Below are 57,671 nucleotides of genomic sequence, written 5' to 3'. Positions count from 1 at the left end.
TGGTGCTGCAGGTCGAGCTGGAGCGCGGCCAGGATGCTGCGTACTGCCTGCAAATGCTCAACGACGATATCGCGTCATGGCTCGCGCGGTGGCGCGCCGACAGCGCCGTGCCGCTCGCCATCGGCGGCGGCTCGCAACACATGAGCGACCTGCACGTCTTCATCGCCGGCCGCGCGGGCGTGGCGCGCGTGGTGAAGCTGGAAGCCCTTCACATCTATGAACGGGACGGCGGCGTGCGCACCGCGCGCTGGCGCGGCATGGACGACGCCTTGATGCCCTCGTGCCCCTGGGCCGTGCTGATTTCCGCGCCGCGCCACGCGATCAGCGAGCATGGCGTGAACTACGGCATCGGCGCCATGACGATCGGCGAGGACCTGCTGCTGCTGTCCGGTCCGCCGCCGGTTGCGCAACTGCGCGCGCAAGCGCCATCCGCGCGGCGCTACGCCTTGCATCTGCCGGCCGGCCTGCTGGCCGGGCAACCCGACGCTCCTTCCTCAGAAGCCGATGATTAAGAAACCCGAAGACCTCAAGAACGTGTTCGTGAACGGCGCGATCCCCACACAGATGGACTTCGCCGATCTGATCGACTCGTTCGTTCCGAAGGATCAGTTGCCGGACGCCGATTTGCAGGCGCTGCGCGAGCTCATCGGCTGGTGGCGCAGCCGCGATGCGGGCGCCGCGCCGGGGAGCGGCACGTCCGGGAGCCCAGCCAACCCGGGCAGCGGCACGCCGGCGCCGGGAGTCAGTCCGACGCCGCCCGTGGCGCCCGGCAGCGGCGCGTCGCCGGGCAGCGGCGCCGCACCCGCCGGCGACGCGGGTTCCGGCAAGGGCCCGGGCACCGCGGCGCCGCCGTCGGACAGCACCGGCGCCAGCTGCACGGTGCCGGCGGACGGCAACTGGCATCCGCTGCCGATCACGGACAAGACCGTCGGCACCTGGACGTGCACGGCGTCCACCGTCAATGCGCGCCCCTCGTACCGGATCACCAACAGCGCGATCGCCGTGGTCGGCAAGCAGCTGTCGGCCCGGCGCCTGGTGCAGAGCGTCGACAGGGACAGCCTGATTCCATGGCATGTCCTCCAGTTCAAGTGGCTGCCGGAATCGGGCTCCTCGTTTCAGCTCAACGTTCGCGCGCGCAGCGCCTTCGGGCCGGACGCCGGCGGCAAGCAGACGCAGATTCTGTGCCGCTGGGCACGCCAGGACTAAGCGATGGCCGATACGCCGCTGCTGCTGAATTTTCCCGCCGCGCTTCCCCCCAGCATGGACTTCGCCGCCCTGCTGGCGGAGGCCATGGGCTATGCGCAGGACGCGTCGGGCGACTACTGGACCGACTACAACGAGCACGATCCCGGCCTCACGATCCTCGAGCAGCTGTGCTATGCGCTGACCGATCTCGGCCTGCGCGGCCAGTACGAGATGACGGAGCTGCTGGCGGACGAGCGGGGCGTCATCGCCCGCGACACGCTGTTCACCGGCGACCAGATCCTGACCTGCGCGCCGCTCACCGCCAACGATTACCGCAAGCTCGTCTACGACAGCGTGCACGGCCTGAAGAACTTCTGGATCGAGCCGGTGGAGGGGATGCCGGGCTTGTACTGCGGTTGGATCGAGCAATTCCGCTGGGGAGACAAAGACAAGCTCGTCGCCCAGGTGACGGCCATCCTGCGCGCCAACCGCACACTCTGCGAGGACATCGTCAGCGTCGAGGTGCTCAAGCAGCAGTCGCTCAAGCTGGCCGGGGTCCTGGAGCTGTCGCCCGGCAGCGATCCGGACGAGGTCATGGGCACGCTGCTGTTCTACCTCGACTGGAAGCTGCTGCCGGCGCCCATGCCCAGCGCCATCGAAGCGCAAATCGACGCCGGGCAGGCGCGGGAGCAGATCTACGAAGGCCCGCGGCTCGCATACGGGACCATCGACGACGCCGGGCTGGTCGAGCGCCCAGCCACCGTGAACTTGGCGCAGATCGCCCGCGTGGTGCAGGCCGTGCCCGGGGTGCGCCTGTTGAGCGGCCTGCATTTCGTGAGCAGAGAAGACGTCGACGGCGACGTGCTGACCCTCAAGGACCACACGGTGCCGTTCATCGACATTCCGCCGCAGGGCGGGCCGTGGCCGTTCGAGCTGCGCGATTCGTCCGGCGCGAGCGTGCTGCCCAATGCGGAGCGCGTGACCCGGGTGTTCAACCAATGCTATGTGGACGGGCGCGCGCGCGAAAGCGCGGTGAAGCGCTCCACCGACAGCCTGAGCTATCGCCGGCTGCCCAGCGGACGCTACCTGGACGTCCAGCGCTACCACTCGATCCAGCATCAATTCCCGGTCACGTACGGGCTCAGCCGCTACGGCATTCCGGATGACTTCCAGTGGCAGGCGGCCGATGCGGAAGCGGCATTCAGCCAGCCCGGCAGCGGCCCGGCGGCGGTCAAGCGCGCGGCCCAGGTCAAGCAGCTGCGCGCCTATCTGATGCTGTTCGAGCAGGTGCTCGCCAATGCCTTCGCGCAGCTCGCCAACGCGCGCTGGCTGTTTTCGCTGCGTCCGCCCGAGGCGCATAGCTATTTCGCTCAATCCCTGGTGGACAATCCCCAGGCCGACTTTCCCGATCCCGACGCGGTCGGCGAGCTGCTGCGCGATTTGCGGGCCGAGGATCGGGAGCGGCACGGGCATCGCGCCGTCAGTCTGCGCATCTCGCACCCGCATCGGCCGGCGCTGCGCGCAATCTGGCCCGGCACGCTGGCCGAGCGGCAGTCGCGCCTGGACGAAGTGCTGTCGTACGGCAGCCGGGCGCGCCATTACCGTCACCGTCAGGCGCCTGACGGCAAATGGATTTTCGTGCTGGTCAACGTTCACGGCATGGAGATCGCCGAAGGCGAGCTGCGGGCCGATTCCCAGGAAGAGATCGAGCGCGAGGTGCTCGAAGTCGTCTATCTGCTCGAGCGCATCCGGCGCGAGCCGGCGGCGCACGCGCGTCACGTGCGGCTGGAGCCGCACGGCCGGGACGAGACGCGCGAGCCGACCGTTGCGCAGAGCTACCTCGCCAAGCTCGAGCGGCTGATGGCGCAGTTCGACCCCTATCCGCAGCGCCACAACGCCTTTCTCGATCATTTGCTGGCGCGCTTCAACGAACGCTTCGAGGACGACCTGCTGCAGCGTTTCGATCCGCGGCCGGCCGCCGACGACCGCTTCCTGACCGAGCTCGCCAGCTGGAAGAGCAGCTTCCTGATGGCCTATCCGCGCGCGAGCAGCCGGCGCGCGAGCGGCTTCGACTACAGCTTCAAAATTGCCAAGGCAATGCCGTTCGGCTCCGGGCTGGAGCATCGGCTGTACAGCCTGCTCGGCATCGGCGGCCCTCAGCGGTTCGCCCGCTATCCGCAGTCGCGCGCGCGGCTGACCGCGCGCCATCCCGGCTACCACTATCATCGCGAGGGGCACGCGGCCGAGGGCATGGGGCCGGCAGAGGAAGAGCGGGCGCTCGTCTTCGAGGCCAGCCACCCGGGCCTCTTCGCCCATCTGCTCAGATACGGCACCGATCTGGCGCGCTACCGGATCAGGCCGGAACGAGGCGGCTGGAGCTGGGAGCTGTCTTTTCTGTCGCCCGGCGGGACCTGGCATCGGCTGCATCACAGTGACGATGCGGAACGCCTGAAGGCGCTCCGCAACCGCCTCGTCGCCTGGCTGCAGCCGGACGGCGCGGCCTGGCAGCACCTGTTCGACGGAGAGGGCCTGTATGTGCTCGAGCACATCCTGCTTCGCCCGTTGGCGCAGCCCCTCGCGAAGGACGACGGCTTTTACGCCTGCCGGATCAGCGTGCTGCTGCCGGACTGGCCGGTGCGTTTCCAGAACGACGAGTTCAAGCGTTTCGCCGAACGGCTGGTGCGCGAGAACTGTCCGGCCCACGTGCAGGCGGATTGCTACTGGCTGAGCTTCGCGCAGATGGAGCGTTTCGAGCATCGGTACGAGGCCTGGGCGAGCGCGAAGTACAAGAGCGTGCATGACGCCCATCAGGAATACCAAGCGTTGGACGAACGCTCCGGCTCCTTGCGCGAATTCCTCCAGCATCTGGCGCAGCAGAGCGAATCGTCATGAATGCTTCCGCTACCCACCAGGTGAAGAAGCTGTTGCTCGATGTGCAATTGCGCGCCGGCAAGGGCCCGGCCCAGGAGCGCGCGAAGGCCGTCCAGCAGCGGCTGAGCGCCTATTGCCGCGAGCAGCTCGAACACGCCCTGCAACCCTGTTTCGACGAAGCGGCCGGCGATGCGCGCGTCTACCAGATCCGGCGCATCGAGCTGGATCTGGGGCGGATCGCACCGGGGCGCCTGGAAGTCGAGCTGGGAGAGCGGCTCAGGAGCGCGCTGCGCGACCAATTGCGCCGGCTCGGTCTGCCGCGGCCAGCGCAGGCGCCCGCATCCGGCGCCTGGCAGGAAGCGGAGCCCGCGTACTGGCCGGCGTTGCTCGCCTGGCTGGAGCGCGGCGCCGTGGAGGCGGACCGGGCGCCGGCCGGCTTGCTGCAGGAAGCCACGCTGCATGCGCCTGCGCGCCTCGCTTCGACGCTGCGCCGCGCGAGCCGGCATGCCGAACTGAGCGAACGCCTGGCCGCGGCATTGCCCGAGCCCGCCATCGAGCAGCTGGTCGGCGTGCTGGTGCCGGGCGAAGCCGCGTACATCGTCGGCTATGCGCGCCAGCTGCGCCGCGTCCAGCATGCCGACGCGCCGCCGCGCCTCGATCGCCCCGGCTTCGGCACGGCCCTGTGGACCTTCATCCTGAACTATCTGCTCGATTCGCGCGGCTCGGAATTCAACCGGCGAGCCTTTGTCGCCGCGACCTTGCGCAAGATGGCAGCGCGCTACCAGCTCGGTTTCGACGAGCTGGTAGCGCAGTTGGCCCGCGCCGTCGAACGGACGCGGACCCGCGAAGGCCGGTCCGGCGGTTTGCTGGACACGCTGTACGCATTGCGGCTGCAACCGCAGGCCGTGGAGGCCGAACCGGCGCCTCCATCCACCGCGACGGCCGATCCGGGCGTGACCGTGCTCGAGCCGGCCGAACGTCAGCTGCACATGCTGACGGCTTTGCTGCAAGGCCGGGCCGACCGCCGCGACGGCCCGGCAGCCGGCGTTCTGGAGCACCGCCTCGCCGAGCTGGCGAGGCAACAGCCGGCGGTGCTGCAAGCGGCATTGCGGTCCGCGCTGCGCACCGGGGATGCACGGCGGCGCTTGCTGCGCAGCTTGTCGCCGCAAGGGCGCCGCCGGCTATGGCAGTGGCTCGCCCCGGCGCAAGCGCGGCGCATCGTCCGGCTGCTCGGCTCGCTGCGGCACGCATTGCGAAGCGGCGGCGATGCGCAACTGGAGGCGCGTCTCGGCGAAGCCGCGCTCGGCTACTGGACGACGGCCCCGGCGGCATTCGAGCCCGCGGCTTTTGCCCGCGGCGTGCTGAGCCGTTATGCCGACGCGCGGCCGGCGCCTGCGCGTGCGTTGCTGCATCAGCTCGACGCCGGCTTCTTGTCATTCGGAGCGCCACGGACGCAAGCCGGCGAGCCGGCGGCGCAGCTCGGCGAGCCGCGTTCGACGACACCCGCCGAACGCCTGCAGCACTGGCTCAGGCATGGCGTGTGGCATGCGGCGGAGGGCCTGTCGCTGCACGACTGGCTGGCCGGCCTGCCGGACCTTGTCATCGTGCGCGCGGCGATGGCCGCCGGGCCGGTTGCCGCTGCGCGCATCGTCCGGGAGGCTGCGCCGGCCTGGCGCGAGCGGCTGCTGCGCCTGCTCGCCGGCGATCGCGCCGACGAGCTGATCCGGCTGCGCGCCGGCTTGCCGGCGGCGGCCCGGCGGCTGCGCCAGCCGGGGCATGAGCTGTTCCGGCTGGCGGACCTGACGTGGCTGACGTCGCTGCTCGATGCAGACGCTTCGGCGAGCCAGCCGTCCGAGTGGGCGCAGCCGCTGGCCGAGGCCTTGGCCCTGCATATGTTGCGCGACTATCGGGAAGTGCTGGCCGCGACAGAGGGGGCCATCGCCGGCCAGGAACCGGAGTTCGGCTCGACCAGGCCGCATCCGGTCAAAAGGGCAGCCGGTTCGCGCCGCGCCACGCGCCTGCTGCCCTCGCGCGGTCCACGCCGCATTGGCCGCCACGCGCGACCGGCCCGGCTGCCGCAAGCGGCCCGCAGCGATCGGACAGAGCTGGCTCACCTGATCGCGTTGCTCGAGAGCGGCACGCCGCCGCCTTGGGACAGCGAGGCCCAGTATCCGCAACGCAGCTTCCAGCGGCTGCTGGCGCGGCAGCCGGAAGCGCTGCTGGAGGCGTTGCGCAAGGCCTTGCTGCACCCGGGCGCGCCGGCGCGCCTGCTGCGCTGGCTGCCCGCGGCGACGCTGCGCCAGTTGCTGCTGACCTTGAACCCCGGCATGGGCGGCCTCGTGCTGACCTGGCTCAATGCCGGCAGCGCGCTCGCGGACAGCCTTGCGCTCACCGGCAGTCAACGCCGCCAGACCGCCGGCGCGCATTGGGAGGTGGCGCTGAGCCTGCTGTTGCGTCCGCATGGCGACGACGTGTCGGCGGCGAGCTTCCTGGACGATGCCGCGCGCCAGGCCGCGCACCGGCTGCGGCTGCCGCAGGCGCGCTACCGGCAGATCCTGTTCGCGGTGGCAAGCCGGGGCGCCGGGCGCGACGCGCGATATGCGGTGCTGGCGGAACTGCTCGGCGGCGAGAGCGCTGTGGATCTTCCGCACGCGCACGTTCCCGAGCCGGCTGGCGATCTGCCGGTGCGCTACCTGCTGCGCGGCGACGGGGCGCGCGGCGCGCTCGAACCGGCCAGCCGCGGCCATGCGGTGCTCGCCGCGCTGGAAGACATGCTGCGCTACGGCCATTCGCTGAGTCACGCCATGCGGGCGGAGCTCTTCGCGCTCGGCGCCGCGCTTGCCGGCTGGCCTGCTGCGCGCCGCCGCGCGTGGCGCCGTTTTTTCCGGCAAGCGTGCAAGGAGCCGTTGCAGCGCCGGCGCCTGGCGAGCCTGTTGCCGCCGGCGCTGCTGCTTCGTCTGTTGCCGATGTGGCTGACGCCGCCGCAAATCGAAGTCGTCAAGCCATTGCTCGAACGCTTCGCGAAGCTCGCCGTTCTCCCCGCGCACTGGCGCCGCCATGCGCAGACGCTCGCCTGGGATGCGCTGCTCGAGCAGATCATCAGCAGCGGCGAGGGCAGCCGCTGGTCGGCGCCGCGCTTTCTGATGGCGCTGGCGAAGCGCGTGGCCGAGCAGCATGAGCTGGAGCCGCTGACGCTGCTGGCCGCCCTGGAGCGCAGCCTGCCCGGCTCGTCGGCCGGGGCGCGCCAGGCCGCGCAGCAGGCGCGCCGCATGACCGTCGTCGACACCTTTCCCAGACCGCCGGCCCGGCCGGTGCCGTACGTCGATCCCCATCGGCAGGCATTGCCGGAGGACGAACCGATGTATGTCTCCAACGCCGGGCTGGTGCTGCTCTGGCCGTTCTTCACGCGCTATTTCGAGATCCTGGGCCTGGTGGACAAGAGCGCATTCGTGAACGAGACCGCGCGCAGCCGCGCCGTCTATCTGCTGCAATACCTGGCTGGCGGCAACCACGACGCGCCGGAGTACGCGCTGGCGCTCAACAAGCTGCTGTGCGGCATGCCGTTCGCGCAAGCGCCCGAATTCGTGGACCCGCCCGCGGAAGAAGAAAAGCGTATCGGGCGCGATCTGCTCTACGCCGTGACCCAGCGCTGGGAGAAGCTCAAGAACACGTCGGTGGAGGGCCTCCAGCAAACCTTCCTGATGCGCGAGGGCCGCCTGCTGTGCGAACAGGACAAGGCCACGCTCACGATCCCCCCGAAGACCGTGGACATCCTGCTGGACGGCCTGCCGTGGGGCTTCGGCACGATCCGGCTGCCCTGGATGCCGCAGCCATTGTTCGTGAAGTGGAGATGACATCCATGCACGCTCAGGCCAACGCGCTCGAACTGGAGCTGGAATGGCTGGACACGGCCGTCTCCAGCGCCATGAAGCTCTACTTCGGACAGGAATCCGACATTGAGCACATCCGGCAACTGCCGCCCCCGGCGTTGCCCGCCGATTCGCCCTATACGCGCGCTGTGGCCGACTGGGAGCTGAGCGACGAGGAGCGGCTGGTGCTGATCCTGGCCCTCGCGCCCCACGTGCGCCCGCAGGTGCTGGACCCGTTCCTGATTCGCAATGCCAACCTCGAGCAGCCGTTCAGCGAGTTCGGCGGACACACGGGCGCGCAGCATCGCGGCTTCTGGCCGACCGCCGAAACGGCCGCCTTCGTCCTGGCCGGGGACAACCTGCAGGATCGCGTGGCCGTGCACGGCCTGTTCGCCGCCGACGCGCGGCTGCGCCGTCACGGCATCCTGGCCTGGGACGAGGCGCGGCCGGCGGACGGCGCGGCGGCGATCCGCGCCCAGCTCGGCCTGCCGCTGCAGATCAGCCGCGAGTGCCTGAGCCTGCTCACCACCGGCGAACGTTTTCAGCCGAGCTACGGCGGCGATTTTCCGGCGCAGCGTATCGGCACGCGGCTGAACTGGTCCGACCTCGTGCTGCCCGCGCACGTGCGCGACGACGTGGAGGAAATCCGCGCCTGGATCGAGCATCGTCACACGCTGATGCACGACTGGGGGCTGGGCCGCCAGGTCAAGCCCGGGTTTCGCTCGCTGTTCTACGGGCCGCCCGGCACCGGCAAGACGCTCACCGCCACGCTGCTGGGCAAGAGCACGGGTCTCGACGTCTACCGGGTGGACCTGTCGCTCGTGGTGTCCAAATACATCGGCGAAACCGAGAAGAACCTGTCGCGCATCTTCGACCATGCCGAGCGCCAGGACTGGATTCTGTTCTTCGACGAGGCCGACGCCCTGTTCGGCAAGCGCGGCAGCGGCAGCGGGGCCAACGAGCGCTACGCGAACCAGGAAGTCGCCTATCTGCTGCAGCGGGTGGAGGATTTCCCGGGCGTGGTGATCCTGGCGAGCAACCTCAAAGGCAATATCGACGAGGCGTTCGCGCGCCGCTTTCAATCGATGATCCACTTTCCGCTGCCGGATGCGGCAGAGCGCCTGCGCTTGTGGCAGGGCGCGTTCGCGCCGCCATGCCAGGTCGGGCCGGGCTGCGATTTTGCCGCGCTTGCCGGGCAATACGAGCTCTCGGGCGGCTCCATCGTCAACGTGCTGCGCTACGCGGCGCTGACCGCGGTGCGGCGCGGGGAGCCGCACATCGATATCGACGACATTCGCCAGGGCATTCGGCGCGAGCTCCGCAAGGACGGACGCGTCGGCATTTAGGAACGGCCATGATCGACAAGACCTTGAGTTTCCTGCTGGACGAGCTGAACGGCTACTTCAGCCTGCACCTGCAAAGCCACGACAAGGTGGCGGTGCTGTCCAGTCTTGCCAATGCGGACGGCAGCCCGGTTGCCGGGCTCAGCGGCAAGCTGATCCTGACGCTGGTCAACATCGGCAAGGAGGCGGCGGCGCCCGCGCTCGGCATTCCCACGCGGGCCGACGGCGGCGGCTACGTCCGCAATGCCGCGCCGCTCAACCTGAACCTTTACATCATGGTGTCGGCGTCGTTCGGCAGCTACATGGATTCGCTGCGCATGCTCAGCGGCGCGCTCGGTTTTTTCCAGGGCAGGCCGAGCTTCGATTCGCAAAGCTGCGCCGGCCGCTTTCCGCCGAATCTGGAGAAGCTCTCGGCCGAGCTCGTGAGCATCAGCACGCAGGAAATGAACAACCTGTGGGGCATCCTGGGGGCCAAGTACCTGCCATCGGCCGTGTTCAAGCTGCGCATGATCACGCTGCAGCAGGGCTGGGCCGATGCGATGGTGCCGGAAGTGCTCAAGCCGGAGGCCAGTGTGGGGCCCCGCGCATGAGTCCGCTCTTCACCCTTCAATGCCGGCATGGCTACTTTGCCGACGGCGTGTGCCGGGCCTTGAGCCTTGCGCCGACGCCGAACTGCGCCCAGCTGCTGGCGCGCTATCGGTTGCGATTCCAGCCGCTGCCCGGCGGCGGGACCGTGCACTACGAGGACGGCGCGAGCCCGCTCGCGCAATTCACCGAAAGCGCGCCGCTGGCGTTCTGGCTGATCAGCCGCGACCCGGCGCTGTCCGACTATACCGACGTCGCCGGGAAGCGCGCCGCCGGCCTGTTCTACTTCGACAACCTGCATTGCGAGCCGGAAACGGAAACCGGCAGCACGCTCTCCGGCGGCCCGCTCGCCGTACCGTGCCTGCCGGCGCGTCCGCCGCGTTTCGGCCTGCCGGTCGACCCGCCGCGGCGGGCGGCGCGGCTCGAGCTGTTCGGCCCGTTGCCCGGCGCCGTGCCCGTCTGGCAGGCGCAAAGCCCTGATGCGTCGCTCGCCGCCTTGCCGCTGGACTTCGGCGCGCTGGACGAGGGCCGCTATCGGCTGAACGCGGACGGTGTCCAGCTGCTCGACTTCTGGCTGGGCAACCCGCCTGCGAATGCCTGGGGCGTCGCGGCGATCTACCTGGGCGGCCCGCGGCTGGCGGACAGCGTGCCGGCGGCGGCGTGCGCCATCGGCCGCACAGGCGAGATCAGCGTCAGGACCTACGGCATCGAGCTCACCGCGCGGAGCCTGCTCTGGCGTTATCACCTGATCGGCCGAAGCGAAATGAATTTTGCGAACTACCAGCTGGTGGCGAACCGCACGGCGGGCGGGCCAGTGCATTTCGACGGTGCGCCGGGCGATCCGGTCGCCGGCCAGCCGAGCTACTGCTTCACCGCGCGCGAGCCGCTGGCGCTGGCCGAACGGCCGGGCGATACGGTCAGCGTGCAACTGGCGTCGCTGCTGCATGCGCGTCCGCAGCTGAGCGTGAACCTGGCCTACCCGCGGCCGGGCAACGTCAGCGGCGCTCAAGATGGGCAGCAATTTGCCGATGTCTTCGTTTATCTCTAGCGCGTTTCTGGAGGAGGGATCTCATGGCCGAACGTAGCCCCAGGATGCATCCGCCTGCCGTCCAGGCGGCAGAGCCCCATACGCATGCCAAATCGATGGCGAGCGAGCGGCATAGCGGGCTGACGCAGCTCGCGGCCGATATCGCCGCCAGTCCGCGCATGGCGGCGCAGCGCAAGCAGATCGGCGGCTTGCCGGTGCCGAGGCCGGGCAAGAAGGAGAAGGTGCCGGTGCAGGGCAGGTTCGATGGGGCGCAGTTAAAGGGCTCGCCCAGGAAAAGGCCCGTGCAGAAAGCGGGTCATGCGGGTGGCGCCCGCAAGGGAAAGCCATTGCAGAAAAAAGAGGAGGAACCTGCCGACAGAAGCGGTCTGCCTGCGCAGTTGAAGCATGGCATCGAGAGCTTGTCCGGCTACTCGATGGACGACGTCAAGGTGCATTACAACTCGTCCAGGCCGGCGCAGTTGCAGGCGCACGCCTACGCGCAGGGGACCGACATTCACCTGGCTCCCGGCCAGGAGCGCCACCTGCCGCATGAGGCCTGGCACGTCGTGCAGCAAAAGCAGGGGCGGGTGCGGCCCACCATGCAGATGAAGGGCGGCGTGCCGGTCAACGACGATCAGGGGCTGGAGCGCGAAGCGGATGTGATGGGGCAACGGGCGGTGCAGATGCGTGCGCAGCCGCCTGGGGAAAAAGCGCATTTGCCTATCCCGGGCTCCAGTGATTCGCGCGTGGCGCAGCGCTACACCGTCGAGAACGGCTATCGCATCTCGGCCGCGCGCGAACTGGCGATCGCCGACAACAAGGAGGAGAAGACGTTCTTCGCCAAACCGGCCGCCGTAGTGCGTTCGAACGCCATTCTCGCAGGCATGAAATCGAAGGTGAAGCTGACACCCGGCGCGGCCGCGCCGGCGGTCCTCGCGAACATGATCGCGGTCACTCCCGCGAACCGCGAGGAAGGCAAACCGGAGGTGTTCGATGTCAACGAGTGCATCGACGTTGCCGACCGCGTTACCAACTCGGGTCAGACGCATGCCGTCTACAAACCTCTGGGCAATGGCCCGAAGCATTTGCATGCATTGAGGGCATACGACCTGGGAGCGCTCAACAAGCTGATCGAGGTGCTCGTCAAAACGCCTGATGTCGCCCCGGCGCATGTCATCGACGCGCAAAAGGGACTCGAACCAAAAGATCTGGCGCCTAACTTTGCGTTTACGTTAGGCAATGTCGCCGTCGCTACCAACTCGCCGGCCGATGCCAGCAACGCGCTGAAACCGAAGCTGCCGAATCGCAACCTGCGCATCGCGTTGCTCGCGAACGTGCTTCGGGATCAATTCACGAACATGCCTCAGGTGCAGCAGGAGATCGTCGACCAGGTCAACGAGCTGCTCGGGGCGATCACGCTGAAGACGACCGAAGACAAGGACGACGCCGAGGTTGAGACCTGGGCCACGCTGATCAATTCACTGATCGACCAGACCAAGTCCATGCACAGCGACGCGTATTCGAAGATGCCACCGCAGGAACAGAGCAAGCGCGCCGCGCAGTTGGGAATCAACGAGGCCGCGCAGCCTGACATCGGCGAATCCTATGCCACGATGAGCACGCGCAAACCGAATGAAAAGGATGGGGATAAGTGGACTTTTCACTTTGCGGCGGTCGTTGCGCGCGACCAGAATGACTCGATCACACTTGAGAACTACAACCGGAGGGGTGACAACGCAGGAAATTCAAAGTGGTATTTCGACATGCATGGCGCGCACAATCAGTCGTTCCATGCGAAGCATAAAGACACGGTTGCCGATGGCGTAACGGTGCGGATGGGCGAGGAAGCCACGGTTGAAATGCGCGCGCAGTTCGTAAGGGATATCGAATCGAAATGCGGGGCGGTTCCGCTTCCGATCCGCACGCGTATCCAGGACGCGAAGACGCGCGCCGAACTGGCGGCAATCTATGCCGACGCGGTGACTGCGTGATCCACCCAACGCAATGTCCGGTGACGTCGGCCTGAGCGCGGTATGGGCGAATGCGCCATGAATCCGGCGCTCCGCGCTTAAACAATTGCGAACGGCCGCAAGCATAAAAAGATTTCTCATCCACAAACGGGAAACGGACCATGTTCAACAGCACCGTCCTCGAAGTCGGCATCGGCATCATCTTCTGCTTCTGCGCCGTCAGCCTGATCGTCAGCTCCATCAACGAGGCCATCGCCTCCGCGTTTCAGTTGCGCGGCAAGTACCTGCTGCAAGGCATCAAGGACCTGCTGAACGACCCGAATCTCGATGGCCTGGCGCTCGACATCTACAACCACGCCCTGTTCAACCCCAACAGCAGCGGTGACGCCGGCGGCCAAGCCGACCTGACCAGCAAGCCGGCCTACGTGCCGCCGCGCCAGTTCGCGCTGGCGCTGGTGGACATCCTGCAGACCAACATCCCCGACGCCGGCGATCTGGCCGGCGCGATCCAGAGCGTGCCGGACCCGCAGCTGCGCCAGATGCTTCAGGGGCTGTACCAGCGCGCAGCCGGTGAAACCGCGCAGTTCGAGACGGAGATCGCCGCCTGGTACGACAGCGCAATGCAGCATGTTTCCGGCGACTACAAGCGCACCCTCCAGTTTTGGACGGTCCTGTTCGGCCTCGCCGTCGCCATGCTGATGAACATCGACGCGCTGCACCTGTTCAAGGTGCTGTGGATGCATCCGGCCTTGGTGCAAGGGCTGGCCAGCGATCAACTGGCCAGCGCCAGCAGCGCATGGAACCAGTTGAGCATCAGCGGACTGCCGATCGGCTGGGACGCCGCGCCGTTCGACTACAAGAACGGCAAGCTGGCTCTGCACTACTCGAGCGATCAGTTGCTGGCGATGTCGGCCGGCTGGCTGATCACCGCATCGTCGACGCTGTTCGGCGCGCCGTTCTGGTTCGACCTGCTGCGCAAGGCCGGCGACCTGTTCGGAGGCGGGCGCAGAGCGGCTTAGCGGTCAGTCAGGCATGGCCAAGCGCGGCCATGCCGGCCCGATACGCGCGCGTGAACTCGTCGAGTCCTTGCGTGCCGCCGTTGACCAGCCGGCGCGCGCTCTCGAAGTCGTTGCGCAGCAGCGCGGCATCGATCGCCTGCGCATGCGGCTTGAGAAAGGCGGCCAGCAGGCTCGCGGCGACGTCGGGGTCGCAGGCCCGCTCCGGCTGGCTGGCCAGATCCGGCTCCCCGGCCAGCGGGCCCAAGCTGGTGTAGTTGGCGCGTCCGGTCAGCTGGATGAATCCTCGTCCCTTGAACGTCGCTCCGTCGCTGGGCCCCAGATTGCCGAGGTCCTTGCGATGATCGTAGAGGTCGAAGGGCTTGCCGCCCTTGCTGGTATTGAGCGCCGAGGGGCGTTCCTCTTCCGGCGTGAAGCTGGCGACCTCCACGCGGATGGTGGCGAGCGCCGCGACGACCAGCGTCAGTTCGGTCTGCTGCGCTGCTTGCAGAGCCAGCAGGACGCGCGGCAGATGCGTCTGGATGTTGGCGAGCGGCGTATCGGGAAACATCGCCCGGACCGCCTCGATGGGGATGTTCGGCGCTGCCTGGGGCTGGGAGCCGGTTGTCGGGGGCCGGGGCACCGCCCGCAGCGCGGCTGCGGTTTGCGGCCCGACCACGCCGTCGGCGCTCAGTCCGGCGCTGCGCTGAAATGCCAGCACGGCATCGCGTGTGAGCGGGCCGAACGTGCCGTCGCAGGATCCGGCCGCGAAGCCGTGCGCCAGCAGTTGCTGCTGCAGCGTAACCACGTCGGGGCCGTGGTTGCCCAATTTCAGGGTATTCATCGCCGCTATGTCCTCGCGCCACGCCCGCTCTTCGCGGTCGATTCATCGCTCGCGAACAGCGCGGCGAGCCAGTCGATCAACACGCGAACCCTCGTGCTCAGGTGCCGGTTTTGCGGGTACGCGACGAAAACGGGAATGGGATCCGATACCCATTCGTTCAGGACGGCTTCGAGCTCGCCGCTTCGAAGGTGCGTGGCGACGGAAAACGTCAACGCGTGTACGACACCGAGACCGGCGAGGCTCAAGGTCAGACCCGCCATGACGGCGTTCGTGGTGAGTCCGCGCTGATTCTGCAATTCGACGCGCTCCCCCTCTTTTGCCACCACAATGGGAAAGGGCCGATTGGTTCGCGAAGCGATCGTTCGAATGACGACATGGCCATGCTCGAGATCCGACGGATGTGAAGGCCGCCCGTGCTCGTCCCAGTACGCCGGCGTCGCACATAGAATCTGCCTGACGGCGCCGATCTGTCGCGCCACCAGTGATTGATCCAAGACGTCCCCTGCGCGCACGACGCAGTCGACGTTCTCTGCAATGAGATCGACCGGGCGGTCGCTGAGTCCGAACTCGAACTCGATATCCGGATAACGCTCGAGGAACGCCGGCAACGCGGGAAGGATCACGGACAGACCCAACGGCACGGGCAGGTCGACACGCAGGCGCCCTCGCGGGCTGCTCTTCGCATGCGACATCGAGCCCTCGATCTCCGCGAGATGGCTCATCAACTGCAGCGCGCGCTCGTAGTACTCCGCGCCATCCGCTGTCGTCGACACCTTGCGCGTCGTCCGGTTGAGCAGCTTCGTGCCCAACTCGGCTTCAAGCGACGCGATCAGACGGCTGACGGCCGTCTTGGGCAAATCGAGCGTCTGCGCGGCCTTGGTGACGGTCCCGCTCTCGACCACTCGAATGAACGCCTGCATCGCCTGAAACTTGTCCACCATCCGACTCCTGCATTGTTTCACTGAAGAAATAGTGTGGAATCGTAGCAGCGGTTTATCCCTTTGCGTGCGCCCGGTATCGTTCGCTCATCGAAATCGTCGACGAACCTGAACGGCGCCTCGCGCGGAGCACGGAGGTCGCTCGTGCCGCTTTCACGGTCACGTCGAGGTTCGTTTCATAAAGGGAAAGTCACCATGTCTATCGCTGTAGAAACGCAAGCCGCGGACCGCCCGAAGGCGGTGGTCATCGGGGTCGGGCCGGAGCAGGGGCTCGGCGCCGGTCTATCCCGCCGGTTTGCCGCTGAGGGTCGTCACGTCATCGTCGCGGGGCGTACCGAAGCGAAGATCGAACGGGTGCGCGAGAGCATTGTCGAGTCGGGCGGCTCGGCCAGCACGGTCGTCATGGACGTGACGCGTGAGGCAGACGTGATCCGGCTGTTCGACATCGCGATGCAGGCGGACGAAAACGGCAGCGGCGCCGACCTAGTCGCATACAACGCGGGAAACAACCAGCCCTTGGACCTGCGCACGATGGAAGCGGACGTCTTCGAATCGTTCTGGCGACTGAACTGCTTTGGCGGGTTCCTCGTGGGCCGCGAGGCCGCGCGGCGCTTTGCGCCTCTCGGCCGAGGTTCGATTCTTTTCAGTGGAGCGACGGGGGCGCTTCGAGGCATGCCGAACTTCGCCCACTTCGCGTCGAGCAAGGCGGGGTTGCGAATGCTCGCCCAAAGCATGGCGCGAGAGTTCGGTCCGCTCGGCCTGCACGTCGCTCATGTCGTGATCGATGGGGGCATCGACGGTGAACGCGTGCATACGCGCTTCGCAGAGCATCTCAAGCACAAGGGTGAAGACGGGCTGCTCGATATCGACGCCATTGCCGAGGCGTTCTGGTCGCTTCATCGCCAACACCGCTCCGCGTGGACGCATGAGCTCGATCTGCGTCCTTTCAAGGAAGCGTTCTGAGCGGTCGAGAACAACAACGCAGTGAATTTTGAGGAACTGACAATGAAGCTTATCGGACCATGGTTTTCGGGCTATACCCGTCGGGTCGGCATTACGTTGAAGCTGCTCGGCATACCGTTCGAGCATCTGCCCTATCACGCGTATGAGCAGAAGGAACTCGTCCGGCCATTCAGTCCGATGGGGAAGGTGCCGGCGCTCGTGCTCGACGACGGCGCGATTCTCTATGACAGCGGAAGCATCATCGAATACATCCATGAAGCGGTCGGCTCCGAACGCGCATTGCTGGCGCCTTCCGGCGCGGATCGGCGTGATGCGCTGCAGTTCGTCGGCATTGCATCCGCGATCTACGGAAAGCTCAGCGATATCTATGACGAGTCGATCCGTCCGCTCGATCTTCAGAGCGCCCCCATTGCCGAATCGCTGCGACAGCAGGCGTTGGCCGGATTTCGGATGATCGAGTCGAGGGCAGGCAGCGGCTGGCTGGTAGGCGACGCGCTTTCGCAAGCCGACGTGATGGTCGTGATCACCTATCAGATTGCGTCGTTGGCGGTCATGCCTGACGTCGTTGGTCCGGGTGCGTTCCCGAAACTCGCCCGACTGGAGGCTCGCGCGATGGAAATGGACGAATTCGCCAGTACGCTGCCCTTCAAGCAACAGTGACTCCGTGCAAGCCTTCTCGCGGGGCTCGGGCGATATCCCGGGTCCCCGCACTCCTTCCGGCGCCGCCGATCAAGCGGGGCGAGTTCTCCGAGACTTCACAGATCTTTCCTGACCGTTTTGAACTGGCCATGCCTGCATGGCCAAGTCTGCGATCGCCTTGAGCTTTTGCCGGCTGGCTCCGTCGCGCGCCTGGACGGCCATTCCACGAGTCACGACGTTGTAAAAGGCAGCGAGGGCGGGCACATCGGTGCCGGGCGGCAGATCGCCGTCTTCGACGCCCTTGCGCAACCGCTGCGCCATCATGGCTTCAGCGTTCGCGCGGTGTTCGGCCATCGTCTCACGAATGGAAGTGAGTTCGGGGGGCAGGTGAGTGCCGGCCAGAGAGATCATGCAGCCCGAGGGGTGGCTCTCTCGAGTGAATTCCATGGCGGTGCCATCGAGAAACTTCTTGAATGCTTCTCGCGTGTCGGCCGTGCCGAACAGCTTGCCGGCGAACCAGGTGGCCGACATGCTCAGGTATGCGTCAGTCGCTTCCCTGTAGAGCTGCTCCTTGCTGCCAAACGAGTTGTAGAAGCTCGAGGGGCTGATCCCCATGAGCTGGATCAACTGGTCGAAGGAGGTTCCTTCGTACCCCTGCTCCCAGAAGAGTTGCATCGCTCGGTTCAGCGCTTGCGCGCGGTCAAAGGTAGAGGGTCTGCCGCGACCGCGCGGAGGTTGGGTATCTTTTTTTGTAGTCATGGCTCCAAAAAATGTTGACATGCTGTAGAGACAGGGTCTATTTTGCCATATCGGAGCGATTGCTCCAATAATGAATTCTTGCAGAAGGAGTCCGTGATGCAGCGAATCGTTCACACCGGCCACGGTGAGCCCGCCAAAGTGCTCAGGCTCGAAGCGCTTTCCGATGCTTCTCCACTTGCTGGCGGAATGGCTCGCGTGCGCGTGTCCGCAACCCCGGTTCACCCGGGTGACTTGCTGGGCGTTTCCGCCTCCCCGGCTTTCGGGGCGCCTCCCGTCATTCCGAGGGGAGGCCGGGTGCCCGGTGTCGAAGGCGTAGGCGTGGTGGAAGCGCTGGCTGCCGGCATCGATCCGTCACACCCGGTTCAGGTCGGTAGCCGAGTGGCCTTCCTTTCCGCCAACGGCGCCTGGAGCTCCAGAATTGCCGCGCCCGTGCAGTCACTGATACCCGTGCCTGATGAAGTGGGCGATGAGGTCGCGGCACAGATGTCGATCAACACATTGACTGCTCGACTTGCGATGCGGGCCGGTCACAACGCTTTGCCGGAAGACAAGCGTACAGATGTCACGGTCATTCAGACAGCTGCCAACTCGGCCGTCGGAAAGCTGCTGACTCATCTGCTCATCGAAGTGGGCGTCAACCCGATTCTGCTCGCCGGCTCCGCGGCGAGCGCGCAAGCGCTCAAAGCCGCCCGGCCAAACCTTCCCGTCATCGCCACGGAAAACCCCGGTTGGAAGGGCGAGCTTCGCGACGCGGTCGCGAAGAAGTCCGTCTACGTGGCGTTCGATGGCGTCGGCGGCTCGCTCTTGCCCGACGTGGCGGGCTTTCTTGCTCGCGGCGGAGCGATCATCAGCTACGGCTCCCTGGGAGGGGCTCAGACGGACATTCGTTCCATCGCCCCTCAGGCACTGACCATCAAGGGCGTGTCGTTGTTCAGTTGGCAATTCGAACCCGCGGCGGTACGCAATGCGGACTTGGCCAAGGCGCTCGAGCTCGCACACAACTTCCCGAGCCTTTTCCCCGTAGCGGAACGATATCCGGCGGCTGACTACCTGGCGGCACTTGAACATGCTGGCCGCAGGGGAAAGACCGGCACGGTGCTGCTCGCGTTCTAGCGCTGCACCACGGCTTACACAATGCCCAAGCGCCGAAGCGCTGCCCTTCGGCTTTCCATCGAAGTACCGTATGAAAGGAAGTCAGTCATGCGCGCTATCCAAAATACTGCTTTCGGCAATCCCGTCGAGACGCTGAAACTCGTTGACCTTCCAGCGCCGGCCAACCCCGGCCCGGATGAAGTGTTGATCGCGATGGAGTATGCCCCCATCAATGGCAACGACCTGGCGGTCGTCACCAATCGCTTCGCCTACTCGACTCCGCTGCCCTCGATCGTCGGCAACGAAGGCGTCGGGCGAGTTCTGCAGGTCGGCGCGAATGTCTCCGGCGTGAAAGTCGGCGACCGCGTGTTGCCTCCACTGTACGCACTGACGTGGCGCGAGCGCCTGACGATCCCGGCCAAGGGGCTGTTTGCGTTGCCTGCGAACGTCGATCCCCGGCAACTGGCCATGCTGCGCATCAATCCTCCCACGGCCGTGCTTCTGCTCGAGCGCTTCGTCGACCTCAAGGAGGGCGACTGGGTCGTGCAAAACGCGGCCAACTCCGGCATTGGCCGCACCGTGATCGCCTTGGCGAAGAAGCGCGGCCTGCGGACCATCAACTTCGTACGCCGTCCGGAATTGGTCGATGAACTGGAAGAAGCCGGCGGGGACGTCGTTCTCGTCGACGAGCCGGGCGCAGTCGACAAGGCGAAGGCCGCGGTCGGCGCGGGCAACGTGCGCCTGGCCATCGACGGTCTGAGCGGTTCGGCGGCGGCGCGCTTGATCGAGGTGCTGTCGCAAAACGGTACGTTGGTGAGCTATGCGTTCACTAGCGGTGAGCTGGTCACGCCGGTCAAGGTCGTGGATCTCCATCTGCGAGGCATCGTCGTGCGCGGCATATATATCGATCTCCCCGAATACCTGCCGTACATCGCAGACGCAATCAAGGCGTCCGCCGAACTGATGACGAGCGGCGAGCTCGACCTGCCCGTGGCCGCCGTGTATCCGCTTGCGGACTACCAACAGGCCATCGCTCACGCAATCAAGGGGGGCAAGGTGCTGCTCGACCTGCGCTCATCCAACTGACCAAGCTGTTCTCCCAAGTGCCTTGCTCCTGCGCGAGCATGGCTTAGTCGATTCACGTCGCCGCTGAGGTGTCGAAATGAAGATTGGTTTTATTGGAGCAGGTGCTGTTGCGCAGTCTCTCGCCAAGAGCGCCATTCAAGCAGGACACGAGGTTGTCTTGAGCGCTCGTCGCGGTCCGCAGGCCTTGCGCGACATCGTCGCCGAACTCGGGCCGAAGGCATCGGCGGATACGCTCCAGGAGGTGGCCCGGCTCGAGCTCGTCATGCTCGCCGTTCCATGGCTTCAAGTCCCGTCGGCCCTGGAAGGGCTACCCGATTGGGCCGGCCGCATTCTCGTGGATACCACCAACCCTTTTACGCAACTCGAGCCTGCGCTCGTTTTGGCGGACCTGGGGGGCGCGGGCGCCAGCGAGATCGTCGCCGCTCATGCGCCAGGGGCTCGCGTGGTCAAGGCGTTCAACGCCATCCGCATGGAGCACTACGACAAGGGGCCGAAGTTTCATGACGGAAAGCGCGTCATCTTCGTCTCCGGTGACGACAGGGACGCGAAGAACGTGGTGATCGGACTCGTCAACGCGTTTGGCTATGCATCAGTGGATCTTGGCGGTCTGGTTTCGGGCGGCCGCATGCAGCAAGCCGGTGGTCCGATTGCTGGTCGCGATTGGGTCTTGGCATCGTAAACCGTTGCTTCCGCGCAATTTCGTCTTTGTCTAGCCTTGCAGGCGCGACGTTCCCGAAACGTATGAAAAGACCATGAACGACACCCCAAGCGTGATATCGACCGAGCGCGTTCCGCCGAGCGACCGGCTGAGCTTCTGGCAGCACCAGGTAGAAAGCCTGCTGACTCACCTGGAATGCACCAGCTCCGCCGAAGACAGCTTCTTTGGCTCGATAAAGGTCTACGCGTCGACGCCGGCCAACCTGCTCGAGATCGACGCGGCCAGGCACGCGATCGCGCGAACGACGCCGAAGGCCGCCCAGGCCCGCGATGAGCAAGTCCTCATATGTATCCAGTCCGCAGGAGCGGCGATCGTCGAGCAAGACGGCAGGCAAGGTGTCCTTCGGCCGGGCGATATGACCGTGCTCGACACCTCGAAGTCGTTCCTTGCGGATTTTCCGTGCGAGATGGCGCAACTCGTCCTTCAGGTTCCCCGAACGCTGTTCCGCAAGCGGGTGGGTGCGCTGGAGCGTCTCACGGCAACGGTCGTGCCGGCCGAAAACCCGCTCGGAAAGATGACCTGCGAATTTGTCGGATCATTGGCCCGCGATTTCGAGCGGTTCGGCCCCACGGTCGCGCAGCGCCTGAACGAGCAGGCGCTGGACATGGTCGCGATGGCGTTCATGTCGTCGCTCGATGGCGGTCAGCCCGTCAAGACCTCCGTGACCCGGTCCATGGCCGCCTATCGCGGACGGGCATTCATCGAGGCCAATCTACGAAACGCTGCGCTCTCGCCTTGGGACGTCGCAGAGCACCTCGGGATCTCGAAGCGTTATCTCAGCGTCATTTTTGCGAGCGAAGGCCTGTCGGTCGAGCGTTTCATCCGTGAACGCCGGCTGCAGAAGTGCGCACAGGACTTGGCGGATCGCGCTCTGGCCATTCGCCCCATCGGCGACATTGCGTTCGCGTGGGGCTTCAGCAGCCTGCCCCACTTCAGCCTGTCTTTCAAGACTGCGTTCGGGACGACGCCTCGGGAGTACAGAAAGCAGGCGCTGTCTGGCCTTCAGGCTCGGTAACGGCTTCGGGCCGTGCTGCCATGTTCTGAACTCGCTTCGAGGGCGTGCGGTTCAGCCGCGTGTTTCATCGCAGGTTCGGCATGAGTCCGCGCGAGATGAGGGCGAGACTGAGCGGACCGGCATTGGACGAAAGCCGAGCCCGCCGTCGTCGGCTTCGCTGCCATTGGTGCGCGAAACGCCAACAAACTGATAACCCCGCTCGCATCGCTTCCCGATGGCCGCCGCCATATCATGTGCGTATGCACTCAAATGATCTTCAGAACGACGACTGTTTCGCCCTCCGTCAGGCTTCGCGACATATTTCGAAGCTTTACGAGCGTCATCTGTCCGAGGCCGGCATTACGCCAACGCAGTTCAGCATTCTCAGGACGCTGGACCATGGTTCGAATTTGACCATGGCTGAACTGGCCAAGGCGATGGTGATGGACCGGACGACGCTCGTCCGGGCGCTTCAACCCTTGCTCCGGCGCGGCCTGGTGGTGGCGCCGGCCGAAGGGCAGAGCAATCGGCGGCTGCGAGTCGTGCTCACGAGAAGAGGGCTGGCGAAGCTTGACGAAGCAGCCGCCCACTGGGCAGCGGCGCAAGCCAGCTTCGAGCGTAGCTTTGGGCAGCAACAGGCCGCTCATTTGCGGAATGAACTGTTCCGCATGACGGGCGACGTATCCGATAGGTAACCACACAGCAACAAACTCGTTCACTTCGGTGCATCGATACGCGAACACCTGAACTCTATTATGTGTATATGCACTACGAGCCATGCGAAGACAAACTAACCCAGATGAGCCAATGAAAATGGAAACCACGACGAATCACTACCGACCCCAACCGCGCGTGAGCGCATGGGCGGCCTCGATAGCCTCGGCGGTGGCGGCGCTCGGCCTGGCCGGCTGCGTCAACTACGCCGGCATCAAGAGCGACCAGCAGATCGCGCCTCCCGCAAAGTTCGAGACGAAGCAGAGCTTGCCAGCCGAGGGCGGGCAGTGGCCAGCGATGGATTGGGCCAAGCAGTTCGGCGATCCGCAGCTGCCCGCGCTGATCGGCGAGGCCTTGCAGGGCAATCCGACGATCGACCAGGCGCGCGCTCGCATCGAGAAAGCCTCTTCCTATGTCGGCAGCGCCAAGTCGACCCTCTACCCGAATGTAACGGGCAGCTATGCGTGGACGCGCCAGCTCTATACCGGCAACGGCATCGTCCCGCCACCGTACGGCGGCACGTGGCAGAGCGAGAACACCGTGCTCGCCAGTGCCTCGTGGGATCTCGACCTGTGGGGCAAGAATCGGGCGCGGCTTGGCCAGGCCATCTCGCAGGAAAAGGTGGCCGACGCCGAGGCCGAGGAGGTGCGTATCTCGCTGGCGGCCTCGGTGGCAAGCGCATACAACCATCTGGCGCAGCTCTATGCGTTGCGTGATATCGAAGTCCGCGAAGTGAAGAACCGCGAGGACATCGGGCACATCACGGATGGGCGCGTCGGCGCGGGACTCGACACCAACGTGGAGCGGCAGACCGCATATGGTGAAACCGCGACGAGCCGCTCGAGCGTGAGCGACCTCGACGGACAGATCACGATCGTGCGCTACCAGCTGGGCGCGTTGCTTGGTGCAGGGCCGGACCGCGGCCTGAAGATCGCCAATCCGTCGCTTGGAGAAGGCGCCAGCGTCGCGCTTCCCGACAACCTGCCTGCCGATCTGCTTGCGCGCCGCCCGGACATCGTTGCCGCCTACTGGCAGGTGGACGCGGCCATCCACGATGTGAAGGAAGCGAAGGCCGAGTTCTATCCGGACGTCAATCTTTCCGCTGCGGCGGGGCTGGACGCGTTCGGCTGGGGCCGGTTACTGACGGCCGGAAGCCGTCAGCTTCAGCTGGCGCCCGCGATTCATCTTCCCATCTTCGATGCCGGTGCGCTGCGCGCCCAATTGAAGGGCCGCTATGCCGACTTCGACTACGACGTCGCAACGTACAACCAGACGTTGATCAATGCCTTATCCGACGTCGCCACACAGGTCACGCAGATCCATTCGGACGACCGTCAGCTGGTCGACGCGCAGCAGGCCCTCGATGCGCAGACCAAGGCGTATCAACTGGCACTCGTTCGCTACAAGGCGGGCTTGAACCAGCAACTGCAGGTGCTGAACGCGGATGACAACCGGCTCGCTGCGGAAACGGCCGTCGTCAACCTCGAGATGGACCGCCGCAACAAGCAGATCGGGCTGATCAAGGCGCTCGGCGGCGGTTTCGACGCAGCGCATGCGGGCCTCGCGGCAAACACCGAAACACCGATTCCCGCGCCGTCCAACGACGCGGCAACCCACTGAATCAACTGATTGGCCGTCGCGTGTAGCGACGGACCGCACCCATTCAACTTTGTTGGAGCTATCGATGAACACACCTCAGACACCGTCGGCCAACGAGTCGGCGAAGAAACCCGGAAAACGCAAAATGCTGCTGGCGCTGCTGGCCGCTTCGCTCGGGATCGCGGGCGCCGCGTACGGCGCCTACTATTTCCTCGACGCCCGTTACCACGTGGATACCGACGATGCCTACGTCAACGGCAACGTCGTGCAAATCACGCCGCAGGTCACGGGAACCGTCATCGGGGTCAACGCGGACAACACGCAAATCGTCAAGAAGGGCGAGCCGATCGTCCAGATCGATCCCGCGGACGCAAAGATCGCACTGCAACAGGCCGAGGCCAATCTGGGCCAAACCGTTCGCAGGGTGCATGGCCTGTATGTCGACGACGACAAATTCCGCGCGGATATCGCCGAACGGCAGTCGGATTTGTCGAAGGCGCAGGACGACTTGAAACGCCGTCTTTCCACCGGCATGACGGGGGCGGTGTCGGACGAAGAAATCGCGCATGCCCGCGACGCCGTCAAGTCGGCTCAGGCCGCACTCGACGCCGCCAAGCAGCAGCTCGGCGCCAATCGCGCGCTGACGGCCAACGCTTCGGTCGAAAACCACCCCGACGTCCTCGCGAGCGCCGCACGCGTTCGCGACGCCTACCTCGCTTATGCGCGCACGACGTTGCCGGCTCCCGTGACCGGATATATCGCGCAGCGGACGGTTCAGGTGGGGCAGCGCGTTTCCCCCGGCGCGGCGTTGATGTCGGTGGTGCCGCTCGAGCAGGTCTGGGTCGATGCGAACTTCAAGGAGTGGCAGCTTCGGCACATCCGGGTCGGACAACCCGTCGAATTGACGGCCGACGTCTATGGCTCGTCGATCGTCTATCACGGCAAGGTGGTGGGCTTTACGCCGGGCACGGGGTCGGCGCTGGCGCTGCTGCCGGCCCAGAACGCGACGGGCAACTGGATCAAGGTGGTGCAGCGGCTGCCGGTGCGGATCGAAATTCCGCCTGAGGAACTGGAGAAGCATCCGCTGCGCGTGGGCCTGTCGATGAACGTGGATGTCGACGTTAAGGACCCTGCCGGCGCTCAGCTCGGCACTCAGTCCACGTCGACCTACAAGACCGATGTATTCGCCAAGTACGGCGACGAAGCCGATGCCGCCATCGCACGCATCGTCGCCGAGAACGAATGACCTTCTTGCCAGATACCCCAGCGCCGGACTATCGCCATGACCACCAACCATCCGAATCACCCCCCGCTTACAGGGCCGACACTCGCCCTGGGCTCGCTGGCCGTGGGCCTGGCGGGGTTCATGACCGTGCTCGACTCATCGATCGCCAACGTCGCCATTCCGACCATCTCGGGAAACCTGGGCGTATCGGTCGATGAAGGCACGTGGGTCATCACCGTGTTTGCCGCCGCCAATTCCGTGGCGATACCGTTGACCGGCTGGCTGACCCAGCGGCTGGGCCAGGTTCGCCTGTTCGTCGGCTCGATCCTGTTGTTCGTATTTGCGTCGTGGCTGTGCGGAATCGCGCCGTCGCTGCCGATCCTGCTGCTTGCGCGCGTGCTGCAGGGCGCCGTGGCCGGACCGCTGATTCCGATGTCCCAGGCGCTGCTGCTCAGTTCGTGGCCCAAGTCGAAATCGTCGCTGGCGTTATCGATATTCTCGATGATCGTCGTGACCGGGCCGATCGTGGGACCGGCGCTCGGCGGATGGGTGACCGACAGCTATAGCTGGTCGTGGATCTTCTATATCAACATCCCGGTCGGCCTGTTCGCTGCCGCGATGGTCTGGATGCTGTATCGCCATCGCGATACGCCGACCAAAAAGCTGCCGGTCGATATCGTCGGGCTGGTGCTGCTGACCGTCTGGGTGGCATCGCTCCAGGTGATGCTGGACAAGGGCAAGGATCTGGACTGGTTCTCTTCGAACACGATCATTGTCCTGACCATCGTCGCCGCAGTGGGTCTCGCGCTTTTCATCGTCTGGGAGCTGACGGACAAGAACCCTATTGTCGACCTCACCCTCTTCAAGCAGCGCAACTTCCTTGGCGGCACGGTTTCGATTGCGGTCGCGTATGCCATCTTCTTCGGAACGCTGGTGCTGCTTCCGCAGTGGATGCAGGAGTACCTGGGCTACCGGGCAGTCGATGCGGGGCTCGCGACGGCGCCGCTGGGCATTTTCGCGGTGATCGGCGCGCCGATCATGGGCAAGATCCTGCCTCGCACCGATGCGCGCATCCTCGGCACGGGCGCGTTCGTCACCTTCGCGATCGTCTACTACATGCGCTCGTTTTTCTACACGGATCTCAGCGAGGGCTTCATCGTCCTGCCGACCCTGCTGCAGGGCATTCCGATGGCGCTGTTCTTCGCGCCGCTGACCGTCATCATCCTGTCGGGGCAGCCGCCCGAAAAGGTGCCGGCCGCAGCGGGCCTCTCCACCTTCGGACGCATGTTCTTCGGCGGGATCGGCACGTCGATAGCGGGTGTCATATGGAACAACCGGACCATCATGCACCATGAAATCCTGACGCAGCAGTCGAGCCCGACCAACCCGATGTTCAATGCGCAATTGAACAACTACCACTCGCTGCTCGGCCTGGGCACGCAAGCGTCGTATGCGCTGTTCGATCATACGGTGCAGACGCAGGCCGCCATGCTGGGGCTCAACGACGTGTTCTACGGTGCGGCGATCGTCATGATCATCATCATCCCGCTCATCTGGATCACCAAGCCGAGCAAGGCGGGCGGGTCGAGCGATGCGGCGGCGGGTGCGCACTGATTCTCGTCATACCTCAATGACGCCGATTCGAAGAATCTCTCTATGGAACAAATTGCCGGCCGATATTTCGCATGATAAATAAATATAATTCGCACACGAAATATCTACCGGCATGTTCCCGACCTCTCACTCCATTCTCTGCGCCGACGGCTTTGCGCTGGACGTTACGATTCACCGATCCGGACGGCCCGCCAAAGCGGTCGTTCAGATCAATCCCGCCACAGCCGTCACCGAACGCATGTATTTCCCGTTCGCCGGGCATCTCGCCGACGCTGGATTCGATGTCGTCACGTACAACTATCGCGGCATGCAACCGGGCGGGCCGCACCCGAAATCGCTCAGGGCAGGGTTTCTGACGTGGGCGGACCTCGATGTCGAAGCGGTGACCTGCTGGACTGCCGAGCGATACCCTTCCATGCCTCATCTGGCGATCGGCCATAGTTTCGGCGGGCACGCGATCGGCCTGGCCGAAAGCAGCCGGCTGCTTTCGGCAGCGGTCATGATCTGCTCTCACGCAGGTTGCCTGCGCTTCATCCGCCCCTGGCGCGAGCGTCTGCGGGTCGCGTTGCTTCTGAAGATCATGGGCCCGCTTTGCGCGCGCAGTCTGGGCTACATGCCGGGTCGCAAGTTCGGCATTGGAGAAAATCTCCCGGGGCAGGTCATGCTCGACTGGTCGCGCTGGACCAGCATGCCGAGGTATTTCTTCGACGATCCCGAGGCGCGGGCAGGCGAACGCTTTCGCCGCCCGAGCTTGCCCATCTTGTCGCTAGGCATCGACGACGACCCCTGGGCGCCTGCCGAAGCGATCGATCTGCTGACCGCTCATCTGACGCATTGCCGCGTGGAGCGCCGCCAACTCAGCCCGGCGGACAGCCGCGGGCAAGCGATCGGTCATCTCGGCTTCTTCAAGAAGCACCATGCCGATACGCTGTGGCCCGTCGTGACACAATGGCTCGAACAACATGCATCGAGTGAGAGTCATGCCGTCGGATCGTAGATATGTGTTTCTTCTGAATACGGCTCAACGAGCGTTGCAGCGTCACCTGGACCGGCAAGCCGCCGAAGAGACCGGGATCAGCGTGACGCACGCCGGCGCGCTGTTCGTGCTTCAACGGCAGGACGGCGCGCTCAGCGGCGAGGTCGCGGCGGCGTTGGATATCGCGGCGTCCGCCATGACCGGGCTCGCCGACCGGATGGTGAAGGCCGGCTTGATCGAGCGCTGCGCGGATGAGGCAGACGGGCGGCTCAGCCGCCTATGGCTCACGAAATCCGGCCGTGCCGCGGCGGCGCTCGCCAAGAAGCAGCTGGGTCCACTCAACGAAGTGCTGACTGCCGGGTTCGACGAGCATGAGCTCGACGTCGTATCCCGGTGGCTGGCTGCCGTGCGAGAGCGCTTCCCCGGCTAAGCCGGGCCAGCCGGGGAAGCGGAGCTTACTGCGCCGCGGTGTAGCGCTTCGCGGGGACGTTGCTGGACAGGTGCGCCGACATCGTCTGGCGCGCGGCCTCGTAGGCTTCCCATTCTTCCACTGCGTGCAGCGACGGGATGGTCACGAGTTCGCGGCGGTCGAAGCCGACCAGCGCCGCGTCGACCATGTCTTGCGCCGGCATGACGATCTCCTTGGGAAGGTTCTCGACCGGCAGGCCCCCGATCTGCCAGAAATCGGTTGCCGTGGCCCCCGGCAGGACGGCTTGCACCTGCACGCCCTTGCCGGCGAGTTCGTGATGCAGCGACTGGCTGAAGGCCAGCACGAAGGCCTTGCTGCCGCCATAGACGCCGTTGAGGATTTCCGGCGCGATCCCGACGATCGACGAGATATTGATGATCGCGCCCTTGCCGCGCGCCACGAAGCCCGGCGCCGCGGCGTAGGTGAGGCGCGTGAGCGCGGTGACGTTCAGGTCGATCATGCGGGTCATCGCGTCGACGTCGCTGTCGAGCAGCGGGCTGTGCGTGCCCACGCCGGCGTTGTTGACGAGCAGCGTGATGCTCGCGTCTTCCTTCAGCTTCGCTTCGACGGCGGCGACGCCGTTGCGGTCGGTGAGATCGGCGTCCACGATCTCGACGTTCTGGTGCGTTTCGTCGGTGATGCGGTTGGCCAGCGCCGCGAGGCGTTCGCGGCTGCGGGCGACGAGAATCAGGTCGTAGCCGCGGCGGGCCAGCCGGTCCGCGTAGATTGCGCCGATGCCCGACGATGCGCCCGTGATGAGGGCCGTGCCTTGATGTGCTTGCGTCATGATTTCACTCCGGTTCGAAGGTTTTCGGGGATTGCATGAGGGCATTCTGGCTTCGTTTGACGGCGGCGCAAATGACGTATATGGTAGTTATTCAGGACATGGCGTTGACGGAGGACGGATATGCATCGCGTCGGGTTTCTTTTGAGCGACGGCTTCCAGGTCATGGCGCTCGCCACGCAATCGGTTTTCGAATACGCGAATGCGACAGTGGGCGATATCGCGGCGAACGCCGCTGAGGCAGGCACCCCTGAGGCGGGCACCCTAAGGCGGGCCCCTCCCTTTTACAAGCTCGAGAATTTTTCGGTGGAAGGCGGCGAGGTGCGCTCGTCGCTGGGCATGACGGTCGGCACACGGCCGCTGAGCGCACGCCGCGATATCCATACGTGGATCGTGGCGGGCGTCAACGATCCGCTCGCGTCGCCGGCGCCCGCCGAATTACTGGCCTTCCTGCGCAAGGCGAGCGGGCGCGCCCGGCGCATCGCGGGGATCTGCACGGGCGGGTTCGTGCTGGCCGAAGCCGGGCTGCTCGCGCAACGGCGGGCCACCACGCACTGGGCGTTCGCGCGGGCGATGCAGCAGCGCTTTCCCGGCATCCACGTGGAAGACGACCGCATCTATATCGTCGATGGCCCGATCTGGACGTCGGCCGGGATGACGGCCGGCCTCGATCTGGCGCTGGCGATGGTGGAGAAGGACCTGGGCGCCGAAGTCGCGCGCTCGGTGGCGCACAAGCTGGTCATGCACCAGCGGCGCTCGGGCGGGCAGTCGCAGCATTCCGAAATGCTGGACCTTGCGCCGAAGTCGGACCGTATCCAGGACGCGCTGAACTACGCGCGCCAGCATTTGAGCCGCTCGTTGAGCGTCGAGGAACTGGCCGGGACGGCGCACCTGAGCCCGCGTCAGTTCAGCCGGGTGTTCACGCTGGAAACGGGCAAGTCGCCGGCCAAGGCGATCGAAGGGCTGCGGCTCGAAGCCGCGCGCCTCATGATCGAGCAAAGCCGGCATTCGCTCGACGTGATCGCGAGGGAAACGGGTTTTCGCGATCGCCGCCACATGCGCGAGGCCTTCATGCGCGGGTTCGGTCTGCCGCCGCAGGCGGTGCGGCGCGACGCGCGCAGTGCCGGTTAGCCTATGAAACCTTGATGACGACTTTGCCGAACGGTCCGCGGGCGAGATGCTGGTACGCTTCGCGCGCCTCTTCGAACGTGTAGACGTGGTCGATCACCGGGCGGATCTTCTTGTCGTTCAGGAAAACGTTCATCCGGTCGAACGACGAGCGCGGGGCGACCGCGATACCACGCAGCGTCGTCTGGCGGAAGATCAGCGGCATCAGGTTCAGTTGCGTCTCCTGTCCCGTGAGGAAGCCGATCTGAGCAATGCGTCCGCCCGCCTTGGTCGCGGCGATGGACTGATTGACGCCGTTTCCGCCCGCGACGTCAAGGAGCAGATCGACTCCCTTGCCGCCGGTGAGGCGAAGCACTTCCTGCTCCCACTGCGGCGTGACGCGATAGTTCACGACGTCCGAAGCGCCCAGCTTCTTGACGGCTTCGAGGTTGTCGTCGCGGCTCGACGTGGCGATGACTCTCGCGCCGAGCGCCGCCGCGATTTGAATCGTGAAGATCGATACGCCGCCCGTGCCTTGCACGAGCACGGATTGGCCCGGCTGAAGCTGGCCGAAGTCGACGAGCGAATACCAGGCGGTCAAGGCCGCGATAGGCAGGGTGGCCGCTTCCTCGTCGGACATGGCGTCGGGCGCGCGCACCGCGCTTTGCTCGTGAATGATCATGTACTCGGCGAGCCCGCCGGGCAGCGGCGAACCGAAGCTGTAGAGGGACTCGTCCGGGCCCGGCGCGCCGTCGAGCCAGCGCGAGTAGAGATGCGAGTTCACGCGATCGCCCGCTTTGAAGCGGGTGACGCCGTCGCCGATCGCGACGACCGTGCCGGCCGCGTCGCTCACCGGAATCAGCGGCTTGGGCACGAGGTGCGGCTCGTAGATGCCGTCGACGATGGCCTTGTCGCGGTAGTTCAGTGACACGGCGCCGACCTTCACCAGCAGTTCGCCGGCCTTGGGTTGCGGAGTCGGGGCTTCGCCCAGCACCAGATTGTCGAGACCAAAATCGTTGAGTAGCCAAGCCTTCATTTCACTGCTCCTGGATTCGAGGGGTTGCGCGCACTGCCGCGCTTCAGACGTATTGTTGAATCGGCGGCGCGGCGGATAAATTCGGCGGGCGAAACTAGACTGTTATCGTGCGGAGAAACAATCGCGCGTCGCAAAGACGTTGCGCTTCCAAGATCAAAAGAGGACCTCATGGAGTTGCTGCAGTCGATGAAGGTGTTCGCCAAGCTCGCGGAGCTGGGGAGCTTTACGAAAGTCGCGGACGCGATGGAGCTGGGACGTCCGCAAGTGACGCTGGTCATCAAGGAGCTCGAGGCCACCCTGGGTGCGCGCCTCTTTCACCGCACGACGCGCAAGGTCAACCTGACCGCGGAAGGCGAGAAGTTTTACGAGCGCGTCGAAGAGATCCTGGGGAATATCGCGGATGCCACCACGATGTTCGGCAGCCAGGGAGCCACGCCACGCGGACGGCTTCGCGTCGATATTCCCGCGGCCTTCGCGCAACTGAGCTTCATGGATGGCTTGAAGCGGTTCAGCCGGTCTTATCCGGAGCTCGACCTGATACTCGGCGTGACCGATCGCACGGTCGATCTCGTGGCCGAGGGCGTCGACTGTGCGCTGCGCATCGGCGATCTGCCCGATTCGAGCATGGTGGCGCGCAAGGTCGGCTCGGCCGTCATGGTGACGTGCGCGTCGCCCGAGTATTTGCGGGAGCATGGCGAGCCGGCGTCTGTCGGCGATCTGCAGGCGCACCGCGGCGTGCAATTCCTGTCCGGGTTCAGCAATCGGCCGCAGCCCTGGCGGTTCTCGGTGGATGGCGAGGACAAGGCCTGCCACTGCCGCGCCGCTATCCGCGTCAACGAGTCCAAGGCGTACGTGCAATGCGGCGTCGCCGGCTTCGGCATCATCCAGGCGCCGGGTGTTGCGGTGAGCGAGTATCTGGCGCGCGGCGCCTTGGTCGAAGTGCTCGCCGCGCATCGGCCGGCGCCGCGGCCGGTATCTGTCCTGTACCCGAGCCGGACCTTCGCCGCCCCTCGTACGCAAGCGTTCGTCGAGTGGCTGCGCAAGCACTTCGCGCGGATCGATCAGGCCTGGTTGGGATAGCCGTTCGCCGCGATCTTGATCCGGCTCATCGACGCCAGTGCGCCGAGGCTGATCGTTGCGGTCAGGATCAGATAGAGGCTCGGCGCGCTCTTGTCGCCGGTGACGCTCAAGAGCGCGGTGACGATCGCCGGCGTGAAGCCGCCGAAGATCGTCACGCCGACGTTGTAGCCGATCGAGAGGCCCGTCGAGCGCGTGGCCGGCGGAAAGACCTCCGACATCAGCGCAGGCAGCGCGCCGAAATAGATCGCCTTGAGCAGCGCGAACCAGCCGCAGAGCGCGAACAGCGCGAACGTCGAGATGTGGGTGACGGTGTAGGAAAACGCCGGATAGGCGGTGAGCACGAACAGGGCCGCGACAGCCGCCATCTGCTTGCGGCGCCCGATGCGGTCGGACAGATGCCCCGCGAAAGGCGTGACGAGCGTCAGGATCACGCCGCTCACCATCGTCGCGGCAAAGCCCATGGCGGCCGGCAGGTGCAGCTCGCGCATCGCGAAGGTCGGGATGTATTGCAGCAGGTATTGGACCGACGTCGACACCGTCAGCGCGCCAATCGACACCGCGAGCATGCGCTTCTGACGCGCGAACACTTCGCGCACCGGCGTTTGCGTGCGGACCTCGTCCGTGAAGCCGGGCGCGTCTTCGAGGAAGCCTCGCAGGTACAAGCCGACGGGGCCGATCAGCAGCCCGCAGAAGAACGGCACGCGCCAGCCCCAATCGGCGAGCGCGGCGGCCGGCAGCAGCTGCGCGAGCGCGAAGCCGAACGTCGCGGCCAGCAGCGTGGCGAGGCCTTGCGTCGCGAACTGCCAGCTCGCGACGAAACCGCGCCGGTGCGGCGCATGCTCGACGAGCATCGCCGTCGACGCGCCGAACTCGCCGCCCGCCGAGAAGCCCTGGATGAGCCGCGCCACGAATACGCCGACGGGCGCGAGCAAGCCGATGCGCGCATAGCCCGGCATCAGTGCGATCATGGCCGTGCCGAGCATCATCAGGCTGACCGACGCCATCAGCGCGGCCTTGCGCCCGCGCCGGTCGGCATACGCGCCCAGCACCATGCCGCCCAGCGGCCGCACCAGATACGATGCGCCGAATGTGCCGAACGTGAGCAGCATCGACGCCATTTCGTTCGACGCCGGAAAGAACTGCTTGCCGATGTACACCGCGAAGAACGCGTAGATCGCGATGTCGAACCACTCGAGCGCGTTGCCCACCGAGGTGGCGACGACGATTTGGACGAGCGTGAGGGGTGGTTTCGTGTGCGTGGCTGAGGCGGCTTGCGTGGCTTCGGTGGACATGGGCGGGCTCGCGTGGCTAGAGCAGTGCGGTGGAGGGATTCGATGGATGCGGCGCGGCGGCGCGCCGGGCGTTGCGCGAGGCGATGACGGCGCGGGCGTCTTCGCCGAGATCCCACCAGAGGCCCGCCATCACGCCGAGCGCTTCGCGGGCGACCGAACCGAGCAGGTGCTCGTTCGGTGCGTGCTGCGCGCAGGCGGGATAGGAGTGGGGCACCCAGAGTGTCGGCAGGCCGAGCGTTTCGGAGAAGACGTCGTTCGGCACCGTACCGCCCAGGTTGGGCAGAAGCGCCGGTTGCTTGCCGGTCGTCGCATGCAGCGATGCGAGCGCCCAGTGGACCCAGACGTCGTCGGGATCGAGCCGCGTCGCCGCCGAGACATGCGTGACCTTGACCTTCACTTCATGGAACCCGAGGCGCGCGAAATGCGCTTCGAGATGCTCGCCGATGCGCTCGCGCTCCGTGCCGACGACAAAACGCAGCTGGCACGTCGCTTTCGCCGACGGCGGAATCGCGTTGACGGGCGCGTCCGGATTGCCGGCCTTGAACGCGAGCACTTCGAGCGTGTTCCAGGCGATCACGCGCTCGGTCGGCGTGAGGCCGGGCTCGCCCCAGCCCGGATCGATCGCGGGGGCGTTCTCGTCACCGCCGAGCTCGATGTCGGCGAGCGCGCGGCGCACTGTCTCCGGGACCGGAGGCGGGCGCAGTCCCTCGACCAGGATCGCGCCGTTGCGGTCCACGAGGCTCGCGATCGCATGCGAGAGCACGATCGCCGGGTTGCGCAGCGCGCCGCCCCAATTGCCTGAGTGGTGGCCGCCTTCGCGCAGCTCCACCAGCAATTCGAACGTCGCGCCGCCGCGCGAGCCGAGGAACACCGTCGGCCGCTCCGCCGATACGCGCGGACCGTCGGAAGCAATGAATACGTCGGCCGCGAGCGCCTCGCGTTCGGCCGCGCAGACCTCGCCTAGGCCCGGCGAGCCGATCTCCTCGCCGGTTTCGAAAATGACCTTCACGTTGTAGCCGAGCTTGCCGTCGCGTGCGGCGAGCACGGCGGCGAGCGCGGCGAAATTGACCGAGTGCTGGCCCTTGTTGTCGGCCGAGCCGCGGCCGTACCAGCGGTCGCCGTCGATCGAGAGCGACCAGGGCGCGAGGCCGGCGCGCCATTGGCCGTCGTAGCCGCGGACGACGTCGCCGTGGCCGTAGGTGAGCACCGTCGGCAGGGACGCGTCCTCGATGCGTTCGGCCACGAGCAAGGGCGCGCGCCCGGCCGACGGGTTCGCCACGATGCGGCTCGTGAAGCCGAGGCGCGTGAGCGTCGGCGCGATTTCGTCGCTGAGGTAGGCGAGGAGCGCATCGGCCTGCGCGGGGTTCTGGCTCTCCGTGCGCAGCGCGACGCGGCGCTGCAGGTCGCTGAAGAATGCGCCTGAATCGTAGGCCTGCTGCGCCTGGTCGATGGCGAGCTGGCGGGTTGAGCGGGTTGAGCGGGTTGCGTTCACAAAAACTCCTGGATTGCGAATGGAACGTGAGGCGAGTCTAGGTGGGTCATAATTTCGCAACAATTTCAAAAATGGCACTTGGCCTTGCCGATTTGGCAACGCAGGAGGAACGCGCGTGTTGCATGGGATCGCTTTGCGCTATTTCGTCGAGGTGGCGCGCACCGGGTCGCTGGCGGCGGCCTCGGAAAACCTGCATGTCGCGGTATCCGCGATCAGCCGCCAGATCAGCAAGCTGGAGCAGGAAGTGGGCACGCCGCTCTTCGAGCGGCTGCCGCGCGGGATGGTGCTCACCGAGTCGGGCGAGTTGCTGGCCGCGCACGCGCGCCGCTCGCTGCTCGAAAGCGACGCGGTGCTGGGCGAGATGTCGGCGGCGCGAGCGCTCGGCGGAGGCGTCGTGAAGCTCGGCTGCACGGAAGGCTTCACGCGCGCGTTCCTGCCGCGCGTGATGGCCGATCACTACGCGAGCGCGCCGCAGGTCCGCTTCGTCTTGCGCTCGGGCACGCCGGCGCAAGTCGAGCATTGGGTGGAGATGGGCGAAGTCGATATCGGCATCGCGTTCGCGACGGGCGATGCGACCAGAGTGCGGGTGGAGCAGAGCATGGAGATGCCGGTCTGCGCGCTGCTGGCGCCTGCGCATCCACTGGCGGCGAAGGATGTGCTGGCCCTGGAAGATCTCAAGGCCTATCCGCTCGTGCTGCTCGAGCGCGGCACGACGGCGCGCCAGTTGTTCGACTGGTGCTGCTCGGCGCGGGGCCTCGCGATCGAGCCCGTCTTGAGCAGCAACAATTCGAGTGTGCTGCACGCGTTCGCTTCGCTCGCGGGCGCGATCACGCTCGGCAGCGCGCTCTCGCTGGTCGGGCTCGAAGATCATTCGTTGATCGCCAAGCGCATCGACGAGCCCGTCCTCAACCAGCGGATCCTATGGGTGATGACGATGCGCGAGCGGCGCCTGTCGCCGGCGATCAAGGGCGTGCTGGAGCGATTGAAGGCGGCGGTGTCGCAGGCGACGCTGTGACAGGGGCGCGTCGAGGCGCCGGGGTTGTGACATAAAGGGCGCGACGCGCGCCCTTTATGTCATGCGCGCTCGCTTGTCATACCGTTACTTCTTGGCTTCCGTCGTCACGGCGGCTTTCTCCGGGGCGCTCTTCTCCAGATTGAGCACGGCCGCATGGGCGCTCGACGCGAAGCAGTTGTCCGGGCCGGCCTTGGACTTGCAGGCTGCCGGCTTCGCGCTGTCATTCGAGCTGCTGTCATGCGAGCTGGTGTCGGCGGGAGACTCGCTCATCGCCTGGCCCAGCCCCTTGATCTCGACGACGGCCGGCCGCGCCTCCGGGACGATGTTCTGCTCCGCCATGTTCGCGGCCAGGCTCGTCGCCGCGGCGCTTCGTCCGTGCGCGAAATCGGCTTCCAATTCTTTGATGCGGCGCTGATACCACTCCTCGACGCACGCCTTGTCCTTGCAGTTGTGCTGACGCCATTGCCATTGCGCGACGCGGTCGGCTTCGATCGCCTCGGCGGAGGGGGCGGCGTCTTTGGCGTGCCGATAGACGATGGCGAGCTTGTCGTCGAGCGACGACAGGTCCGGATCGCTGCAGATCAGCTTTTCGGAGGCCGATCCGTTGTGCGGACATCGAAAGCTCACGGCGAACGCGCTGGGCGCCATCGCGCCCGCTGCGAGGAGCGCCAGCAAAAGCGACGCGGTTTTGCGCCGGAGCAGACGGACTGAGACTTTGTCGTGGTTAGCGACCATAGCAACCTCTCGTTGATAAGCCCAAGGGCGGAGCGACGCGCAGGGCGGCATGCCCGTCGAGGGGAGGTTGCGCGTCGGTATCCGACGGCAGTGAGATTAAGCCTCGGCACGCCGGCCGAAAGCCTCAATCTGTGGAGAGTTTTGGAGAGGTCTTACCAACTCTTGCGAAGCCCGTAAGATTGCGCCGCAGCGGCGTCATGGAGGCCGGCGGCCGGACCGCCGCGCGCATGTGTTTCCATCGCGAGCAGGGCGTGCGCGGGAATCGCGCCGGACCATAGATAGCCCTGGCCCATGTCGCAGCCGATGCCCGCAAGCCACTCGGCCAGCTCCCGCGTCTCGACGCCCTCGGCCACCACTTCGAGCCCCACGCCGTGAGCCATCGCGACGATGGCTTCCACGAGCACGCGGTTTTTCTGCGATCCGCTCGTCGGCTGCGTGAACGAGCGGTCGATCTTCAGCGTGGCGATGGGGAAGCGCGTGAGATAGCTGAGCGCCGAGTAGCCGGTGCCGAAATCGTCGATGGCGATGCGCACGCCCATCTGGCTCAGTGCGTTCAGCGTGCCGAGCGTCGCGGCGTGATTGACGAGCAGCAGCCCCTCGGTGATCTCGAGCTCGAGCCAATCGGGCCGGCAGCCCGTTTCCTGCAGGACCTGCTGCACGACGCCCGGCAGGTGGCTCACGTGAAACTGACTCGGCGACAAGTTGACGGCGATGTGCCGCGCTTCTTCTCCGCGTGCATTCCAGCGGGTGGCGACGCCGCACGCCTTGCGCATCACCTGCTCGGCGAGCGGCACGATGAGGCCGGTCTCCTCGGCGATGCCGATGAATTGCGACGGCGGTATCCAGCCGCGCTCGGGGTGCAGCCAGCGCAACAGCGCTTCCGCGCCGACGATACGGCCGGTCGCGAGGTCGATCTTGGGCTGGTAGTGGACGTCGAGCGCGTCGTGTGCGATGCCGCAGCGCAGGTCCGCTTCGAGGCGCAGGCGTTCGGCGGCGCGGTCGGTGATATCGCGTGTGTAGAACTGCACGTTGTTGCGCCCGGCCTCCTTGGCGCGATAGAGCGCGCTGTCGGCATAGCGCACGAGCTGCTCGGTGGCGTCGCCGTGGTCGGGATAGACAGAGATGCCGACGCTCGCCTGGACCACGAGCTCGCGGCCGTCGATCTGCACCGGAGCGGCCACGGCCGCAAGCACGCGGCCGGCGATGCCTTGGAGCTCCGCGGTCTCCTGCACCTGGGGCACGACGACGATGAACTCGTCGCCGCCGAGGCGGGCCACCGTGCCCGCGGCGCGCACGCTCGCCTCCAGCCGCCGCGCCACTTCGCACAGCAGCTGGTCGCCTGCGAGGTGGCCGAGCGTATCGTTGATCGTCTTGAAGCGGTCGAGATCCATCATCAGCACGCCGACCCGGCAACCTTGCCGGCCGGCCTCCTGCAGCGCTTGCGAGATGCACTCGTTGAACTGCGTGCGATTGGCGAGCCCGGTCAGTGCATCGAAGTACGCGAGCTGATGGATCTTGCTGCGGTATTCGTAGACTTCGGTCATGTCGCGCGCGACGGCGAGCAGGCTCGCCACGCTGCCGTCGGCGCCGAGCTCGGGGCGCAGCCGCGTGTGGAAGATGCGCTGGATGCCGTCCCGCCCGCGCGCTTTCCATTCGACGTCGGCCTCCTTGCCGGTCTCGATGGCCTGCCGGACCTCCGCGTGGTACATCTGCGGATCGCTCGAGAACGCGGAAATTCCCAGCACCGTCTTGCCGAGGAACGTTTCCGGCGGCTTGCCGGTGAAGCGTTCGTGGGCGCCGTTGACGTAGGTGCGGCGGCCTTCGCGATCGAAGCGGACGATGATGTCGGGCAGGTTCTCGGCGAGCGAGCGGAACTCGCGCTCGCGCGCGGCCAGGAGCTCCTCCATGCGTTTGCGCTCGGTGATGTCGCGGCCGTACACGAGCGCGCCTTTGATCTGCTGGTTCTCGTCGCGCTCGGCCACCATCTTGATGTGGTGCAGGCGCGGCTCCGCCGAGTCGGGCGCGCCGATCAGGACTTCGACGGTTTCCGCTTCGCCCGTGCGGATCACGCGCTCGAGCGTCTCGCGATAGCGGCGTTTTTCCGCATCGAGCTCGTTGCCCCAGCTGATGTCGTGCGAGCGCTGCCCGACGATCGGCGCCACGGGCACGTTCACGCGCTGCATCAGGTTGCGGTTCGCGAAGATGATGCGGCAGTCGCGGTCGTAGCGGACGATGTTGTCGGGGGAGCTTTCCGCCAGCAAGCGAAACTCCCCCTCTTGTGCGCGCAGCGACCTTTCCACGAGCTTGGTCTCGGTGATGTCGCGGCCGATGCACAGCGCGCCCGCCAGCCGTCCTCGCCAGTCGCGCTCGGGCACGAGCCGCACGTGATGAATCATCGTGCGGCCGTCGGCTGACGGCATGGTGAGCTCGAATTCCATCGGCTCGCCGGTGGCGAGAATCTGCGCAAGCGCTTGATGGTAGACGTCGAAGCGGCCGTCGGGATAGCGCTTGGGGGTCGCAATCTGCCCGACGAGGTCGTCCGTGGCGACGTGCAACGCTTCGGCCATGCTCGGGCTCACGTAGAGAAAGCGGCTATGGCGATCGTAGCGGCAGACGTACAGCGAGGCGTTTTCGGCAAGGTAGGAGAAACCTCGTTCGGAAGCGTGTCGATAGCGGCGGATTTTTAGCCACAGTAGAAATTGCCGGACGGTCCTGCGCATGGATGGGTCGTCTGCTTTATTTACCTTATCGACATGTATACGGCTCAGGCGTCGAGGCAGTACAGGGGGAGGCGTGTAGGGATGTCCTGATTTTTCTGTGGGCGATTGCGCGGCGATGTTCCGCGTGTTCCCCATTTCTTAATTGCCGATAGAGAAGGTAAGTAGTTATCCAAACGGAGGCCGCGTTTTCGTCGCGGCGCCATGGAAAAATTGCGCCACGTGTTTACCCGAGGTCGATATCACGCGTATGAGCGCATCACTGAAACGAATCTCCCATCAATCTTCCGCCGTCGAGCGACGTCTTGATCTCCCGTTTTGTCTTGCCGCGCTGTGTCTTGCCGCGGCAGCATGCCCGGCCCACGCCGACGCAGCGCCGGGCGCCGATGCGCTTCTGAGTGCCAACAACCAGCTCAGCGTTTCGATCGGCGGCCATCGGCTCGATTACACGGAATCGACCGCCACGGTGAACCCGCTCGACTCGGAAACCGGCACGCAGCTCGCGTATCGCATCGCCGCGGTAAGGCAGGGTTCCGTGCTGGGCCTGACGAACGTCTACCTGAGCGCGGCGGTCAGCTATGCCGCCGGCACGACGGCCTACGACGGCTACCTGGAGGACTCGCTCGGCAACCTGTATCCCTACCAGAGCACGACGCACGACAAGACCGCGGATGTCTCGATCAAGCTCGGCCGCGCGTTTTCGATTTCGCCGTTCGGCAACGCGCAATTGGTCCCGTACATCGCCTACGGCTATCACAGCTGGGTTCGCGACAGCAGCGACACTCAATACGGCTACTACGAGCACTATCGCCACCAGACCGTCAGCGCCGGCCTCATCGGGCAGTACGCGTTCACGCCGCGGCTCGTCGGCAGCGCCGATATCAGCGTGGGCCGGACCTTCGGCGCGAAGATGACGGCAAGCATTGTCAGCGGAACCTTCAACCTCGGCGCCAAACCGGTCGTGACGGGGATGCTCGGCCTCGACTATGCGGTGACCAAGCGTCTGCACATCAACGCCAGCTACCAGGTCACGCGCTTCAACTACGGCATGTCGAACACGGTCGGGGGCTACTACGAGCCGGATTCCAAGACCACGGAGCAGCTGTATCTGATCGGCATCGGATATTCGTTCTGACGCGGATGACAAGCTGATCGTCGGCGCGCCCGGCTTCGCTCACGGCAGGGCGCGCATTTGAAAGCGAACTTGTCATTTTGCTTTCAAGCGAAGCTGAAAATCGACATCGAGAAAAAAACCGGATTTACACCAATTGCCGGCTGGGCGCGGATATTGCACCTTCGCGATCATTGCCCTTTGTTTTGCGGCAGAATCCGTTTTTTCGCACAACGCTGGTGCGTTGGCGTGCTCGGTGCTCAATTTGTCGGCTTTGCGCTCCCCGATGGCGCGTTGGCCGGTTCAACGGTGATTCAGGATGGCGGTTCAATTCGCCCGTTTCAACGACGCGCAACTCCACGCCAATGCGCTGCCGGGTTGGGATCAGTCTTACTATCAGATCACGCCGGGCCGTATCCAATGCTCGCTGGCGCAGGTTGCGGTCGAGCGCCTGCATGTGTTTCGCGAGGTGTTCACGCAGCGTGTGGCGCAGTACGGCGCTGCGCCGCAAGGGGCGGTGAGCTTCGCCGTGCCGCTGCAGGTGCCGGGCGATACCACGCTGCAGGGGCGTAAATTCCAGCAGCACTCGCTGCACGCGCTCACGAGCCGCGAGGATTTCGTGTTCCATGTCGCCGAAGGCATGGATACGCTGATCCTGACGGTCGATGCCGGCGAGCTCGCCGAGCTGCTCGAGTGCATGCAGTCGGCGTGGTCGATGCACAAGTGGCGCGGCCCGCAACTGTCGCCCGATCCGCAGACCTACGCCAATGCTGCGCAGAGCCTCGCAGCCTCGTTTTCCGCAGCGACGCAAAACGAGGCGATGTTCTCGTCCCCGCACGCGCAGAAGATGTTCCGGCACACGATGCTCGGCATCCTGCTCGATGTGTTGACCGACGAAGACGCCAACCGCCGTACCGACCTCACCGACGCAGTGCGCTGCGATCTCGTGCGCAAGAGCCGCGAGCTCGTGCTGGCGGGCGGCGCGGAGCCCGTCACGGTGCTCGACCTGTGCCGCATCCTGCGCGTGAGCCGCCGCACGCTGCAGAACAGCTTCCAGCAGGTCGCGAACATGACGCCGCTCGGCTACCTGCGCGCGATCCGGCTCGCCGAGGTGCGGCGTGCGCTGATGAGCTCGCCACGTGCGGCGCTGTCGATCGGCGATGCGGCGGCGCGTTTCGGCTTCTTCCATCTGAGCCATTTCACGGCTGACTACAAGTCGCTGTTCGGGGAGCTGCCTTCCGATACGCGGCGGTTCGACGGGGCGCTTGCGTCGACGGTTCATTGAGCACGGCGGGGCTTTTGCCGGCTGCCAAGAATCGGGTAATAGCGATACCAGGATAGTCGCTGAACTGGTTGTGTCGATGTGCCTTGATTACGATGGGCGGGCTTTCAAATCAAACGACAATACGGAGCCCATCATGAAGCGTTTTCACATTGCACTGGCTGTTGCAAACCTTGATGAATCGATTGCGGACTATAGCCGCCGCCTCGGGCAGCCGCCGGCTGCAGTCGTGCCAGGCCAGTATGCGATGTGGCGCACCGATCTTCTCAACTTCTCGATCAATGAGAAACCCGGGCAGGCGGGGCAGTTGCGGCACGTCGGGTTTGAGGATGATGCGGTAGAAGGTTATTCGAGCAATGTCGATGTGAACGGGCTTGAGTGGGAGTTGTTTTCGGCCAAAGAGCAGGACGCTCGGATTGTCGGCACTTATGGCGTGCCGGTTGGCCGCTGACCATCGCTCGATCATGTACACACCGAAATAAAAGTCAGTTGGGCGGTGACAGGAAACTCTCCGCCGGTCCCTCCAAGCGATGGTGCCGGTCTGCTCGCCAGGACGGTGGGCGCCATGATAGGCAAAGCGGGATGTCCTGCGGTTTCAGCTCGGTTTCAGCGTAGGGGATGGCGCGTAAAGGTAGTGAAAAAAAGAACTGTCGCATGGAAAAATGTGATTCATGATGACCCTCGGTCCGGCCTGATGTGACGGAATGCGACGAGCAGGGCAAGATCGTAGGCGATCTTGAGCGCACCGCATGCGATCAATGGTGCACCGAGCCAGCCAGCACCAAGCAATCCGCCGGCGATCGTCGGTGCGACGGCGGCTGCGAGGCTGCGGGGCACCGCAGTAAAGCTTGCCGCGGCCGGCCGCTCGGGGGGCGTGACAACGGCCATCACGTAGGCACTTCGGGTTGGTACGTCGAGTTGCGACAGTGCGCTGCGCAGAAGCAGCAACACCAGCGTCATGGGCAATGAAGGCGTGAAGGCGGCGGCGATCAGGCACACACTTGACGGAATGTGGGTGAACACCATCGTGTTGAGCAGGCCGATCCTGCGGGCGATGTGTGCTGCAGTCAGCTGTGAACCTGCGCTCAGCAGGCCTGCCCAGAAGAAGAACCGTCCGGCCGCAGTGAGTGAAAGCCCAAATCGCTGGATCAGCCATAGCGTCAGTAGCGAGTTGACGAGCAGCCCGCCGGCAAACGCGTCCACGCTGAAAAACAGCGCGAGGCGGGTGACGATCCCGCGCGACGGACCGAGCGGCGCCCGGACGGTAGCGGCGCGTGACTCGCGCTTGGGTAGACGCAGATACAGGAGGCAAATGAAGAAACCCGTCATCGCGTAGAAGATAAACATCGCACGCATGGTGGGAAGCACAGCAACGCGGGAATGCACGGCGATCCAGTCCGGTAACCCGGCGAGCAGCGCGCCCAATGCAGCCGACAACGCACCCATGAGGCTGTAGCGGGCGAAAAGCGCCGTTCGGGCATCGGACTCCGCCGATTCGGCAAGGCGCGCGTGCTCGAGCGGCAGAAACAAGCTGACGTCGCCTGAGCTCGGGTTTAGCGTACCGGCGAAGGCGACCACGAGCAGCGGCCATAGCGACGACAGGCTGGCGAATCCAAGGCCAGTGGCAGTCATCAGGCTTGCTGCGAAGAGCAGCAGCGCACGCTGGGGATAGCGGTTGCCCAACAGGCCCACCAGAATCGTCGCAATGGCGGATCCGACCAGCGTCGCGGTGCTGATCAGACCGACCGTCAGCTGCCCGAAGCCGAGGGCCAGCAGATACGCAGGCAGCAGCACGGCGATGAAGCCGTCGCAAAATCCACGCAGGCTCCGTGCGACCAGAAGCAGCCACGCGCTTTGGTCAACGCCCGCCGGCAGAAACAATGTCGATAGTGGACCTCGGGCGGGCATCATTGCTGATACTCAGGTATCGGCTTCGGCCTTGCACGACACGTACATCGCGTCGTAGACCACCATGCCGTAGCGCAACTGCTCATGGTCGTCTGCGAAGGTACGCGAAATGCCAATAGAGACTGCGCACACGCCTGCTGACTCCGGCGTAAGGCCGAGGTGCCCAGTGCCGGCGCCGCCGACGATCTGTGCCACTCGGCACAATGCAGCGTCATCAAATTGATACTTTCGCAGAAAGGCATCAAAGCTGCAAAGCTCGCCGTGGTGACCCGGTTCAACATCCGGCACGTCAGCCCTCGCACACCTATGCCCACCGTGTTGCCGATTTGGGCTAACGGCGCTTTCCCACGCTCCCTATATTGGCCCGACCGCCGTGCCCGCTTGGCCGGCAAGAGCGGCACAGAGAGAACGAGGAGCATATGGAAAGCCAAAGCAATGCAACGGTCGCGGTGAGCGACGAGGTGGCGTCTTTCGCGGCGCGCGAGCATGGTCTCTTTATCGACGGCGGCTGGCGCGCCTCGCAATCGTCCGCGCGGCTCGACGTGTTCAATCCGGCGACGGGCCGGCGTCTCGCGCAAGTGGCCGACGCGAACGCGGCCGATATCGACGCCGCCGTCACGAGCGCCGCGTGCGCGTTCGCAAGCGGTGTCTGGCGCAAGCTGCGCCCCGCGGACCGCGAGCGCATCCTGCTGAAGCTCGCCGACGCGCTCGAGGCGCACGGCGAAACCTTCGCGCAGCTCGAGACGCTCAACCAGGGCAAGTCCATCAACATCGCCCGCGCGGTGGAGGTGGGCGCGACGGTCGAATACATGCGCTACATGGCGGGCTGGGCGACCAAGATCACGGGCGAGACGATGGACGTATCGATCCCGTTTCCGCCCGGTACACGGTATACCGCATACACGCGGCGCGAGCCGGTCGGCGTCGTGGCCGGCATCGTGCCGTGGAATTTCCCGCTGATGATCGCCGTCTGGAAGCTGATTCCGGCGCTAGCGAGCGGCTGCTCGATCGTCATCAAGCCGTCGCCCGAAACGCCGCTGACGGCGCTCCTGCTCGCGCAGATCGCCTGTGAGGCGGGCGTGCCGCCGGGCGTGTTCAACGTCGTCACGGGCGGCGCGGAGGCGGGCGATGCGCTCGTCAAGCATCCGCTCGTCAACAAGATCTCGTTCACGGGCTCCACGCGCACGGGCAAGCTCGTCGGCACGGCGGCCGTGCAGAACATGACGCGCTTTTCGCTCGAGCTGGGCGGCAAGAACCCGATCGTGATGCTGGCGGACGTCGACGTCGAGCAGGTCGTGCAAGGCGTGATGGCGGGCGCGTTTTTCAACCAGGGGCAGGTGTGTGCCGCGGCTTCGCGCCTCTACGTGCACCGCAGCCGTTTCCAGCAGGTCACCGAAGCGCTGGCCGCGGCGGCGGATTCGATGACGCTCGGGCCGGGCCTGGATCCCGCGGCGCAGATCAATCCGCTCGTGTCGGCGAAGCATCGCGACTCGGTGGCGCGCTACATCGAGCGCGGCCGCGCCGAAGGCGCGACGCTGCTGTGCGGCGGCGGCACGCCCGAGCTGGACGGCTTCTACGTGAAGCCGACGGTGATGACGGGCGTCGGCCAGGATGCGGCCGTCGTGCGCGAGGAGATCTTCGGGCCGGTGCTCGCAGCAGTGCCGTTCGACGACACAAACGAAGCGATCCGCATGGCGAACGATACGCCGTACGGGCTCACGGCGAGCCTCTGGACCAACGACCTGAAGGCCGCGCTGAACCTGATCCCCGAGATCGAGGCGGGCACGGTCTGGGTCAACTGCCACATCCCGCTCGACCCGAGCCTGCCGTTCGGCGGCTTCAAGCAATCGGGCATCGGCCGCGAGTTCGGCCGCCAGGCCATCGACGGCTTCACCGAAGTGAAGTCGGTCTGCATCGCGCATTGATTGGCATACCCGGTACCGCCGTTGGTATACCCGGTACCGGCGTTGGCATGCAAGGCGCCGCTGCCCTGGCGGCGTCTCGAGACTTGAAAGAAGGAGTCCACTATGAGTTATCGCGAAGCCCGTTTCTGGCACCCGATGCTGCACCCGAACGAGATGAAGACGCGCGAGCCGATACGGATCGTGCGCGGCGAAGGCTGCTATGTGTTCGACGACCACGGGCGCAAGCTCGTCGACGGCGTTGCCGGCCTGTGGAACGTGAACGTCGGCCACAACCGCAAGGAAGTGAAGGACGCGATCGTCCGCCAGCTCGACGAGCTCGAGTACTTTCAGCTCTTCGACGGCATCTCGCATCCGCGCGCCGAGGAGCTGTCGACGGTGCTCGCGGGCATGCTCGAGCCGGAGGGGATGCGGCGCGTCGTCTACAGCTCGGGCGGCTCGGACGCCGTCGAGACCGCGCTCAAGCTCGCGCGCCAGTACTGGCGCCTCAAGGGCCAGCCCGACCGCACCAAGTTCATTTCGCTCAAGCAGGGCTATCACGGTACGCACTTCGGCGGCGCGTCGGTGAACGGCAACACGGTGTTCCGGCGCAACTACGAGCCGAACCTGCCGGGCTGCTTTCATGTCGAGACGCCGTGGCCATACCGCAATCCGTTCACGCAGGATCCCGAGGAGCTGGGCCGCATCTGCGCGGCCATGCTCGAGAGGGAGATCGTCTTCCAAAGCCCCGATACGGTGGCCGCTTTCATCGCCGAGCCGATCCAGGGAGCGGGCGGCGTGATCGTGCCGCCGGCGAACTACTGGCCGCTCGTGCGCGAGATCTGCGACAAGTACGGCGTGCTCCTGATCGCCGATGAGATCGTCACCGGTTTCGGCCGCTCGGGCAGCATGTTCGGCAGCCGTGGCTGGGGCGTGAAGCCCGACATCATGTGTCTCGCGAAAGGGATTTCGTCGGGGTACGTGCCGCTCGGGGCGACGGTCGTCAATGCGCGCATCGAAGCGGCGTTCGCCGAGAACAGCGACTTCTCCGGCGCGATCATGCACGGCTACACGTATGCCGGGCATCCGGTCGCCTGCGCGGCGGCGCTCGCGAACCTGAAGATCGTCGCCGACGAGGACTTGCCCGCCAATGCGAAGCGCCAGGGAGACTATCTGCTCGAGCAATTGCGGGATTTCCCGTCGCGCTTCGAAGCGGTAGGCGAAGTGCGCGGCAAGGGGCTGATGGTGGCGCTCGATCTCGTTTCCGATCGCATCACGCGCGAGCCTGTCGATCCGGCTTCGGGCTACGCGAACGCGGTGGCCGAAGTCGCACGCGAGGCCGGCGTGATCGTGCGGCCCGTGGGGACCAAGATCATCCTGTCGCCGCCGCTCGTGATCGAGCGTGAGCAGATCGATGTGCTCGTCGAAGGGTTGTCGGCGGGCTTCGAGAAGGTGCCTTTCAAAAAGTAAGCGTCTCTGCCGCCTGCAGGGCGGCGGATTCTCCTTGCCCTTGCGGCTTCACGCAAAGCCGCAAGGGCTTTTTTTCGTCTGCGGATTTTGTGCGAATGCAGCACTGAAGATCATCGCCGCGCCGGCCTGTTCCGTTTGCCAATTTCGGCTAAAGCGTTCTTTTTGTTATCTCTAAATTGGTCGTCAAGGAAGCCAGGAAGCATAGGGGCTTGTCACTAGCGTGAACACTCAGCCCCAAGGGAGGCAATCGCATGCCGCACCTGAATCTTGGTTGATCCGGAGTCCATAACGGAAGGCACGCTGACAAGGAGTTGGAGAGATGAAACGACTGGCCCAAGCAGGCGTCTTCGCCGCGCTGACCGCGATCACTGCCGTGGTGCTCGCCCAATCGCCGGGGGCGACCACGGCGACGGGCGCGGAAAGCGGCGCAAGCGCGGATGGCGCGATTCCCGCATTCGCGGGCCGCGATACGCCGCAGGCGGGATACGCCTACGGCAAGTTCCGCGGCGACTACTGGAAATACAAGAACGAAAAAGCGCTTTTCTCGATCGACGCCGCCAACGTCGACAAGTACGCGGACAAGCTCTCGCCCGGCCAGGTCGCGCTTATCAAGCAGGTCAAGGGCTACCGGATGGATGTCTACCCGACCCATCGCGATTGCAGCTATCCGGACTGGGTGTTGGAGAACACCAGGAAGAACGGCGAGGGCGCAGGCAAGCTCGATCCGACCGGCGACCACCTGCAAAACGCCGTGCTGCCCGGCCTGCCGTTTCCGGGCGCCAAGAGCGGCCAGCAGGCGATCTGGAATTACCTGACGCGCTATCGCGGTGTCGGCGCCGCGTGGGACAAGGTCTACACGATGGTGTCGCCGCGTCCGGGCAGCACCGACTGGATCTCCGTGACGAGCCGCCAGACCGAGTATTTCCCCTGGGGCGCAAAGGGCGCGAATCAGCTGGGCCCGAAGGACCCGCTGTTCTCGATCTACTACGGCTACGACTCGCCGGCCGCGATGGCCGGACAGGGCGTGGTGCAGACGTTCCACTTCGCCGACAACCAGGCCGAGGCCTACTACTACTTCCCGGGCCAGCGCCGCGTGCGCCGCATGCCTTCCTACAACTACGACGCCCCGCAGATCGGCTTCGAAAACCAGTACACGGTCGACGAGCCGTGGCTCTTCAACGGCGACATCGACCGCTTCGACTGGAAGCTCCTCGGCAAGAAAGAGCTCTACGTGCCGTACAACGCCTTCGGCATGTACGACTTCAGGAAGAGCGTCGGCGACGTCTTCAAGAGCGAAGCGGTCGACCCGTCGGCGCGCCGCTATGAGCTGCATCGTGTCTACGTGCTCGAAGCGACGCTCAAGTCGAGCATGCGCCACATCTCGCAGAAGAAGGTGCTCTACCTCGACGAGGACACCTACCTCGCGCTCGTCGGCGAGGACTACGACGCGCAAGGCAAGCTCTGGAAGACGAAAGAGGGCTATCCGATTCCGCTGTGGGAGTTGGGCGGCACCTGCGACATCGAGCCGTTCGCCCAATACAACCTGCTCAATGGGCGCTATGTGGACGACCAGACCGTGATCGGAGCCGGGACGGACGTGCACTACTTCGAATCCTCGAGCGATCCGCATTTCTCTTCGAACTACTACTCCGCGGAAAACCTGCGCTCGATCAGCGAGCGGTGACACCACGCTCAGACCGCGCACGAGCGGATGACAAGGCGCGGCGCGGGCCGGCACAGGCTCGCGCGCGAGACCACGACAAGAGGAAGGATTCGAAATGAAAACGACAGGGGTTGGTATATCGGTATCGGTGTCGCTGGCCGTGCTGGGCGCGGCGTCGACGAGCGCCTACGGCTACGACTTCACGACGGGGCTCGGCGACCTGTCCGGCTCGTGGGTCACGAATCTCACCGGAGGCGCGGGCATTCGCACCAAGAGCCCGAGCTGCTCGCTGACGGGCGACCCGAACGCATACGGCTGCGGCAGCGCGGCCAACGTCAACCAGTGGGGCTTCGGCGACATGGGCGACCTCAACTATCGCAAGGGCCAGCCGTTCAGCACCTACATCAGTGCGACGAGCGAGCTGCTCCTGACGATGCCCAGCGAGGGCTACAAGTTCATGATCCGCGGCACCGGCATGTACGACTTCCTGGCCGGCAACACCGCACGCACGCCGCTCTCGAGCACCGCCTCGGCGCAGGTCGTCTACAGCGCGCAATTGCTCGACCTGTGGGCCGAAAAGGACTTCAACTTCGGCGGCGAGCCGGCGCACGTGCGTCTCGGCAACCAGGTCATCAACTGGGGCGAGAGCTACTTCGCGGCCAACGGCATCAACGCGACGAATTCCGTCGACGTGCAAAAGCTGCTGATTCCAGGCACGCAGCTCAAGCAGGCGCTCTTGCCCGCGCCGATGCTGAGCTTCGCGGCGGGCCTCGGCAACGGCCTCAGCACCGAGGGCTACTACCAGTTCCAATGGAACGGCAACCGCTATCCGCCGGTGGGCACGTTCTGGTCGGTGACCAACAATTTCGGGCGCGGGGCGGTGGCCTCCACGGTCAGCTCGACCAACTTCAACGTGGGCGGCGTGGACGCCGGCGCCATCGCCGGTTCCAACGCGGGCAACTCGGCAACGCTCTCGGCCATCAACCAAGGCCTCATCAACGGACAGTTCGCGGGCGCGCCGTACAACTCGATCGGCATTCCGGCCTCGGTGCAATTGCCGGGCGAATACAAGCCGCAATTCGGCCTGAAGCTCAACTACCGGCCGAAGAATCTCGACGTCAATCTCGGTTTCTACTACGAGAACTACACCGACAAGGCGCCCGTGCTGTCCACGCTCGCGAACGGCACCAACCAGTGGTCGTATCTCGCGAACCGGCAACTGTTCGGCGTGAGCGCGAACTTCTCGCTCGGCGACTGGGCGATCGGCACCGAGCTGTCGTACCGGCCGCGCGATGCCGTGTCGCTGTCGAGCTGCTATGGCGCGGGCGGTCCGCTCGACGCGAATACGAATGGCGTCTCGGGCATCGATTGCCAGCAATGGATCGACAAGAAGAAGTTTCAGTACGACATCAACGGGCAGCTGAATCTCACGCAGAGCCAGTATCCGTTCCTGAAGCTGCTGCGCGCCGATGCGGCGGTGCTGACGGCCGAGCTGACCTGGATCTACTACCCGGGCCTGAGCTCGAGCGGCGTGACGCGCACGATCAACGGGCAGAGCGTCACGCAGGTGCCGGCCGCGGGCTACTACGCGTGGCTGAACAACAACTCGGGCCTCGGCTATCCGATCGCCGCGGCGCAAGGGACCGCGAGCTCGGTGGGCGCGACGATCGATTTCAACTGGACCTATGACGGCACGGTGATTCCGGGCTGGCAGGTGACGCCCGGCGTGACCTTCGCCGATGCGCTTTACGGCTACACGCCGACGTTCTCGGCCAACTACCTGCAAGGGGCGAAGTCGCTGAACTTCTACGTGCTGTTCAACCAGAACCCGACGGTCTGGCAGGCGGGCATCAACTTCACGGCGTTCTTCGGCGGCCATGGCGGCGTCGGGCAGCCGTACGCCGACCGGAACTTCGTGGGCCTCTTCGCCACCCGCAATTTCTGATGCGGCTTCGTGCAGTGACCCCGGTGCGCAGTGATGCGCACCGCAGACATTCTTGAAGGAAAGCGCCGTGTTGAATCGCTTTGTCATCCGCCTCGAAAGACTGTTCTTCGGGCATCGCGCGATCGTGCTGGCGGCGATCGGCATTTTCACCGTCGTCATGGCCGTCTTCGCCGTGCAATTGCGCATGGAGGCCGGCTTCGAGAAGCAGATGCCGATCGGCCACGAGTACATCAAGACGTTCCAGCAGTATCGCAACGACTTGTTCGGCGCCAACCGCATCACCGTGGTCGTGCGCGCGCGCAACGGCAACATCTGGACGCCGCAGGGTCTGACGCGCCTCTATCAGGCGACGCAGGCCGTGATGTTCCTGCCCAACGTCGACCGCCAGGGCGTGCAGTCGCTGTGGACGCCGAATGCCTTCGTCAACGAGATCACCGAAGACGGCTTTCGCGCCGATCCGGTCATCGACGGCACCATCACGCCTCCGCAATTGACGCCCGCGGTCGTCGCGCAGATCCGCAAGGCGGCGACCGAAGGCGGCTACATCGGCACGCTCGTCTCGCACAACCAGGACAGCGCGATGATCACGGCCGATCTCAACGAGCGCGACAGCGCGGGCAAGGTGCTCGATTACGTCGCGTTCAACCGGCTGCTCGAAAGCCAGATCCGCAAGCCGCTCGAAGACGCCGGCTACGAGATCCAGATCATCGGCTTCGCGAAGCAGATCGGCGATATCGCCGACGGCGCGACGGCGGTGCTCGGCTTTTGCGGCGTCGCGCTGCTGCTGACGGCGCTCGCGGTCTACTGGTACAGCCATTCGATCCGCTTTACCGTGCTGCCGATCGTCTGCTCGCTGACCTCGCTCGTCTGGCAGTTCGGCACGTTGAAGCTGCTCGGCTTCGGGCTCGATCCCCTGGCTGTGCTCGTGCCGTTCCTCGTGTTCGCGATCGGCGTGTCGCATGGCGTGCAGCAGGTCAACTACATCGTGCGCGAGCTCTCGCACGGGCATGGCTCGCTCGAAGCGGCGCGCCGCAGCTTCAGCGGCCTGCTGATTCCCGGCACGCTCGCGCTCATCACGGCATTTGTCTCGTTCGTCACGCTGTTGCTGATCCCGATTCCGATGGTGCGCGAGCTGGCGATCACGGCGTCGCTCGGCGTGGGCTACAAGATCGTCACGAACCTGGTGATGCTGCCGGTGGCCGCCTCGTGCTTCCATTTCACCAAGGCCTATGCCGACCGCGCGCTCGACAAGCGCGAGCGCCGCTCCGCGTGGCTGCGCAAGCTCGCGCGCGTGGCCGAGCCGCGCAACGCCTATGCGGTGCTCGCCGTGACGGCCGTGGTGTTCGTGCTCGCGGCCTGGCAAAGCCGCGACCGCGTGATCGGCACGCTCCAGCCCGGCGCCCCCGAGCTGCGCGCCGACGCGCGCTTCAACCGCGACGCGGTGTCGATCGCGAGCAACTACGACATCGGCCTCGACTGGCTGACGGTGGTGTTCGAATCGAAGGGCGCGGCGTGCGACAACCCGGCGGTCGGCGTCTTCGAAGACGACTTCGCGTCGCTGATGCAGCGCGAGCCCGGCGTGGTCTCGGTGCAGTCGTACCCGGCGATGCTGCGCACCTACAACGAGGGCTACAACGAGGGCAACCCGAAGATGAACGTGGTGCCGATCGATTCGGGCAACTACGGCGGCATCTCGGCGGATCTCGGCCGCGTGAAGGGCTACATGAGCAAGGACTGCGGCATGACCGCCACCCACCTGTTCCTGACCGACCACAAGGCGACGACGATCAATCGCATTCTCGGCGACGTCAAGCAGTATCGCGCCTCGCATCGTCTCGACGGCGTGACGATCCGGCTCGCCGCGGGCAACGCCGGCGTGCTCGCCGCGATCAACGACGAAGTCGCGCAAAGCGAGCTGCCGATGATGCTCTACGTCTACGCGGCGATCCTGATCTTGGTGTTCCTCGCCTATCGCGACTTGCGCGCGATGGTGGCCTGCTGCGCGCCGCTGACGGTGGCGACCTTCATCGGCTATTGGTTCATGAAGGAGCTGCAGATCGGCCTGACCGTCGCGACGCTGCCGGTGATGGTGCTGGCGGTGGGGATCGGCGTCGACTACGCGTTCTATATCTACAACCGCCTGCAGCTGCATCTCGCCAACGGGCAGCCGATCGTGAAGGCCGTCGAGCACGCGATGCTCGAAGTGGGCGTGGCGACGATCTTCACGGCGATCACGCTCGCGATCGGCGTCGCGACCTGGAGCTTCTCGGCGCTCAAGTTCCAGGCCGACATGGGCAAGCTGCTTGCCTTCATGTTCATCGTGAACCTCGTGATGGCGATGACGGCGCTGCCCGCGCTCGCGGTGGTGCTCGAGCGGGTGTTCCCGCGGCGCAAGCCGGCAAGGGCGCCGGGGCTGCTCAGTCACTGAGCTGGAAAAGACGAACGCAACTGGAAAGGTCTCGCAATGATCAAGAACGCAATTGCCGCTGCCGTCCTGGGCGTGCTCTGCTGCACGAACGGTTTCGCGCAAGCCGGCGGCGGCGCGCCTGCGGCGCTGCCGATCACGCCGGCGCACGCCTGGACCGAGCCGACGCACTCGATGATGCTCGATGCGACGCATGCGGGCTCGCGCATCGTGGCGGTCGGGGAGCACGGCATCGTGCTGCTCTCGGACGACGGTGGGCGCAGCTACCGGCAGGCGAAGCAGGTGCCCGCCTCGACGACGCTGACCTCGGTCTCGTTCGCCGACGCGCGGCACGGCTGGGCCGCAGGGCAGTGGGGCGTGATTCTCGCTACGGCCGACGGCGGCGAAACATGGACGCTGCAGCGCTCCGACACCTCGATCGACCAGCCGCTCTTCTCCGTGTACTTCAAGGACGCCCAGCACGGCTGGGCCGCCGGCCTCTGGTCGCTGCTGCTCTCGACGGACGACGGCGGCCACACCTGGAACGTGGCAAAGCTTCCGCCTCCGCCGGGCGGCGGCAAGGCCGACCGGAACCTGTTCCGGATCTTCGCCGACCGTTCCGGCGCGCTCTACATCGCCGCGGAAAAGGGCACCGTGCTGCGCTCGCGCGACGACGGCGGGACCTGGGAGTATCGCAACACCGGCAACAAGGGCAGCCTGTGGACTGGCACGGCAGCCGAGGACGGCTCGATCTTCGTCGGCGGCCTGCTCGGCCACTTGTACCGCAGCCGCGACGGCGGCGATACCTGGACGGCCGTCGACTCGGGCGCGAACGGGTCGATCACGGACCTCGTCGCAGTGGGCAACCGCGTGCTCGGCGTCGGCCTCGAAGGCTTCGTGATCAGCGGCACGACGGATGCCGGGCGCTTCACGGCTCACGAGCGCAACGATCGCGCGGAGTTGACGACGCTGATCGTGCCGGGCGCCGGGGCGCCGGTTTTGTTTTCGAAAGACGGCATTCTGAATACCAGCGACGGCATTTTGAATACCAACTGATCGATCGTTTCATCGGCACGCCAAACGCGTGCCGTTTCTCCACGACCATTCTCGATAGGATTTCCTCATGATTCGCGAAAATTCCGCGCCGTATGCCGCGCTTTTGCTGCGTGTGAGTCTTGGCGTATTGTTCATCGCCCACGCCCTGCTCAAGATCTTTGTCTTCACGATTCCCGGCACCGTCGAGTTCTTCGCCTCGCTGGGCCTGCCCGGGGCGCTCGCCTACGCGGTGATCGTGCTGGAGCTGGTGGGCGGGATCGCGCTGATCGCCGGATGGCATGCGCGCTATTTCGCGATTCCGCTGGCCCTGGACCTCGCCGGCGCGATTGTCACGGTGCATGCGGCGAACGGCTGGCTCTTCACCAACAAGGATGGCGGCTGGGAATACCCGGCGTTCTGGATGATCTCGCTGATCGTGCTATTCCTGCTCGGCGACGGCGCGTTTGCCCTCAAGGGCGCGCGCAAGCCGGCGTAATCGAGCGTCTGCGGTGGATACCGCGCTTCCCTGCCTCGTCACGCGCTTTGAAACCGACGATGTCGACGACCTCGCGCGTGGCCTCACGCTCTTCGAGCAGCGCTTCGATCAACTGAGCGCCGGGCGCTTTCACGGCAAGTTCGTCGAAGTGTCGTTGGGCGACGTGCAGGTCTATTGCGAGCACACGAACCAGTCGATTCACGAGGCGGGCCGGATTCGCGCCGATGCGTGCGGCTTCGCGATCGCCGCCGAGGTGAGCGGTCGCGCCGTGTTTTGCGGCAGCCCGCTCGCGGGCGGCGAATTGATGAGATTGAGCGAAGGGGATGAGCTCGATTTCCGCACGGCCCGGGTGATGCGCACGGTGGGGTTCGTACTGCCGGTCGCGCGCCTTGCCGAGCTCGGGCTCGATGCGCCGGCGGCGGCTGCCGCGCGCACGTCGGTGCCGGGTTCGCGTGTCGTCTGCGCGGACAGGGCGGCGACTGTCGGGCTACGGCTTCTGATCGAGCGCATGCTGGAGACGTTTGCGGCGTACCCAGCCGATGACGCACCCGGCGCGCAAACGCTGCAAGCGCCCCAAGCAGCACTCGCCGTGGCTGCACTCGATGAGCTGCAATCCGCGCTCGTCGCGCTGTCGCGCCGTGGACGCGATAGCGCAGCCGCGGCGCGGCCGGTCTGGATCGCGCGGCGGCGCGTGGTCGATCGCGCGATGGCGTTCATCCACGCGCACGCCGCCGACCCGATCACGATCGGCGCGCTCTGCAAGGAAATCAGCGTGTCGCGCCGCACGCTCCAGTATTGCTTCGAAGACGTGCTCGGCGTGGCGCCGCTCGCGTATTTGAAAGCCGTCCGCTTGAACGGTGCGCGGCGTGCCTTGAAATCGCGGCAGGCGCCCTCGCTGGGCGTGGGCGATATTGCCGCGCAATGGGGGTTCTGGCATCCGTCGCACTTTCGAGAGGACTATCGCCGCATGTTCGGCGAGCTGCCTTCCGTGACGTTGCGACGCCATGCAAACAACCGTGTCACTCGTCCGCCATCGTCTGACGCACCGTCTTGACGTGCGTCGAGATCTGCTTCGCGAGCTTGTCGGTATCGTCGGCAAGCCGCTTCATTTCCGCCGCCACCACCGCGAAGCCGAGGCCGGTGTTGCCCGCGCGGGCCGCCTCGACCCGCGCGTTGAACGACAGGATCGACAACGCGCGAATGGCCTTCAGGATGTCGTCGACGTCTTCGAGGATCGTGCCGGTGGCCGCCGTCATCGCACGCAGGCGCTTCTCGGAGGCGAGCCGCGCCGCGCGTTCCCCCTGCACTTCGATCACGAGCCCTTCGAGAAACAGCAGCTCGCCGTCGTCCCCGAACACGCCTCCGCCCATTTCCCGAACCCACAGCGCGCCACGGCTCGCGGTCCTGATCCGGTAGTCGACGGTCCAGCGTTCGTGCTTGCGCAGGGCGTCCTGCACGATGTCGAGCACGTAGGCCTCGTCCTCCGGCTCCGTCAGCGAAGGCAGCGTGCGTATGGCGTTGCCGAGAAAATCCTCGAGCGGGTAGCCCGTCACGTTGCGGATCGACGGCGTCGCGTAGATCACCGTGAAATCCGCGTCGTTGAGCTGCCGGTACAGGAAGCCTTGCATCCGGCCCGTGATGCTCTGGAAGATCGACAACTCGCCGTCGAGCGGCTGCGGGGCGTGGGTTTGGCGCGTGCGCATGGCTTCGAGCCTCGGCGAGCGGCGCTCAGACCACCGCGAAATAGTGCTTCGTGAAGCGCTCCGAGAGGATCTCCCAGGCGATCGGCGTGCCTTTCTCGATGAACCAGCTGTCGCCGACCTTGTAGTGAACAGTCTGCCCCGTGTGCTCGTCGCGCAGGATGCATTCGCCTTCGACGACGGTCGCCTGCTCGCTGAACGGGTAGGTCATGTTGAACTTGCCCTTCGTGCAGGCGAAATAGCCGGCGCTGACGGGCGAGGCGGGCGTGCCGAAGTGAATCTTGCCGAAGGCCTTCACTTCGCCCTCGACGATCGTGGAGCCCAGGTCGGCGACGGTGCCCCATGCGTCGAGTTCGTGCGGAAACGTGCCCAGTTTGATGCTATGCATAGATGTCGACTCCTTTGGTCGGTTGCGAAATTGCGCTGAATTTGCCCTTAGCGGCGGCCTTTCCAATACCCGCTCAACTGATTCCATGCCTTGCCCGCGGTCGTCATCACCGCGCGTAGCTGGTCCTTCGCGAAGATGTCGACGTGCGGCACGGAGCTCAGCAAGTCGTAGCGCGCCGAGCCTTCGGTCATGCCTTCGGCGAGCACCTTGCACACGATGTGGCTCGGCGTGACGCCGAAGCCCGCATAGGCCTGCACGTAGAACACGTTCGGATGCGCTTCGAGCGAGCCGATCTGCGGAAACAGGTTCGCGCCGCAGCACAGCGGCCCGCCCCAGGCGAGATCGATCTTGACGTCCTCGAGATACGGAAACACCTTCAGCATCAGGCTGCGATTCCAGGCTTTCAGATCGCTCGGGATGTAGTCGAGCAGGGCGGTTGCGCTGCCGAACAGCAGGCGGTTCTCGTTGGTCACGCGGTAGTAGTCGATGATCGGGCGGATGTCGCTGTACGCGCCGCGTATCGGACTGATGCGCTCGATCAGCTCGTCGGAAAGCGGCTCGGTGCAGAGCTGGAACGCGTAGGTGTTGACGGTTTTCTTGTAGATCGAAGGCTCCAGGCCGTTCAGGAAACCGTT

49 protein-coding genes and 1 pseudogene (2 of these 50 running past the window's edge) are annotated in these 57,671 nt (G+C 65.5%); 35 read left to right on the top strand and 15 right to left on the bottom strand.

The window, feature by feature from the left end; all coding sequences use genetic code 11:
* The 9 genes from FAZ69_RS13295 to FAZ69_RS13255 form a co-directional block, all read left to right on the top strand.
* Positions 1-512: the end of a baseplate J/gp47 family protein gene (locus tag FAZ69_RS13295; protein WP_136895151.1), read on the top strand. 3,328 nt of this gene lie to the left of the window's left edge; only the last 512 of its 3,840 coding nucleotides appear in the window; its start codon lies off the left edge, out of view; the stop codon is at positions 510-512.
* Positions 505-1,206 (top strand): hypothetical protein, encoded by a 702-nt coding sequence (locus FAZ69_RS13290; RefSeq protein ID WP_136895149.1) that lies wholly within the window; start codon positions 505-507, stop codon positions 1,204-1,206. Before FAZ69_RS13295 ends, FAZ69_RS13290 begins: the two co-directional genes overlap by 8 nt.
* Before the next feature lie 3 nt (positions 1,207-1,209).
* Positions 1,210-4,077 (top strand): hypothetical protein, encoded by a 2,868-nt coding sequence (locus tag FAZ69_RS13285; RefSeq protein WP_136895147.1) that lies wholly within the window; start codon positions 1,210-1,212, stop codon positions 4,075-4,077.
* The gene (locus FAZ69_RS13280) at positions 4,074-7,910 is read left to right on the top strand and encodes a contractile injection system tape measure protein (RefSeq protein WP_136895145.1); all 3,837 of its coding nucleotides are present in this window, start codon (positions 4,074-4,076) and stop codon (positions 7,908-7,910) included. Before FAZ69_RS13285 ends, FAZ69_RS13280 begins: the two co-directional genes overlap by 4 nt.
* Positions 7,907-9,271 carry an ATP-binding protein gene (locus FAZ69_RS13275; protein WP_136895143.1) on the top strand — a complete coding sequence of 455 codons (1,365 nt, stop codon included), beginning with the start codon at positions 7,907-7,909 and terminating at the stop codon, positions 9,269-9,271. The genes FAZ69_RS13280 and FAZ69_RS13275 overlap by 4 nt, the downstream gene beginning before the upstream one ends.
* Before the next feature lie 8 nt (positions 9,272-9,279).
* Entirely contained in the window at positions 9,280-9,858 is a 579-nt protein-coding gene (locus tag FAZ69_RS13270; protein ID WP_136895141.1) for a Pvc16 family protein, read from the top strand.
* Positions 9,855-10,901: a hypothetical protein gene (locus FAZ69_RS13265; protein ID WP_136895139.1), complete on the top strand. Its 1,047-nt coding sequence runs from the start codon at positions 9,855-9,857 to the stop codon at positions 10,899-10,901. The genes FAZ69_RS13270 and FAZ69_RS13265 overlap by 4 nt, the downstream gene beginning before the upstream one ends.
* A gap of 23 nt (positions 10,902-10,924) precedes the next feature.
* Entirely contained in the window at positions 10,925-12,871 is a 1,947-nt protein-coding gene (locus FAZ69_RS13260) for an eCIS core domain-containing protein (RefSeq protein ID WP_240702216.1), read from the top strand.
* Between the two features lie 140 nt (positions 12,872-13,011).
* The gene (locus FAZ69_RS13255; protein ID WP_136895138.1) at positions 13,012-13,869 is read left to right on the top strand and encodes a hypothetical protein; all 858 of its coding nucleotides are present in this window, start codon (positions 13,012-13,014) and stop codon (positions 13,867-13,869) included.
* 7 nt (positions 13,870-13,876) lie between these two features.
* On the opposite strand, the gene FAZ69_RS13250 is transcribed toward FAZ69_RS13255, so the two are convergent.
* Both FAZ69_RS13250 and FAZ69_RS13245 read right to left on the bottom strand, forming a co-directional pair.
* Positions 13,877-14,689, bottom strand: coding sequence for a peptidoglycan-binding protein (locus FAZ69_RS13250; RefSeq protein WP_136895136.1), 813 nt, complete (start codon positions 14,687-14,689; stop codon positions 13,877-13,879).
* A gap of 5 nt (positions 14,690-14,694) precedes the next feature.
* Positions 14,695-15,630 (bottom strand): LysR family transcriptional regulator, encoded by a 936-nt coding sequence (locus tag FAZ69_RS13245; protein ID WP_240702215.1) that lies wholly within the window; start codon positions 15,628-15,630, stop codon positions 14,695-14,697.
* A 192-nt stretch (positions 15,631-15,822) separates the two neighbouring features.
* Between FAZ69_RS13245 and FAZ69_RS13240 the strand changes: the two genes are divergently transcribed.
* Together FAZ69_RS13240 and FAZ69_RS13235 are read left to right on the top strand one after the other, a co-directional pair.
* Entirely contained in the window at positions 15,823-16,590 is a 768-nt protein-coding gene (locus FAZ69_RS13240; RefSeq protein WP_136895396.1) for an SDR family NAD(P)-dependent oxidoreductase, read from the top strand.
* A 21-nt stretch (positions 16,591-16,611) separates the two neighbouring features.
* The gene (locus FAZ69_RS13235; protein WP_240702214.1) at positions 16,612-17,250 is read left to right on the top strand and encodes a glutathione S-transferase family protein; all 639 of its coding nucleotides are present in this window, start codon (positions 16,612-16,614) and stop codon (positions 17,248-17,250) included.
* Between the two features lie 69 nt (positions 17,251-17,319).
* Here FAZ69_RS13235 and FAZ69_RS13230 read toward each other — a convergent pair whose 3' ends face one another.
* Positions 17,320-18,102 carry a TetR/AcrR family transcriptional regulator gene (locus FAZ69_RS13230; RefSeq protein ID WP_240702213.1) on the bottom strand — a complete coding sequence of 261 codons (783 nt, stop codon included), beginning with the start codon at positions 18,100-18,102 and terminating at the stop codon, positions 17,320-17,322.
* Here FAZ69_RS13230 and FAZ69_RS13225 point away from each other — a divergent pair.
* From FAZ69_RS13225 to FAZ69_RS13180, 10 genes are all read left to right on the top strand, one after another.
* Complete coding sequence (locus tag FAZ69_RS13225) at positions 18,085-19,101, top strand: MDR/zinc-dependent alcohol dehydrogenase-like family protein (RefSeq protein WP_136895133.1); 1,017 nt, start codon at positions 18,085-18,087, stop codon at positions 19,099-19,101. The genes FAZ69_RS13230 and FAZ69_RS13225 overlap by 18 nt on opposite strands.
* Positions 19,102-19,122: 21 nt before the next feature.
* Positions 19,123-20,166, top strand: coding sequence for a zinc-dependent alcohol dehydrogenase family protein (locus FAZ69_RS13220; RefSeq protein WP_206171196.1), 1,044 nt, complete (start codon positions 19,123-19,125; stop codon positions 20,164-20,166).
* A 76-nt stretch (positions 20,167-20,242) separates the two neighbouring features.
* Positions 20,243-20,845, top strand: a complete 603-nt coding sequence (locus tag FAZ69_RS13215; RefSeq protein WP_136895131.1) for an NADPH-dependent F420 reductase — start codon at positions 20,243-20,245, stop codon at positions 20,843-20,845.
* Between the two features lie 73 nt (positions 20,846-20,918).
* Positions 20,919-21,899, top strand: a complete 981-nt coding sequence (locus FAZ69_RS13210) for a helix-turn-helix domain-containing protein (protein WP_136895129.1) — start codon at positions 20,919-20,921, stop codon at positions 21,897-21,899.
* 80 nt (positions 21,900-21,979) lie between these two features.
* Positions 21,980-22,573, top strand: coding sequence for a MarR family winged helix-turn-helix transcriptional regulator (locus FAZ69_RS13205; RefSeq protein WP_369407743.1), 594 nt, complete (start codon positions 21,980-21,982; stop codon positions 22,571-22,573).
* Positions 22,574-22,691: 118 nt separating this feature from the next.
* Positions 22,692-24,212, top strand: a complete 1,521-nt coding sequence (locus FAZ69_RS13200; protein ID WP_136895388.1) for an efflux transporter outer membrane subunit — start codon at positions 22,692-22,694, stop codon at positions 24,210-24,212.
* Between the two features lie 64 nt (positions 24,213-24,276).
* The gene (locus FAZ69_RS13195) at positions 24,277-25,437 is read left to right on the top strand and encodes an HlyD family secretion protein (RefSeq protein WP_136895125.1); all 1,161 of its coding nucleotides are present in this window, start codon (positions 24,277-24,279) and stop codon (positions 25,435-25,437) included.
* Positions 25,438-25,473: 36 nt separating this feature from the next.
* Positions 25,474-27,030: a DHA2 family efflux MFS transporter permease subunit gene (locus FAZ69_RS13190; RefSeq protein ID WP_136895123.1), complete on the top strand. Its 1,557-nt coding sequence runs from the start codon at positions 25,474-25,476 to the stop codon at positions 27,028-27,030.
* Between the two features lie 112 nt (positions 27,031-27,142).
* Entirely contained in the window at positions 27,143-28,027 is an 885-nt protein-coding gene (locus tag FAZ69_RS13185) for an alpha/beta hydrolase family protein (protein ID WP_136895121.1), read from the top strand.
* Positions 28,011-28,436 (top strand): MarR family winged helix-turn-helix transcriptional regulator, encoded by a 426-nt coding sequence (locus FAZ69_RS13180; protein ID WP_136895119.1) that lies wholly within the window; start codon positions 28,011-28,013, stop codon positions 28,434-28,436. Before FAZ69_RS13185 ends, FAZ69_RS13180 begins: the two co-directional genes overlap by 17 nt.
* A gap of 25 nt (positions 28,437-28,461) precedes the next feature.
* Here FAZ69_RS13180 and FAZ69_RS13175 read toward each other — a convergent pair whose 3' ends face one another.
* Positions 28,462-29,262: an SDR family NAD(P)-dependent oxidoreductase gene (locus FAZ69_RS13175; RefSeq protein ID WP_136895117.1), complete on the bottom strand. Its 801-nt coding sequence runs from the start codon at positions 29,260-29,262 to the stop codon at positions 28,462-28,464.
* A gap of 120 nt (positions 29,263-29,382) precedes the next feature.
* Between FAZ69_RS13175 and FAZ69_RS13170 the strand changes: the two genes are divergently transcribed.
* Complete coding sequence (locus tag FAZ69_RS13170; RefSeq protein WP_136895114.1) at positions 29,383-30,390, top strand: GlxA family transcriptional regulator; 1,008 nt, start codon at positions 29,383-29,385, stop codon at positions 30,388-30,390.
* A 1-nt stretch (position 30,391) separates the two neighbouring features.
* On the opposite strand, the gene FAZ69_RS13165 is transcribed toward FAZ69_RS13170, so the two are convergent.
* On the bottom strand, positions 30,392-31,402 hold the full coding sequence (locus FAZ69_RS13165) for a zinc-dependent alcohol dehydrogenase family protein (protein WP_136895112.1): 1,011 nt from the start codon (positions 31,400-31,402) through the stop codon (positions 30,392-30,394).
* 168 nt (positions 31,403-31,570) lie between these two features.
* On the opposite strand from FAZ69_RS13165, the gene FAZ69_RS13160 reads away from it, so the two are divergent.
* Positions 31,571-32,482, top strand: coding sequence for a LysR family transcriptional regulator (locus FAZ69_RS13160; RefSeq protein WP_136895110.1), 912 nt, complete (start codon positions 31,571-31,573; stop codon positions 32,480-32,482).
* On the opposite strand, the gene FAZ69_RS13155 is transcribed toward FAZ69_RS13160, so the two are convergent.
* Positions 32,464-33,774, bottom strand: coding sequence for an MFS transporter (locus FAZ69_RS13155; RefSeq protein ID WP_136895108.1), 1,311 nt, complete (start codon positions 33,772-33,774; stop codon positions 32,464-32,466). The genes FAZ69_RS13160 and FAZ69_RS13155 overlap by 19 nt on opposite strands.
* 16 nt (positions 33,775-33,790) lie before the next feature.
* Positions 33,791-35,266 (bottom strand): M20 family metallopeptidase, encoded by a 1,476-nt coding sequence (locus FAZ69_RS13150; protein WP_136895106.1) that lies wholly within the window; start codon positions 35,264-35,266, stop codon positions 33,791-33,793.
* Positions 35,267-35,381: 115 nt separating this feature from the next.
* On the opposite strand from FAZ69_RS13150, the gene FAZ69_RS13145 reads away from it, so the two are divergent.
* The gene (locus FAZ69_RS13145) at positions 35,382-36,281 is read left to right on the top strand and encodes a LysR family transcriptional regulator (protein WP_136895104.1); all 900 of its coding nucleotides are present in this window, start codon (positions 35,382-35,384) and stop codon (positions 36,279-36,281) included.
* Between the two features lie 84 nt (positions 36,282-36,365).
* On the opposite strand, the gene FAZ69_RS13140 is transcribed toward FAZ69_RS13145, so the two are convergent.
* Both FAZ69_RS13140 and FAZ69_RS13135 read right to left on the bottom strand, forming a co-directional pair.
* Positions 36,366-37,067: a lysozyme inhibitor LprI family protein gene (locus tag FAZ69_RS13140; protein ID WP_136895102.1), complete on the bottom strand. Its 702-nt coding sequence runs from the start codon at positions 37,065-37,067 to the stop codon at positions 36,366-36,368.
* Between the two features lie 101 nt (positions 37,068-37,168).
* On the bottom strand, positions 37,169-39,736 hold the full coding sequence (locus tag FAZ69_RS13135; protein WP_169708630.1) for a sensor domain-containing protein: 2,568 nt from the start codon (positions 39,734-39,736) through the stop codon (positions 37,169-37,171).
* A gap of 247 nt (positions 39,737-39,983) precedes the next feature.
* On the opposite strand from FAZ69_RS13135, the gene FAZ69_RS13130 reads away from it, so the two are divergent.
* Positions 39,984-40,868 carry a hypothetical protein gene (locus tag FAZ69_RS13130; protein WP_136895098.1) on the top strand — a complete coding sequence of 295 codons (885 nt, stop codon included), beginning with the start codon at positions 39,984-39,986 and terminating at the stop codon, positions 40,866-40,868.
* A 72-nt stretch (positions 40,869-40,940) separates the two neighbouring features.
* Here FAZ69_RS13130 and FAZ69_RS33245 read toward each other — a convergent pair whose 3' ends face one another.
* Positions 40,941-41,108, bottom strand: coding sequence for a hypothetical protein (locus FAZ69_RS33245; protein ID WP_169708629.1), 168 nt, complete (start codon positions 41,106-41,108; stop codon positions 40,941-40,943).
* A gap of 55 nt (positions 41,109-41,163) precedes the next feature.
* Between FAZ69_RS33245 and FAZ69_RS13125 the strand changes: the two genes are divergently transcribed.
* Positions 41,164-42,129 carry a helix-turn-helix domain-containing protein gene (locus FAZ69_RS13125; RefSeq protein ID WP_136895096.1) on the top strand — a complete coding sequence of 322 codons (966 nt, stop codon included), beginning with the start codon at positions 41,164-41,166 and terminating at the stop codon, positions 42,127-42,129.
* 133 nt (positions 42,130-42,262) lie between these two features.
* Positions 42,263-42,577 carry a VOC family protein gene (locus tag FAZ69_RS13120; protein WP_136895094.1) on the top strand — a complete coding sequence of 105 codons (315 nt, stop codon included), beginning with the start codon at positions 42,263-42,265 and terminating at the stop codon, positions 42,575-42,577.
* A gap of 218 nt (positions 42,578-42,795) precedes the next feature.
* On the opposite strand, the gene FAZ69_RS13115 is transcribed toward FAZ69_RS13120, so the two are convergent.
* Complete coding sequence (locus FAZ69_RS13115) at positions 42,796-44,037, bottom strand: MFS transporter (RefSeq protein WP_136895092.1); 1,242 nt, start codon at positions 44,035-44,037, stop codon at positions 42,796-42,798.
* Between the two features lie 9 nt (positions 44,038-44,046).
* Positions 44,047-44,325, bottom strand: a pseudogene (locus tag FAZ69_RS13110) (chromate resistance protein ChrB domain-containing protein); the annotation flags it as partial.
* Positions 44,326-44,453: 128 nt separating this feature from the next.
* Here FAZ69_RS13110 and FAZ69_RS13105 point away from each other — a divergent pair.
* The 8 genes from FAZ69_RS13105 (at position 44,454) to FAZ69_RS13070 (ending at position 56,002) form a co-directional block, all read left to right on the top strand.
* The gene (locus FAZ69_RS13105; RefSeq protein WP_136895088.1) at positions 44,454-45,959 is read left to right on the top strand and encodes an aldehyde dehydrogenase family protein; all 1,506 of its coding nucleotides are present in this window, start codon (positions 44,454-44,456) and stop codon (positions 45,957-45,959) included.
* A 102-nt stretch (positions 45,960-46,061) separates the two neighbouring features.
* Positions 46,062-47,405, top strand: coding sequence for an aspartate aminotransferase family protein (locus tag FAZ69_RS13100; RefSeq protein WP_136895086.1), 1,344 nt, complete (start codon positions 46,062-46,064; stop codon positions 47,403-47,405).
* Positions 47,406-47,724: 319 nt separating this feature from the next.
* Positions 47,725-49,089, top strand: coding sequence for a DUF1329 domain-containing protein (locus FAZ69_RS13095; protein ID WP_136895084.1), 1,365 nt, complete (start codon positions 47,725-47,727; stop codon positions 49,087-49,089).
* Between the two features lie 94 nt (positions 49,090-49,183).
* Complete coding sequence (locus tag FAZ69_RS13090) at positions 49,184-51,013, top strand: DUF1302 domain-containing protein (protein ID WP_136895082.1); 1,830 nt, start codon at positions 49,184-49,186, stop codon at positions 51,011-51,013.
* Between the two features lie 67 nt (positions 51,014-51,080).
* On the top strand, positions 51,081-53,441 hold the full coding sequence (locus FAZ69_RS13085; RefSeq protein WP_136895080.1) for an efflux RND transporter permease subunit: 2,361 nt from the start codon (positions 51,081-51,083) through the stop codon (positions 53,439-53,441).
* 36 nt (positions 53,442-53,477) lie between these two features.
* On the top strand, positions 53,478-54,473 hold the full coding sequence (locus FAZ69_RS13080; protein WP_136895078.1) for a WD40/YVTN/BNR-like repeat-containing protein: 996 nt from the start codon (positions 53,478-53,480) through the stop codon (positions 54,471-54,473).
* A gap of 67 nt (positions 54,474-54,540) precedes the next feature.
* Complete coding sequence (locus FAZ69_RS13075; RefSeq protein ID WP_136895076.1) at positions 54,541-54,948, top strand: DoxX family protein; 408 nt, start codon at positions 54,541-54,543, stop codon at positions 54,946-54,948.
* Positions 54,949-54,961: 13 nt separating this feature from the next.
* Positions 54,962-56,002 (top strand): helix-turn-helix domain-containing protein, encoded by a 1,041-nt coding sequence (locus FAZ69_RS13070; RefSeq protein ID WP_136895074.1) that lies wholly within the window; start codon positions 54,962-54,964, stop codon positions 56,000-56,002.
* Here the strand turns inward: FAZ69_RS13070 and FAZ69_RS34335 are convergent.
* The 3 genes in view from FAZ69_RS34335 to FAZ69_RS13055 are tightly spaced (at most 47 nt apart) and all read right to left on the bottom strand, a layout consistent with a single transcriptional unit that may run on beyond the window.
* Complete coding sequence (locus tag FAZ69_RS34335) at positions 55,968-56,651, bottom strand: methyl-accepting chemotaxis protein (RefSeq protein WP_136895072.1); 684 nt, start codon at positions 56,649-56,651, stop codon at positions 55,968-55,970. The genes FAZ69_RS13070 and FAZ69_RS34335 overlap by 35 nt on opposite strands.
* A 25-nt stretch (positions 56,652-56,676) precedes the next feature.
* Positions 56,677-57,036, bottom strand: a complete 360-nt coding sequence (locus FAZ69_RS13060; protein WP_136895070.1) for a cupin domain-containing protein — start codon at positions 57,034-57,036, stop codon at positions 56,677-56,679.
* Between the two features lie 47 nt (positions 57,037-57,083).
* Positions 57,084-57,671, bottom strand: partial view of an NAD(P)/FAD-dependent oxidoreductase gene (locus tag FAZ69_RS13055; RefSeq protein ID WP_136895069.1) — the 3' portion only. Its footprint extends 711 nt past the window's final position; 588 of the gene's 1,299 nt are visible here — the last part of the coding sequence; its start codon lies beyond the right edge, outside the window — the gene reads right to left on this strand; it ends in the stop codon at positions 57,084-57,086.

The organism is Trinickia terrae (genome assembly GCF_005144415.1).
Classification (GTDB): domain Bacteria; phylum Pseudomonadota; class Gammaproteobacteria; order Burkholderiales; family Burkholderiaceae; genus Trinickia_A; species Trinickia_A terrae.
This window is presented reverse-complemented; position numbering and strand designations above follow the sequence as displayed.

Bases quoted from the DNA above. Each gene is read 5' to 3' on its own strand.
- FAZ69_RS13290 (WP_136895149.1), top strand. From the start codon at position 505: ATGATTAAGAAACCCGAAGACCTCAAGAACGTGTTCGTGAACGGCGCG.
- FAZ69_RS13285 (WP_136895147.1), top strand. From the start codon at position 1,210: ATGGCCGATACGCCGCTGCTGCTGAATTTTCCCGCCGCGCTTCCCCCC.
- FAZ69_RS13280 (WP_136895145.1), top strand. From the start codon at position 4,074: ATGAATGCTTCCGCTACCCACCAGGTGAAGAAGCTGTTGCTCGATGTG.
- FAZ69_RS13275 (WP_136895143.1), top strand. From the start codon at position 7,907: ATGACATCCATGCACGCTCAGGCCAACGCGCTCGAACTGGAGCTGGAA.
- FAZ69_RS13270 (WP_136895141.1), top strand. From the start codon at position 9,280: ATGATCGACAAGACCTTGAGTTTCCTGCTGGACGAGCTGAACGGCTAC.
- FAZ69_RS13265 (WP_136895139.1), top strand. From the start codon at position 9,855: ATGAGTCCGCTCTTCACCCTTCAATGCCGGCATGGCTACTTTGCCGAC.
- FAZ69_RS13260 (WP_240702216.1), top strand. From the start codon at position 10,925: ATGGCCGAACGTAGCCCCAGGATGCATCCGCCTGCCGTCCAGGCGGCA.
- FAZ69_RS13255 (WP_136895138.1), top strand. From the start codon at position 13,012: ATGTTCAACAGCACCGTCCTCGAAGTCGGCATCGGCATCATCTTCTGC.
- FAZ69_RS13250 (WP_136895136.1), bottom strand. From the start codon at position 14,689: ATGAATACCCTGAAATTGGGCAACCACGGCCCCGACGTGGTTACGCTG.
- FAZ69_RS13245 (WP_240702215.1), bottom strand. From the start codon at position 15,630: ATGGTGGACAAGTTTCAGGCGATGCAGGCGTTCATTCGAGTGGTCGAG.
- FAZ69_RS13240 (WP_136895396.1), top strand. From the start codon at position 15,823: ATGTCTATCGCTGTAGAAACGCAAGCCGCGGACCGCCCGAAGGCGGTG.
- FAZ69_RS13225 (WP_136895133.1), top strand. From the start codon at position 18,085: ATGCAGCGAATCGTTCACACCGGCCACGGTGAGCCCGCCAAAGTGCTC.
- FAZ69_RS13220 (WP_206171196.1), top strand. From the start codon at position 19,123: ATGCCCAAGCGCCGAAGCGCTGCCCTTCGGCTTTCCATCGAAGTACCG.
- FAZ69_RS13215 (WP_136895131.1), top strand. From the start codon at position 20,243: ATGAAGATTGGTTTTATTGGAGCAGGTGCTGTTGCGCAGTCTCTCGCC.
- FAZ69_RS13210 (WP_136895129.1), top strand. From the start codon at position 20,919: ATGAACGACACCCCAAGCGTGATATCGACCGAGCGCGTTCCGCCGAGC.
- FAZ69_RS13205 (WP_369407743.1), top strand. From the start codon at position 21,980: ATGAGTCCGCGCGAGATGAGGGCGAGACTGAGCGGACCGGCATTGGAC.
- FAZ69_RS13200 (WP_136895388.1), top strand. From the start codon at position 22,692: ATGGAAACCACGACGAATCACTACCGACCCCAACCGCGCGTGAGCGCA.
- FAZ69_RS13195 (WP_136895125.1), top strand. From the start codon at position 24,277: ATGAACACACCTCAGACACCGTCGGCCAACGAGTCGGCGAAGAAACCC.
- FAZ69_RS13190 (WP_136895123.1), top strand. From the start codon at position 25,474: ATGACCACCAACCATCCGAATCACCCCCCGCTTACAGGGCCGACACTC.
- FAZ69_RS13185 (WP_136895121.1), top strand. From the start codon at position 27,143: ATGTTCCCGACCTCTCACTCCATTCTCTGCGCCGACGGCTTTGCGCTG.
- FAZ69_RS13180 (WP_136895119.1), top strand. From the start codon at position 28,011: ATGCCGTCGGATCGTAGATATGTGTTTCTTCTGAATACGGCTCAACGA.
- FAZ69_RS13175 (WP_136895117.1), bottom strand. From the start codon at position 29,262: ATGACGCAAGCACATCAAGGCACGGCCCTCATCACGGGCGCATCGTCG.
- FAZ69_RS13170 (WP_136895114.1), top strand. From the start codon at position 29,383: ATGCATCGCGTCGGGTTTCTTTTGAGCGACGGCTTCCAGGTCATGGCG.
- FAZ69_RS13165 (WP_136895112.1), bottom strand. From the start codon at position 31,402: ATGAAGGCTTGGCTACTCAACGATTTTGGTCTCGACAATCTGGTGCTG.
- FAZ69_RS13160 (WP_136895110.1), top strand. From the start codon at position 31,571: ATGGAGTTGCTGCAGTCGATGAAGGTGTTCGCCAAGCTCGCGGAGCTG.
- FAZ69_RS13155 (WP_136895108.1), bottom strand. From the start codon at position 33,774: ATGTCCACCGAAGCCACGCAAGCCGCCTCAGCCACGCACACGAAACCA.
- FAZ69_RS13140 (WP_136895102.1), bottom strand. From the start codon at position 37,067: ATGCCGCCCTGCGCGTCGCTCCGCCCTTGGGCTTATCAACGAGAGGTT.
- FAZ69_RS13135 (WP_169708630.1), bottom strand. From the start codon at position 39,736: ATGCGCAGGACCGTCCGGCAATTTCTACTGTGGCTAAAAATCCGCCGC.
- FAZ69_RS13130 (WP_136895098.1), top strand. From the start codon at position 39,984: ATGAGCGCATCACTGAAACGAATCTCCCATCAATCTTCCGCCGTCGAG.
- FAZ69_RS13125 (WP_136895096.1), top strand. From the start codon at position 41,164: ATGGCGGTTCAATTCGCCCGTTTCAACGACGCGCAACTCCACGCCAAT.
- FAZ69_RS13120 (WP_136895094.1), top strand. From the start codon at position 42,263: ATGAAGCGTTTTCACATTGCACTGGCTGTTGCAAACCTTGATGAATCG.
- FAZ69_RS13115 (WP_136895092.1), bottom strand. From the start codon at position 44,037: ATGATGCCCGCCCGAGGTCCACTATCGACATTGTTTCTGCCGGCGGGC.
- FAZ69_RS13105 (WP_136895088.1), top strand. From the start codon at position 44,454: ATGGAAAGCCAAAGCAATGCAACGGTCGCGGTGAGCGACGAGGTGGCG.
- FAZ69_RS13100 (WP_136895086.1), top strand. From the start codon at position 46,062: ATGAGTTATCGCGAAGCCCGTTTCTGGCACCCGATGCTGCACCCGAAC.
- FAZ69_RS13095 (WP_136895084.1), top strand. From the start codon at position 47,725: ATGAAACGACTGGCCCAAGCAGGCGTCTTCGCCGCGCTGACCGCGATC.
- FAZ69_RS13090 (WP_136895082.1), top strand. From the start codon at position 49,184: ATGAAAACGACAGGGGTTGGTATATCGGTATCGGTGTCGCTGGCCGTG.
- FAZ69_RS13080 (WP_136895078.1), top strand. From the start codon at position 53,478: ATGATCAAGAACGCAATTGCCGCTGCCGTCCTGGGCGTGCTCTGCTGC.
- FAZ69_RS13075 (WP_136895076.1), top strand. From the start codon at position 54,541: ATGATTCGCGAAAATTCCGCGCCGTATGCCGCGCTTTTGCTGCGTGTG.
- FAZ69_RS34335 (WP_136895072.1), bottom strand. From the start codon at position 56,651: ATGCGCACGCGCCAAACCCACGCCCCGCAGCCGCTCGACGGCGAGTTG.
- FAZ69_RS13060 (WP_136895070.1), bottom strand. From the start codon at position 57,036: ATGCATAGCATCAAACTGGGCACGTTTCCGCACGAACTCGACGCATGG.